The organism is Sinorhizobium numidicum, from assembly GCF_029892045.1.
In the GTDB taxonomy this organism is placed as follows: domain Bacteria; phylum Pseudomonadota; class Alphaproteobacteria; order Rhizobiales; family Rhizobiaceae; genus Sinorhizobium; species Sinorhizobium numidicum.
The window spans coordinates 2660182-2714974 of record NZ_CP120368.1; the positions used below are offsets into that span (position 1 = coordinate 2660182).

At 61.7% G+C, this 54793-nt stretch carries 59 protein-coding genes and 1 pseudogene (2 of these 60 running past the window's edge); 34 read left to right on the top strand and 26 right to left on the bottom strand.

All coding sequences use genetic code 11. The features are described 5' to 3' along the window. On the bottom strand, nucleotides 1–264 hold the 5' portion of the coding sequence (locus PYH37_RS23950) for a GatB/YqeY domain-containing protein (RefSeq protein WP_280733941.1). The gene continues 186 nt to the left of window position 1, outside the view; 264 of the gene's 450 nt are visible here — the first part of the coding sequence; its start codon is at nucleotides 262–264; its stop codon lies beyond the left edge, outside the window. A 325-nt stretch (nucleotides 265–589) separates the two neighbouring features. On the opposite strand from PYH37_RS23950, the gene carA reads away from it, so the two are divergent. Next, nucleotides 590–1795 carry a glutamine-hydrolyzing carbamoyl-phosphate synthase small subunit gene (gene carA / locus PYH37_RS23955; protein WP_280733942.1) on the top strand — a complete coding sequence of 402 codons (1206 nt, stop codon included), beginning with the start codon at nucleotides 590–592 and terminating at the stop codon, nucleotides 1793–1795. 52 nt (nucleotides 1796–1847) lie between these two features. Here the strand turns inward: carA and PYH37_RS23960 are convergent, their stop codons facing one another. Beyond that, on the bottom strand, nucleotides 1848–2738 hold the full coding sequence (locus tag PYH37_RS23960) for a LysR substrate-binding domain-containing protein (protein ID WP_280733943.1): 891 nt from the start codon (nucleotides 2736–2738) through the stop codon (nucleotides 1848–1850). 108 nt (nucleotides 2739–2846) lie between these two features. On the opposite strand from PYH37_RS23960, the gene PYH37_RS23965 reads away from it, so the two are divergent. Then, nucleotides 2847–3608 (top strand): SDR family oxidoreductase, encoded by a 762-nt coding sequence (locus PYH37_RS23965; protein ID WP_280733944.1) that lies wholly within the window; start codon nucleotides 2847–2849, stop codon nucleotides 3606–3608. Further along, nucleotides 3571–4503: an NAD(P)-dependent oxidoreductase gene (locus PYH37_RS23970; protein WP_280733945.1), complete on the top strand. Its 933-nt coding sequence runs from the start codon at nucleotides 3571–3573 to the stop codon at nucleotides 4501–4503. Before PYH37_RS23965 ends, PYH37_RS23970 begins: the two co-directional genes overlap by 38 nt. A 107-nt stretch (nucleotides 4504–4610) precedes the next feature. On the opposite strand, the gene PYH37_RS23975 is transcribed toward PYH37_RS23970, so the two are convergent. Next, nucleotides 4611–5813 (bottom strand): pyridoxal phosphate-dependent aminotransferase, encoded by a 1203-nt coding sequence (locus PYH37_RS23975; RefSeq protein WP_280733946.1) that lies wholly within the window; start codon nucleotides 5811–5813, stop codon nucleotides 4611–4613. 457 nt (nucleotides 5814–6270) lie between these two features. On the opposite strand from PYH37_RS23975, the gene PYH37_RS23980 reads away from it, so the two are divergent. From PYH37_RS23980 to PYH37_RS23990, 3 genes are all read left to right on the top strand, one after another. After that, nucleotides 6271–8613 (top strand): marine proteobacterial sortase target protein, encoded by a 2343-nt coding sequence (locus PYH37_RS23980; protein ID WP_280733947.1) that lies wholly within the window; start codon nucleotides 6271–6273, stop codon nucleotides 8611–8613. Continuing rightward, nucleotides 8603–9271, top strand: coding sequence for a class GN sortase (locus PYH37_RS23985; RefSeq protein ID WP_280733948.1), 669 nt, complete (start codon nucleotides 8603–8605; stop codon nucleotides 9269–9271). Before PYH37_RS23980 ends, PYH37_RS23985 begins: the two co-directional genes overlap by 11 nt. Nucleotides 9272–9445: 174 nt before the next feature. Next, the gene (locus tag PYH37_RS23990) at nucleotides 9446–10639 is read left to right on the top strand and encodes a PQQ-dependent sugar dehydrogenase (protein WP_280733949.1); all 1194 of its coding nucleotides are present in this window, start codon (nucleotides 9446–9448) and stop codon (nucleotides 10637–10639) included. A 46-nt stretch (nucleotides 10640–10685) separates the two neighbouring features. Here the strand turns inward: PYH37_RS23990 and PYH37_RS23995 are convergent, their stop codons facing one another. Further along, complete coding sequence (locus PYH37_RS23995) at nucleotides 10686–11132, bottom strand: hypothetical protein (protein WP_280736150.1); 447 nt, start codon at nucleotides 11130–11132, stop codon at nucleotides 10686–10688. Nucleotides 11133–11306: 174 nt separating this feature from the next. Between PYH37_RS23995 and PYH37_RS24000 the strand changes: the two genes are divergently transcribed. The 3 genes from PYH37_RS24000 (at nucleotide 11307) to PYH37_RS24010 (ending at nucleotide 13674) form a co-directional block, all read left to right on the top strand. Then, the gene (locus tag PYH37_RS24000; protein WP_280733950.1) at nucleotides 11307–12209 is read left to right on the top strand and encodes a DMT family transporter; all 903 of its coding nucleotides are present in this window, start codon (nucleotides 11307–11309) and stop codon (nucleotides 12207–12209) included. A 684-nt stretch (nucleotides 12210–12893) separates the two neighbouring features. Further along, nucleotides 12894–13109, top strand: coding sequence for a cold-shock protein (locus PYH37_RS24005; RefSeq protein ID WP_057253168.1), 216 nt, complete (start codon nucleotides 12894–12896; stop codon nucleotides 13107–13109). 148 nt (nucleotides 13110–13257) lie between these two features. Next, entirely contained in the window at nucleotides 13258–13674 is a 417-nt protein-coding gene (locus PYH37_RS24010; RefSeq protein WP_280733955.1) for a BA14K family protein, read from the top strand. Nucleotides 13675–13805: 131 nt separating this feature from the next. On the opposite strand, the gene PYH37_RS24015 is transcribed toward PYH37_RS24010, so the two are convergent. Together PYH37_RS24015 and PYH37_RS24020 are read right to left on the bottom strand one after the other, a co-directional pair. Beyond that, nucleotides 13806–14447: an MBL fold metallo-hydrolase gene (locus tag PYH37_RS24015; protein ID WP_280733957.1), complete on the bottom strand. Its 642-nt coding sequence runs from the start codon at nucleotides 14445–14447 to the stop codon at nucleotides 13806–13808. Nucleotides 14448–14551: 104 nt separating this feature from the next. Continuing rightward, complete coding sequence (locus PYH37_RS24020; protein ID WP_280733959.1) at nucleotides 14552–14713, bottom strand: hypothetical protein; 162 nt, start codon at nucleotides 14711–14713, stop codon at nucleotides 14552–14554. A gap of 245 nt (nucleotides 14714–14958) precedes the next feature. Between PYH37_RS24020 and PYH37_RS24025 the strand changes: the two genes are divergently transcribed. Then, nucleotides 14959–15573, top strand: a complete 615-nt coding sequence (locus PYH37_RS24025; protein WP_280733960.1) for a DUF1236 domain-containing protein — start codon at nucleotides 14959–14961, stop codon at nucleotides 15571–15573. A 411-nt stretch (nucleotides 15574–15984) separates the two neighbouring features. Then, nucleotides 15985–16251: a hypothetical protein gene (locus PYH37_RS24030; protein WP_280733961.1), complete on the top strand. Its 267-nt coding sequence runs from the start codon at nucleotides 15985–15987 to the stop codon at nucleotides 16249–16251. A 141-nt stretch (nucleotides 16252–16392) separates the two neighbouring features. On the opposite strand, the gene PYH37_RS24035 is transcribed toward PYH37_RS24030, so the two are convergent. Further along, nucleotides 16393–17283 (bottom strand): branched-chain amino acid aminotransferase, encoded by an 891-nt coding sequence (locus tag PYH37_RS24035; protein WP_280733962.1) that lies wholly within the window; start codon nucleotides 17281–17283, stop codon nucleotides 16393–16395. A 271-nt stretch (nucleotides 17284–17554) separates the two neighbouring features. Here PYH37_RS24035 and PYH37_RS24040 point away from each other — a divergent pair, with 271 nt between their 5' ends. From PYH37_RS24040 to PYH37_RS24050, 3 genes are all read left to right on the top strand, one after another. Beyond that, entirely contained in the window at nucleotides 17555–17998 is a 444-nt protein-coding gene (locus PYH37_RS24040; RefSeq protein ID WP_425336166.1) for a MarR family winged helix-turn-helix transcriptional regulator, read from the top strand. A 200-nt stretch (nucleotides 17999–18198) separates the two neighbouring features. Then, nucleotides 18199–18900 carry a response regulator gene (locus PYH37_RS24045; protein ID WP_280733964.1) on the top strand — a complete coding sequence of 234 codons (702 nt, stop codon included), beginning with the start codon at nucleotides 18199–18201 and terminating at the stop codon, nucleotides 18898–18900. A gap of 145 nt (nucleotides 18901–19045) precedes the next feature. Beyond that, the gene (locus PYH37_RS24050; RefSeq protein ID WP_280733965.1) at nucleotides 19046–20428 is read left to right on the top strand and encodes an ATP-binding protein; all 1383 of its coding nucleotides are present in this window, start codon (nucleotides 19046–19048) and stop codon (nucleotides 20426–20428) included. Here the strand turns inward: PYH37_RS24050 and PYH37_RS24055 are convergent, their stop codons facing one another. From PYH37_RS24055 to PYH37_RS24080, 6 genes are all read right to left on the bottom strand, one after another. Then, entirely contained in the window at nucleotides 20429–20992 is a 564-nt protein-coding gene (locus PYH37_RS24055; protein WP_280733966.1) for a protein tyrosine phosphatase, read from the bottom strand. It lies immediately after the preceding gene. Between the two features lie 6 nt (nucleotides 20993–20998). Then, the gene (locus PYH37_RS24060) at nucleotides 20999–21340 is read right to left on the bottom strand and encodes a tRNA-binding protein (protein ID WP_280733967.1); all 342 of its coding nucleotides are present in this window, start codon (nucleotides 21338–21340) and stop codon (nucleotides 20999–21001) included. An 89-nt stretch (nucleotides 21341–21429) separates the two neighbouring features. After that, on the bottom strand, nucleotides 21430–22341 hold the full coding sequence (locus PYH37_RS24065; RefSeq protein WP_280733968.1) for a LysR family transcriptional regulator: 912 nt from the start codon (nucleotides 22339–22341) through the stop codon (nucleotides 21430–21432). A gap of 330 nt (nucleotides 22342–22671) precedes the next feature. Then, on the bottom strand, nucleotides 22672–23496 hold the full coding sequence (gene proC / locus PYH37_RS24070; protein ID WP_280733969.1) for a pyrroline-5-carboxylate reductase: 825 nt from the start codon (nucleotides 23494–23496) through the stop codon (nucleotides 22672–22674). Between the two features lies 1 nt (nucleotide 23497). Continuing rightward, nucleotides 23498–23998, bottom strand: a complete 501-nt coding sequence (locus PYH37_RS24075) for a type III secretion system chaperone family protein (protein WP_280733970.1) — start codon at nucleotides 23996–23998, stop codon at nucleotides 23498–23500. Nucleotides 23999–24499: 501 nt separating this feature from the next. After that, entirely contained in the window at nucleotides 24500–24760 is a 261-nt protein-coding gene (locus tag PYH37_RS24080; protein WP_280733971.1) for an accessory factor UbiK family protein, read from the bottom strand. A gap of 219 nt (nucleotides 24761–24979) precedes the next feature. Between PYH37_RS24080 and lgt the strand changes: the two genes are divergently transcribed. The 6 genes from lgt (at nucleotide 24980) to PYH37_RS24110 (ending at nucleotide 31307) form a co-directional block, all read left to right on the top strand. Next, nucleotides 24980–25825: a prolipoprotein diacylglyceryl transferase gene (gene lgt / locus PYH37_RS24085; RefSeq protein ID WP_280733972.1), complete on the top strand. Its 846-nt coding sequence runs from the start codon at nucleotides 24980–24982 to the stop codon at nucleotides 25823–25825. Between the two features lie 12 nt (nucleotides 25826–25837). Further along, complete coding sequence (locus tag PYH37_RS24090; RefSeq protein ID WP_280733973.1) at nucleotides 25838–26941, top strand: class I SAM-dependent methyltransferase; 1104 nt, start codon at nucleotides 25838–25840, stop codon at nucleotides 26939–26941. Between the two features lie 228 nt (nucleotides 26942–27169). Further along, the gene (gene pgeF, locus PYH37_RS24095; RefSeq protein ID WP_280733974.1) at nucleotides 27170–27964 is read left to right on the top strand and encodes a peptidoglycan editing factor PgeF; all 795 of its coding nucleotides are present in this window, start codon (nucleotides 27170–27172) and stop codon (nucleotides 27962–27964) included. Between the two features lies 1 nt (nucleotide 27965). Further along, a complete protein-coding gene (locus PYH37_RS24100; RefSeq protein ID WP_280733975.1) occupies nucleotides 27966–29117 on the top strand; it encodes a M24 family metallopeptidase in 1152 nt (383 codons plus the stop codon). Between the two features lie 99 nt (nucleotides 29118–29216). Next, nucleotides 29217–30059, top strand: coding sequence for a hypothetical protein (locus PYH37_RS24105; RefSeq protein ID WP_280733976.1), 843 nt, complete (start codon nucleotides 29217–29219; stop codon nucleotides 30057–30059). Between the two features lie 315 nt (nucleotides 30060–30374). Continuing rightward, the gene (locus PYH37_RS24110; protein ID WP_280733977.1) at nucleotides 30375–31307 is read left to right on the top strand and encodes a ribose-phosphate pyrophosphokinase; all 933 of its coding nucleotides are present in this window, start codon (nucleotides 30375–30377) and stop codon (nucleotides 31305–31307) included. A gap of 25 nt (nucleotides 31308–31332) precedes the next feature. On the opposite strand, the gene PYH37_RS24115 is transcribed toward PYH37_RS24110, so the two are convergent. The 6 genes from PYH37_RS24115 to PYH37_RS24140 form a co-directional block, all read right to left on the bottom strand. Then, nucleotides 31333–32370: an aldo/keto reductase gene (locus tag PYH37_RS24115; RefSeq protein WP_280733978.1), complete on the bottom strand. Its 1038-nt coding sequence runs from the start codon at nucleotides 32368–32370 to the stop codon at nucleotides 31333–31335. Between the two features lie 288 nt (nucleotides 32371–32658). Then, on the bottom strand, nucleotides 32659–33489 hold the full coding sequence (locus PYH37_RS24120; RefSeq protein WP_280733979.1) for an isocitrate lyase/PEP mutase family protein: 831 nt from the start codon (nucleotides 33487–33489) through the stop codon (nucleotides 32659–32661). A 79-nt stretch (nucleotides 33490–33568) separates the two neighbouring features. Next, entirely contained in the window at nucleotides 33569–33943 is a 375-nt protein-coding gene (locus tag PYH37_RS24125) for a DUF779 domain-containing protein (protein WP_280733980.1), read from the bottom strand. Between the two features lie 86 nt (nucleotides 33944–34029). Then, nucleotides 34030–35538 (bottom strand): aldehyde dehydrogenase, encoded by a 1509-nt coding sequence (gene adh, locus PYH37_RS24130; protein WP_280733981.1) that lies wholly within the window; start codon nucleotides 35536–35538, stop codon nucleotides 34030–34032. Nucleotides 35539–35644: 106 nt separating this feature from the next. Further along, a complete protein-coding gene (locus tag PYH37_RS24135) occupies nucleotides 35645–35815 on the bottom strand; it encodes a hypothetical protein (protein ID WP_280733982.1) in 171 nt (56 codons plus the stop codon). A 72-nt stretch (nucleotides 35816–35887) separates the two neighbouring features. Continuing rightward, complete coding sequence (locus PYH37_RS24140; RefSeq protein WP_280733983.1) at nucleotides 35888–36844, bottom strand: helix-turn-helix domain-containing protein; 957 nt, start codon at nucleotides 36842–36844, stop codon at nucleotides 35888–35890. 253 nt (nucleotides 36845–37097) lie between these two features. Here PYH37_RS24140 and PYH37_RS24145 point away from each other — a divergent pair, with 253 nt between their 5' ends. The 5 genes from PYH37_RS24145 (at nucleotide 37098) to pth (ending at nucleotide 43500) form a co-directional block, all read left to right on the top strand. Continuing rightward, nucleotides 37098–38279 carry a benzoate/H(+) symporter BenE family transporter gene (locus PYH37_RS24145; protein WP_280733984.1) on the top strand — a complete coding sequence of 394 codons (1182 nt, stop codon included), beginning with the start codon at nucleotides 37098–37100 and terminating at the stop codon, nucleotides 38277–38279. A 156-nt stretch (nucleotides 38280–38435) separates the two neighbouring features. Beyond that, on the top strand, nucleotides 38436–39056 hold the full coding sequence (locus PYH37_RS24150; RefSeq protein WP_280733985.1) for a 50S ribosomal protein L25/general stress protein Ctc: 621 nt from the start codon (nucleotides 38436–38438) through the stop codon (nucleotides 39054–39056). Nucleotides 39057–39470: 414 nt separating this feature from the next. Next, nucleotides 39471–41843, top strand: a complete 2373-nt coding sequence (locus PYH37_RS24155) for a putative bifunctional diguanylate cyclase/phosphodiesterase (protein ID WP_280733986.1) — start codon at nucleotides 39471–39473, stop codon at nucleotides 41841–41843. Nucleotides 41844–41858: 15 nt separating this feature from the next. Next, nucleotides 41859–42599, top strand: coding sequence for a substrate-binding periplasmic protein (locus PYH37_RS24160; RefSeq protein ID WP_280733987.1), 741 nt, complete (start codon nucleotides 41859–41861; stop codon nucleotides 42597–42599). Nucleotides 42600–42780: 181 nt separating this feature from the next. Next, nucleotides 42781–43500 (top strand): aminoacyl-tRNA hydrolase, encoded by a 720-nt coding sequence (pth, locus tag PYH37_RS24165; protein ID WP_280733988.1) that lies wholly within the window; start codon nucleotides 42781–42783, stop codon nucleotides 43498–43500. Here pth and PYH37_RS24170 read toward each other — a convergent pair. After that, the gene (locus tag PYH37_RS24170) at nucleotides 43497–43658 is read right to left on the bottom strand and encodes a hypothetical protein (protein ID WP_280733989.1); all 162 of its coding nucleotides are present in this window, start codon (nucleotides 43656–43658) and stop codon (nucleotides 43497–43499) included. The two genes, pth and PYH37_RS24170, sit on opposite strands and share 4 nt — an antisense overlap. A gap of 51 nt (nucleotides 43659–43709) precedes the next feature. Continuing rightward, nucleotides 43710–44021, bottom strand: coding sequence for an ATP-dependent Clp protease adapter ClpS (clpS, locus tag PYH37_RS24175; protein ID WP_280733990.1), 312 nt, complete (start codon nucleotides 44019–44021; stop codon nucleotides 43710–43712). 176 nt (nucleotides 44022–44197) lie between these two features. On the opposite strand from clpS, the gene ychF reads away from it, so the two are divergent. Beyond that, nucleotides 44198–45301, top strand: coding sequence for a redox-regulated ATPase YchF (gene ychF / locus PYH37_RS24180; RefSeq protein WP_280733991.1), 1104 nt, complete (start codon nucleotides 44198–44200; stop codon nucleotides 45299–45301). A 19-nt stretch (nucleotides 45302–45320) separates the two neighbouring features. On the opposite strand, the gene PYH37_RS24185 is transcribed toward ychF, so the two are convergent. Next, entirely contained in the window at nucleotides 45321–46424 is a 1104-nt protein-coding gene (locus PYH37_RS24185; protein ID WP_280733992.1) for a hypothetical protein, read from the bottom strand. Between the two features lie 142 nt (nucleotides 46425–46566). On the opposite strand from PYH37_RS24185, the gene PYH37_RS24190 reads away from it, so the two are divergent. The 5 genes and pseudogenes from PYH37_RS24190 to PYH37_RS24210 all read left to right on the top strand — a co-directional run bounded on the left by PYH37_RS24190 (nucleotide 46567) and on the right by PYH37_RS24210 (nucleotide 49403). Beyond that, complete coding sequence (locus PYH37_RS24190; protein WP_280733993.1) at nucleotides 46567–47022, top strand: MaoC family dehydratase; 456 nt, start codon at nucleotides 46567–46569, stop codon at nucleotides 47020–47022. Beyond that, nucleotides 47019–47489, top strand: coding sequence for a MaoC family dehydratase (locus PYH37_RS24195; protein ID WP_280733994.1), 471 nt, complete (start codon nucleotides 47019–47021; stop codon nucleotides 47487–47489). The genes PYH37_RS24190 and PYH37_RS24195 overlap by 4 nt, the downstream gene beginning before the upstream one ends. A 208-nt stretch (nucleotides 47490–47697) precedes the next feature. Next, nucleotides 47698–48439: pseudogene (locus PYH37_RS24200) on the top strand (3-oxoacyl-ACP reductase family protein). Nucleotides 48440–48459: 20 nt separating this feature from the next. Then, a complete protein-coding gene (locus PYH37_RS24205) occupies nucleotides 48460–48777 on the top strand; it encodes a DMT family transporter (RefSeq protein WP_280733995.1) in 318 nt (105 codons plus the stop codon). Further along, nucleotides 48774–49403 (top strand): TetR/AcrR family transcriptional regulator, encoded by a 630-nt coding sequence (locus PYH37_RS24210; RefSeq protein WP_280733996.1) that lies wholly within the window; start codon nucleotides 48774–48776, stop codon nucleotides 49401–49403. The genes PYH37_RS24205 and PYH37_RS24210 overlap by 4 nt, the downstream gene beginning before the upstream one ends. 32 nt (nucleotides 49404–49435) lie before the next feature. Here PYH37_RS24210 and PYH37_RS24215 read toward each other — a convergent pair whose 3' ends face one another. After that, the gene (locus PYH37_RS24215; protein WP_280733997.1) at nucleotides 49436–49981 is read right to left on the bottom strand and encodes an adenine phosphoribosyltransferase; all 546 of its coding nucleotides are present in this window, start codon (nucleotides 49979–49981) and stop codon (nucleotides 49436–49438) included. Between the two features lie 399 nt (nucleotides 49982–50380). Between PYH37_RS24215 and PYH37_RS24220 the strand changes: the two genes are divergently transcribed. Beyond that, complete coding sequence (locus PYH37_RS24220) at nucleotides 50381–50566, top strand: DUF1059 domain-containing protein (RefSeq protein WP_280733998.1); 186 nt, start codon at nucleotides 50381–50383, stop codon at nucleotides 50564–50566. A 36-nt stretch (nucleotides 50567–50602) separates the two neighbouring features. Here the strand turns inward: PYH37_RS24220 and PYH37_RS24225 are convergent, their stop codons facing one another. From PYH37_RS24225 to PYH37_RS24235, 3 genes are read right to left on the bottom strand one after another with little or no spacing between them, the layout of a single operon-like run. Further along, nucleotides 50603–51862, bottom strand: a complete 1260-nt coding sequence (locus tag PYH37_RS24225) for a CCA tRNA nucleotidyltransferase (protein ID WP_280733999.1) — start codon at nucleotides 51860–51862, stop codon at nucleotides 50603–50605. Further along, nucleotides 51859–52491 (bottom strand): CoA pyrophosphatase, encoded by a 633-nt coding sequence (locus tag PYH37_RS24230; protein WP_280734000.1) that lies wholly within the window; start codon nucleotides 52489–52491, stop codon nucleotides 51859–51861. The genes PYH37_RS24225 and PYH37_RS24230 overlap by 4 nt, the downstream gene beginning before the upstream one ends. Then, on the bottom strand, nucleotides 52488–53111 hold the full coding sequence (locus PYH37_RS24235; RefSeq protein WP_280734002.1) for a DUF1285 domain-containing protein: 624 nt from the start codon (nucleotides 53109–53111) through the stop codon (nucleotides 52488–52490). Before PYH37_RS24235 ends, PYH37_RS24230 begins: the two co-directional genes overlap by 4 nt. A 271-nt stretch (nucleotides 53112–53382) precedes the next feature. Between PYH37_RS24235 and PYH37_RS24240 the strand changes: the two genes are divergently transcribed. Further along, nucleotides 53383–54396, top strand: coding sequence for an AAA family ATPase (locus PYH37_RS24240; protein ID WP_280734003.1), 1014 nt, complete (start codon nucleotides 53383–53385; stop codon nucleotides 54394–54396). Nucleotides 54397–54399: 3 nt separating this feature from the next. Next, on the top strand, nucleotides 54400–54793 hold the beginning of the coding sequence (locus PYH37_RS24245; protein WP_280734004.1) for a DUF58 domain-containing protein. Its footprint extends 527 nt past the window's final position; only the first 394 of its 921 coding nucleotides appear in the window; its start codon is at nucleotides 54400–54402; its stop codon lies beyond the right edge, outside the window.

Sequence of the window (54793 nt, forward strand, 5' to 3'; positions counted from 1 at the left end):
GATGATCGCGATTTCCTGCCGCTCCTGCTCCGCGAGTTCGGGACGGCCACCCTCGTCGTAGATGCGAGCCGATTCCTCACGCTGTTTGATCATCTTGGCAAGGATCTGCAAGATCTCGTCGTCACCGACCGGGTCCTTGCCCTGACCGCGATTGGCAATGTCGCGATCCTTGATCGCAGCCTGGATCAGCCGAACGGTCGATGTGCGTCGCGTATCCTTGGCTTTGAGTGCCTCTTTCAGTGCGTTGGCGAGTTGGTCGCGCATGTCTTACTCCATGTCAAAACCGGCCCGCGCTACCTGTGCCCGGAACCGGTTCGAATACATCGTTGTTGTCGTCGTCTTAAACCAGTGCGGCGGGCGCAATCAAACGGATTACGCAACCGCTTGAATTCTAAGGAACTTTATTTCCCGGCAATTCACAGCGGCTGGTTGACCCGGTGAACGCCTTTGGCTATTTTCCGGCACCTGCACGACATCGGCATGAATCCATTTTTCGCGGGGCTTCCGCGCGCCATGCCGCATGCATTTGAAATGGCGACGAACCGACCGGCTTTCAAGCCTCGCTTTCCGCCGCAACGGGATAGGAACGATGACCGCGACACCCGCATGGACAACCCAGCAACCCACCGCCCTGCTCGTTCTGGCCGACGGCACGGTGATCGAAGGCAAGGGCATCGGCGCGACCGGTAAGGTTCAGGCCGAGGTCTGCTTCAACACGGCGCTGACCGGCTATCAGGAGATACTGACCGATCCGTCCTATCTCGGTCAGATCGTCACCTTCACCTTCCCGCATATCGGCAATATCGGCACCAATGACGAGGACATCGAGGACCTGACGCCCGCCGCTCGCCACGGCGCCGTCGGCGTGATCTTCAAGGCCGACATCACCGAACCGTCCAACTATCGCGCCGCCAAGCATCTCGACGCCTGGCTGAAGGCGCGCGGCATCGTCGGCCTCTGCGGCATCGATACGCGGGCGCTGACCGCCTGGATCCGCGAGAACGGCATGCCGAACGCCGTTATCGCTCACGATTCGTCCGGCGTCTTCGACATCGAGCTTCTGAAGGCCGAGGCAAAGGCCTGGAGCGGCCTCGAAGGCCTCGATCTCGCCAAGGTCGCGACATCCGGCCAGTCCTACCGGTGGAACGAGAAGCCGTGGGTATGGAACGAAGGTCATTCGACGCTCGGGGAAACGGAAGCCGCCTATCACGTCGTCGCGCTCGACTATGGGGTCAAGCGCAACATTCTCCGTCTTTTCGCCGGCCTCAACTGCCGGGTGACCGTCGTTCCCGCCCAGACGAGCGCGGAAGAGGTTCTGGCGTTGAAGCCGGACGGCATCTTCCTTTCGAACGGGCCTGGAGACCCGGCGGCCACCGGCACCTATGCGGTGCCTGTGATCCAGGATCTGTTGAAGACCGAGATTCCTGTCTTCGGCATCTGCCTCGGCCATCAGATGCTGGCGCTGGCGCTCGGCGCCAAGACCGAGAAAATGCACCAGGGCCATCACGGCGCCAACCACCCGGTCAAGGACCACACCACAGGCAAGGTCGAGATCGTCTCCATGAACCATGGCTTCGCGGTTGATTCGAAATCGCTGCCGCAAGGCGTTGAGGAGACTCACATTTCGCTCTTCGACGGCACCAATTGCGGCCTGCGTGTCGCCGGCAAGCCGGTCTTCTCCGTCCAGCACCATCCGGAGGCTTCCCCCGGCCCGCAGGACAGCCACTACCTCTTCCGCCGCTTCCTCAATCTGGTGCGGCAGAAGAAGGGCGAGCCGGCGCTCGCCGAACGCTGAGAAGAGCCGCAAGGCAAGAGAAGAGGCCCGCCACGTGCGGGCCTTTTTGCGATCAGGCGTCGCCAAGCCGGGCGGCGATGAAATCGACCGCCGCGCGCACCGAGGGCAGTTGTCCGCGCCTGTGCGGCATCAAAATCGTCGTCGTCACCTTGCCGGCCGTCCATTCCGGAAGAATGCGGACAAGGGCACCGCTTGCGATCTCCTCATGACAAAGCTTGCCGGGCAAGGTGGTGATGCCGAGGCCGGCCATGGCAGCCTCGCGTAAAACGCGGGATTCGTCGGCAACGAAGCGCGGTCTTGGCGAAACCGCGACCACCGAACCATCCGCGTGCTGCATCGTCCAGCCTTCGGCCGTTAGCGATGTAAGCAGACCGTCATGCTGCTCGATATCTTCTGGCTTCTGAGGCAGCCCGCATCGGTCCAAATAGAGAGGCGAAGCGACGAGCAGCTTGGCCTCCGAACCGACCCGCCGTTGCACGAGATCGGAATCCGGTAGCGGCGCGAAATGATCGCGCACCGCGAGGTCGAAGCTTTCCTGGATGATGTCGACGAAGCGGTCCGTCGCATGCAGCACGACACGCACCTTCGGATAGGCGAGCGCGAGTTGCGGCAGAAGCGGCGCCAGCGAAAGCTGCGCGGTCGGAACGGAAGCCGTGATCCTGACTGTGCCGCTCGGCTCGGCAAGCCTGCCCTTGACAACGTTCTCCGCCGCCTCCGCCTCGATCAGCATGGCTGCGGCGTGGCGATAGAAGTCCTCGCCCGTCTCGGTAACGGCAAAGCGGCGCGATGTGCGATTGATGAGGCGGACGCCGAGGTCCCGTTCGAGCTCCGCCACGCGCTTGCTGAGCGTCGATTTCGGCACGTTGAGCGCCCGCGCCGCCGGTGCAAAGCCTTTGTGATCCACGACGTGGACGAAGAAGGTGAAATCATTGAGGTTTGCCATAACATCCCAATCGTCTGCAAATGTGGACGATACGTCCACATCAGCCCCACTAGCACAACTTCGTCCACGAATGCATCTCTTCGTTCATCCAAACCGAAGAGGAACATCATGACGAACTATCAGGACAAAAAAGCCGTCGTGATCGGCGGCACCCATGGAATGGGACTGGCGACGGTCAAGCGTCTCGTACACGGCGGCGCGGAGGTGCTGCTGACCGGGCGCAACGAGGACAATCTCGCCAAGATTCGGCGGGAGTTCGGTGCACGCGTTCACGCCCTGCGCTCGAATATCGCCGATATCAACGACATCGCTATTCTCGGCGCGGCCGCCGGGCAGAAGCTCGGCGCGATCGATCTTCTGCACATCAATGCCGGCATCTCCGAACTGGAGCCCTTTGATCAGGTGAGCGAGGCCTCATACGATCGCCAGTTCGCGGTCAACACCAAGGGCGCATTCTTCACCGTCCAGCGGTTGGCGCCGCTCATCCGCGAAGGCGGCTCGATCGTCTTCACCTCCTCCGTCGCCGACGAGGGCGGGCATCCGGGCATGAGCGTCTACAGCGCCACCAAGGCGGCACTCGTCTCCTTCGCCTCCGTGCTCGCGGCCGAACTGCTGCCGCGTGGCATCCGCGTCAACACGGTCAGCCCCGGCTTCATCGACACGCCGACGAAAGGCGTTGCCGGCCTGACCGAAACCGAACGCGCCGAGTTCAAGGCGCTGGGCGACACCATCACGCCGATGAAGCGCAACGGCACGGCCGACGAGGTGGCGCGCGCGGTGCTGTTTCTCGCCTTCGAGGCAACTTTCACGACGGGAGCAAAACTCGCGGTCGATGGCGGCCTCGGCCAGAAGCTCTCCATCCCGGCCTGATATGACAAAGGAAAGAAGAACCATGAGCAGGATTTCCATTCTCGGCCTCGGCGCCATGGGCAGCGCGCTTGCCGCGACTCTCATCCGCAAGGGCCACTCGGTAATCGTCTGGAACCGAACGCGCTCCCGCGCTGAACCGCTTGCTGCCGCCGGTGCAAAAATCGCCGCGAGCCCAGCCGAGGCAATTGCAGCAGCGGAGCTGACGATCCTCTGTGTCGTTGATTACGACGCCGCGCGCTCGGTGCTGACGCAGGCAGAGGACGTGCTCGTCGGGCGTTATCTCGTCAATCTGACCAACGGCACGCCGGGCGACGCGAGAGACCTGGGGACCTGGCTGGACGCGAAGGGCGCGACCTATCTCGACGGCGGCATCATGGCGATCCCGCCGATGATCGGGGACACCGGCGCTTTGATTCTCTACAGCGGCTCAACCAACCTTTTCGAGCGGCACCGCGCAGTGCTCGACGCGCTCGCCGTAAGCCGCCACCTTGGAGACGATCCGGGCCTCGCAGCGCTTCACGATCTGGCCCTGCTTTCCGGAATGTACGGCCTCTTCTCAGGCTTCCTGCATGCGAGCGCCTTGGTGACGAGCGGCGGCGGCAAGGCCGTCGACTTCCTGCCGCTGCTCCTCTCATGGATCGAAGCAATGAGCGGCACCCTGCCCGACCTCGCCGGCAAGATCGACAGCGGTTTGCACAGTCGGAATGTCGTCTCGAACATCGAGATGCAGAAGATCGCTCTCGAGAACATCGTCAGAGCGAGCCGGGAACAGGGCGTCGCGCCCGATTTCATCGAGCCAATGCTGCGGCTTGCGGGTCAGCGGGTCGCCGAGGGTCATAACGCCGACGACATCTCCGCCGTAGTCGAATTGATCCAGAGGCAAAAGCGAACCTGATTTCAAGGCGTTAGGACTGCCGTTTGAAACGGAGTGGCAGATCATTGAATCATTTTCGGAACAAGGCCCGCCGACAACGACGGGCCTTCGTCTATCGGAAACAGCTCTTACCTGCAGGCGGCGCAGAAACGCTGAATACGGCGGCAAGCCTCCTCAAGCAGCGCCTCGGAGGTCGCGTAGGAGATGCGGAAGTTCGGCCCGAGGCCGAAGGCCGAGCCATGCACAACCGCCACGCCTTCCGCCTCCAGAAGCTCGGAGACGAAGTCCTCGTCCGTTTCCATGACCTTGCCCGAAGGCGCGGTCTTGCCGATGAGGCCGGCGCAGGACGGATAGACGTAAAAGGCCCCTTCCGGTGTCGGGCAGGCGATGCCCTTGGCCTGGTTCAGCATCGAGACGACGAGATCGCGACGGCCCTCGAAGATCTTCTTGTTCTGCGGGATGAAGTCCTGCGGACCGTTCAGCGCCTCGACGGCGGCCCATTGCGCGATCGAGGTCGCGCCCGAGGTCTGCTGGCCCTGAATCATGTCCATCGCTTTGATGAGCTGCAGCGGACCTGCGGCATAGCCGATACGCCAGCCGGTCATGGCATAGGCCTTGGAGACGCCGTTCATCGTCAGCGTGCGATCGTAGAGGCCGGGCTCGACCTCGACCGGTGTCGCGAACTTGAAGTCGCCATAGGTCAGATGCTCGTACATGTCGTCGGTCAGCACCCAGACATGCGGATGCTTCATCAGCACGTCGGTGAGCGCCTTCAACTCATCATGCGAATAGGCTGCGCCCGAGGGGTTCGACGGCGAGTTGAAGACGAACCACTTGGTCTTCGGCGTGATCGCCTTTTCGAGGTCCTCGGCCTTCAGCTTGAAATTGTTTTCCTGCTTGGTCGAGACGACGACCGGCGTGCCACCGCAAAGCGCCACCATCTCCGGATAGGAGACCCAGTAGGGCGCGGGGATCACGACTTCATCGCCCGCATTCAGCGTCGCCATGAAGGCGTTGAAAAGAATCTGCTTTCCGCCGGTACCGACGATCGTCTGCGCGGCGGTGTAGTCGAGATTGTTTTCGCGCTTGAACTTTTTCGCGATGGCCTCGCGCAGTTCCGGAATGCCGGAGACCGGCGTGTACTTCGTCTCGCCGCGATTGATCGCGTCGATCGCGGCCTTCTTGATGTTGTCGGGCGTGTCGAAGTCCGGCTCCCCTGCTCCGAGGCCGATAACGTCCCTGCCCTTCGCTTTCAGCTCGCGGGCTTTCTGTGAAACGGCAATGGTGGCGGAAGGCTTTACACGGGAAAGGGCATCGGCAAGGAAGGCCATGGGTGTGAGGTCCTGATCGTTTCGGAACGGCGTGAGGCGCTACGGAACGAAAAGTCGGGCTCCATAGCGGTTAGGTCTATGTCGAAAGAAGGCCAGCCTGGCAAGCGCTTGAGCGGGAAAAACGCGGCGAAATCCTGCGAATTGCGTCACCATGACAAAGTTTCATGAATGCTATCAGGACCGTCGGTCGGCGATGGCGTTCTCTCCAACCCTCGGCGACGCTGCCAAGCCGTAAGGTCCGCGTCGATCGGCGGCCGGTGTCAGCGCGACGCCGATGCGGCGAAGAGCGTCTTCCCGGCCGTCTTTAATCAAAAAAATCAGTGTTCTTCCTTCGTTTTCGGAACGCCTTAATTTCGTCACAACAACTGCCGCAGCGCGCCGCAATTCCGTCCTGCAAGAGCCGATTTCCGGGCCTCTTCTCGATGATGCGAATGCATTGGCATCATGGGGGTGTGCTATGTTTCTCGACGATGAAGTTGCCGCCGCGCGCAAACGGCGCAACGAGGCGCGCTGGGGCTTCTATCTGGCGCTCGCCGCACTCGCAGCCTGCATCGTGATGATTCTCGGCCTGATGGTGCAAGCCACGGCGGAAGCGGCCGAAAGCAAGCCAAGGCAACTGGCGGGCTACGTTCGCCCGAACGACCTGGGAACGGGCGCACTGCTTTTCCCCTCCCGCGAGCCCGGTTATTTCGTCGAGGCCCCGCGGCTGGCGACGGACGTCCAGATCGACGTCAACGGGCCGATCATGCGCACGCGCGTGACGCAGCGCTTCGAGAATCCGAGCGAAGGCTGGGTCGAGGGGACCTATCTCTTTCCCCTCCCCGAGGATTCGGCGGTCGACACGCTGAAGATGCAGATCGGCGAGCGCTTCATCGAAGGCAAGATCAAGCCGCGTCTGGAAGCGAAGGAAATCTATGAACGGGCGAAGGCGGAAGGCAAGAAGGCGGCGCTCTTCGAGCAGCAGCGGCCAAACATCTTCACCAACGAGGTCGCCAATATCGGCCCGGGCGAGACGGTCATCGTGCAGATCGAGTACCAGAGCAACGTGCGCCAATCGAACGGCCTCTTTTCCTTCCGCTTCCCGATGGTCGTGGCACCCCGCTTTAACCCGCAGCCGATCGTCCGGACCGTCGATCTCGACAGCCGCACCGGCTATGCCGTCAGCGAGCCGGTTCCGGATCGCGAAAAGATCGAGGCGCCCGTGCTCGATCCGAAAGAAAACGCCAAGATCAATCCCGTGACGCTGACGGTCAATCTCAAAGGTGGCTTTCCGATCGAGGACGTGACCTCGCCCTATCACCAGATCGAAACAGCCATCCCTGACGAGCTCTCTCGCCGGATCACACTGAAGAACGCAAGCGTTCCGGCGGACAGGGATTTCGAACTGAGCTGGAAGGCGATCGAAGGCAAGACCCCCTATGCCGGCCTCTTCCGCGAAACGGTGGACGGCAAGACGTACCTGCTCTCCTTCGTGACACCGCCGACGGCAGCCGGTCCGGACGGAAAGCCGATCAAGCGCGAAGTCGTCTTCGTGATCGACAATTCCGGCTCGATGGCCGGCCCCTCGATGGAGCAGGCCAAGGCCAGTCTCGCGCTGGCGATTTCGAGGCTCAAGTCGGACGACCGGTTCAACGTCATCCGCTTCGACGATACGATGACGGTCCATTTCCCCGAATTGGTCGCCGCCACGCCCAACAACCGGGAAAACGCCATGGCCTTCGTGCGCGGCCTGACGGCCGACGGCGGCACCGAGATGCTGCCTGCGCTCAAAGCGGCGCTTCGTACGCAAGGGCCGGTAGAACCCGGCGCGCTGCGTCAGGTGGTTTTCCTCACCGACGGCGCGATCGGCAACGAGAAGCAGTTGTTCGACGAAATCCGCAACAACCGCGGCGATGCACGCGTCTTCACCGTCGGCATCGGCTCTGCCCCCAACAGCCACTTCATGGCCAAGGCCGCCGAATATGGCCGGGGTACCTTCACGCTGATCGGCGCCGAGAGCGAGGTGGCCGCGCGCATGGGCGAGCTCTTCGCCAAGCTCGAGAGCCCCGCCATGACCGAAATTGCGGCCGTTTTCGATGGTGCCGCCGCCACGAACATCACCCCCGATCCGATGCCCGATCTCTACCGGGGAGAACCGGTGGTGCTAACGGCTGAGCTTGACGGTGCGATGCCGAAAGGCAAGCTCAGGATCATCGGCAAGGCAGGGGACCAGCCCTGGCGGGTAGAGATGGACATCGCCAAGGCTTCAGCCGGCAAGGGCATCGCCAAACTCTGGGCGCGCCGCAAGATAGATGATCTCGAAGCGCGCGCTGCCGCCATCGCCGATCCGGCCTCGCTCGAACGGCAGATCGAAACGATCGCTCTCGCCCACCATCTTGTCTCACGTGTGACCAGTCTCGTCGCAGTCGATGCGACCCCATCCCGTCCCGCCGGAGAACCGGTCGCCTCTGCCAAGGTTCCCTTGAACCTTCCGGAGGGATGGGACTTCGGCAAGGTTTTCGGCGAGACCGGAGCGCCTGGCAAGGTCGACGAGCGCGAAGCCTCCGCAGAGAGCGAAAACAAGCTTGCAATGCTGATCGCGGACCGCATGGCGGCGGCGCCCACGGCACGCGCCGCTCGCCTCATCGCCGAGGCCAACAATCAGGTGAACCTGCCGCAGACGGCAACCGAGGCGGACAAGCAGATCCTGATCGGCCTGATGCTGCTTGCGATCGCGCTGATGGCCGGCACGACCTTCGCCCTCTGGCGAAACCGGATCAGCACAGTCGTCAGGGCGGAGATCATGCGCCATGGCCGGTGACGATGACGACCCGCGTGAGCAACGTCCGGGTTTTCTCGCCCGGCTGTCGGCGGTCGAAACGATCGTCGCGGCAATCATCGCCCTCATTGCCCTTGCGGGTCTGATGCTGATCGGCAAGGGCTTCTACATGAAGGCCAAGGCCGACGTGTCGCAGATCCTGTTGAAGAGGAGCTTTGAGGCGCAGTTGCACGGCGCGGCCGGCGGCAAACCCTGGCCTTGGGCGGACTTCGAGACGGCTGCGGAGATTTCCGCGCCGCGGATCAACCGCTCGGCGATCGTGCTTTCGGGAGCAAGCGGCGAGGCCCTCGCCTTCGGCCCCGCCTGGCTTTCCAACACGTCGCTGCCGGGCGACCAAGGCACCGCCGTCATCGCTGCCCATCGCGATACGCATTTCCGCTGGCTGAAAGACGTCAAACCGGGCGATCTCCTCGTGCTGACGCGCAAGGATGGTCGGCGCTTCATCTTCCGCGCCGAAGAGGGGCGTGTCGCCCGCTGGGACGAGAGCGGCATCAACGCCTCCGCCGGCGGATACCGTCTGGCACTCGCCACATGCTGGCCCTTCGATGCCATCGAACAGGGGCCAATGCGTTATATCGTCTCCGCGGAACTCGTTGCGGAGCAGCGGTCCATGACACTCACCGGCTTCATACCGCAATAAAGCCCTTTTGATCTGATTTGACTTGAAGGTCGACGCACCGCGCTCCAATTTGGTCGGATCACGGGCGGAAATCGACCTGGAGATCATTCGTGATCGATTCTAGGAAGAATGGGGTGGAAACCGCTCGCACTTCGTCGTCCCGCCCGAATGGAAAAGCGCAATCGGGAGGATGATATGCGGTATACGCGCTGGAGGAAAACCGACTTGAACAAAGTCCGGGCGGCGCATTTGCCCTCCGCAGCAGCACCTCTTGCTACCACCCTTTTCCTCGTCCTGGCTTCTTCCGCGGCCGCGCAAGAGACGCGGGAGTTTTCGACACAGAGCGGCACGGTTCTTGTCGAGACGCTTGCAACGGGCCTCGATCACCCCTGGGCAGTCGAGGTCATGCCGGATGGCGCGCTGATCGTCACGGAGCGACCGGGGCGGCTGCGCATCCTGCGCGACGGCAAGCTCTCCGCCGCAATCGACGGCGTGCCGAAGGTAGCCGAACGTGGTCAGGGCGGCTTACTTGACGTTGCTCTCGATCCGCAGTTCGGCACGAACCGCACCGTATACCTGACGCTCTCGGCTCGTGGCGAGGGCGGCTACGGCACCGTCGCAGTGCGGGCTGTCCTTTCCGAGGACGAACAGAAACTGACGGACGTGCGTGAGATATTCCGGATGAACCGGTTCACCCGCCAGGGCCTGCATTTCGGCTCGCGCATCGCGATCGACAAGGATGGCAGCCTCTTCTTCGGTATCGGCGACCGCGGCGAACGCGACCGCGCCCAAGACCCACGCGACCATGCAGGCTCCATTCTCCACATCAATGCCGACGGCGGCATCCCCGCCTCCAACCCCTATCGCGGCGGCACCGGCGGCCGGGCGGAGATCTGGTCAAAGGGACACCGTAACCCGCAAGGCATCACCTTCGATGCCAAGGACGGCAAGCTGTTGACGGTCGAGCATGGTTCGCGGGGCGGCGATGAAGTGAACAATCCACAGCCCGGCAGGAATTACGGCTGGCCGGTGATCACCTATGGCAAGGATTATTCCGGCGCTGAGATCGGCGAAGGCACGGCCAAGGAAGGCTACGAGCAACCGCTCTATTATTGGGATCCCTCAATCGCTCCCGGCGCGATAGCGGTCTATCGCGGCAGCATGTTTCCGGAGTGGGACGGCAATCTCATGATCGCCGCTCTCAAATACCAGTTGCTCGCGCGCCTGGAGCGCGACGAGAACGGCGCGATCACCGCTGAAGAGCGGCTGTTCGACGGCGAGTTCGGCCGCATCCGCGACGTGATCGTCGCCCCCGACGGCGCGCTGTTGATGGTGACCGACGAGGAAGACGGCGCCGTGCTCCGGGTCTCCAAGGCTCCGACGCAATAAAGGCATCTCGGCGCGTCTACTGCATGTTTCCTTAAATCGGCTTGATCTAAAGCGAAGCCCTGACCTCCTTGCGGAACATGAACTTCAGGCCGGACCAGACGGCGTCCACGGCGCAGACTTTCACGTCGACGAGAGCGAACGGCAGAAATATCTCGCGCAGGATGTCCTCGGTCAGTGTGGTGGCGACACCGGAGGCCCGCTTCGGCCAAGAAACCCAGAGCATGCTGTCGGCCTTGAGCCGGGCGGCGAGCTCGGGGGCCAAAGGTTCGAGCACCGCCCTCTCCGTCTCAAAGACATGGATATAATCATACCGCCGCGCGGCCGCGCCTTCCAACGAGGTTGCCACATGCGCGAAGCTGCCAAAGCCTGAGATTTCTGGAAGATCCGCGGGAACGCCGAGAAGCAGAGCGACCTGCCCATCGCGCAGACCGAGTTTCTTCGCAAGCGGTGTTCCTGAATACCCCGCCGCGCTCGTTCCCGCTCCCGCCGTCATGCCATCCCGTTCCTTGCGCTCGCTGTCGGCGGCGAGGATGAGACTTGCCCGGGCAAAACGCAACTGGTAGAGCGGCGATGCAACCAACGTGAGCGGCGTGGCCTTGGATTGCTCCAGATCACACCTTTCCTCACCCCGCTCTATCCAAAATCATGACGATCCGGGAGCGCATCCGTGACTCGCATCCAGGCCAATCTCTTCCTGCTGTTTTCCGGCGCGATCTGGGGTGCGGGTTTCGTCGCCCAGTCGACGGCGATGGAGGCGATCGGTCCGCTCTGGTTCATCGGCCTGCGCTTTGCGATCGCGACGGTGGTGGCCATGCCGCTGGCCCTTATCGAGGCGAGACAGGCCGCGGCGCCGCTCCCTTCCAACGCGATTCGTAACTTCGTCTTCATCGGGTTGGCGCTTTTCGGCGGCGCGGTGACGCAGCAATACGGGCTGCTCAGCACCAGCGTCACCAATTCCGGTTTCCTCACCGGGCTCTACGTCGTCTTCGTACCGGCGCTGACCGTCGTCTTCCTGCGCCGCAAGCCGCACTGGATCATTTGGCCGGCCGCGCTGCTCGCGAGTTTCGGTATCTTCCTTTTGAGCGGCGGCGCCCTGTCGGGCTTGACCGGCGGAGATCTGCTGACGATCGTCTGCGCGCTGTTCTGGGCAATTCAGATGATGCTGGTCGGCATCTTCGCTCAAGGCACCGGGCGCCCGATGCTGCTGTCGATGACGCAGTTTGCGGTCTGTGCCATTTTGGGATGCCTATTGGCCGCCGCGCTCGAGCCGTTGAGTCTCGACTTCGTCAGGAAGGCGCTGCCGCAGATCCTTTATGCCGGCGTCTTTTCGAGCGGCGTCGCCTTCATCTGCCAAGTGGTCGGCCAGCGCTATACGACCGCACCGCAAGCGGCGATCTTCCTCTCGAGCGAGGCTCTCTTTGCCGCCCTTTTCGGCGTGCTGCTGCTCGATGAAATCATCACCGCTGTCGGCTATCTGGGCTGCACTCTTATTTTTGCGGCGATGCTCGCGGTCGAGCTCGTTCCGGAGTTGGCGAGAAAGCGGCGGAAAGAGGTGGAAGCCGCTGCTTGAGGCCTTGCTGAACAATATTTGCTGCGCCGCCAAGCAAGCTGCACTTACTGTATTACTTATTACTATCCTACGCCGCTCTACTTTGTTTTCGGCCGGCGCGCGCAGGCCGGCCCGCGCGCGACAACATTTCTTATAGTTTTTCTGGAGGTCAGTGGATCCCATCTTTCGCTTGCACAGACTTCCGCGAAGGATGAGACATATCATACAGTTGCGATTTTCGCGCGTGAGCTGCTCAAAGTGTCGGCACGGTCGAGAGCGATGGAATTTTGCACAAACAGTTCAATTTGCGGCCACCCTCATTCAAAAAGCTGTGAATTCAACAGCTTGCGATCCATCTCGGATATTGCGTATCAAAGCGCGAGTTGACCCGTTTTTGAGCAATGAAAAGACGCAATACCTCGTCAGAAAAGTTTTGCTTGCCAATTCAAAATAAACCCATCACTCTTACTGTGTTCGGGCAATTTGCGAGCATGGGAAGATCTTGAAAATATAAGCGGGCCGGAGACGCAAGCCACTCCGGGCGGCCAGACCGGGGGGACGCTTATTTTGCATCCCTTCCTATGGCTGGCTGCGATAACAGGACCCTTTCCTCAAAAATCGACAACTGCCTGCCCCACGCCCATTTTGGGCAAAACTGCAATGCCGCCCGCCAGTCAAGCGGGGGGAGAGAAAAGGACCTGACGCATGGCCGAAACTGGCACTGTAAAATTCTTCAACACCGATAAGGGCTTTGGCTTCATCAAGCCTGACAACGGTGGTGCGGACATCTTCGTACATATTTCTGCCGTGCAGGCTTCCGGCCTGAACGGTCTCACGGAGAACCAGAAGGTAAGCTTCGACACGGAACCGGATCGCCGCGGCAAGGGCCCTAAGGCCGTCAACCTGCAGATCGCCGGCTAACGCTGTTCTCTGCTGATAGATTTCAAGTTGGAGCCCGGCAACCTTGCCGGGTTTTTTTGTTCAGGCTCCGTTCAGTTTGGCCGCTATAGACTTTATTCATCATGAAAACCGGAAGTGCTCCGGCCCCCATGCATAGGATTGAAAGCCCATGAACAAGTTCGTCAAAGCAGCCGTTCTCTCGGTCGTCGCTGCTGCCATGGTTCTCCCGACTTTCGGCATCGCCGAGGCAGGCCATCGGCATCGTCACCACAATGGCGATGCGTGGGCGGCAGGCGCAGTGGGCTTGGTCACCGGCGCGCTCATCGGCGGCGCGATCGCTTCGCAGCCGCGCTATAACGAGCGGGTCTATATCGATCCCGAACCGGAATATTACGAGCCGCGTCCGGTGTACCAGCCGCGTCCGGTCTACCGCCCGGTCTATCGCCCCGTCGTGGTCGATTATGACGTCGAACCCTGGACGCCCGCCTGGTATCGCTATTGCTCGCAGCGCTACCGCTCGTTCGACCCGGATACCGGTACCTTCATCGGCTATGACGGCCGTAGTCATTTCTGCACCGCCGGCTGACCGAAGCGCGACAACATAAACGAAAAAAAGCACATGCCCCGCGCGGGGCATGTGCTTTTTTTCGTTTATGTGGCGAAGGGCTGCGGGCTTTTCTCCCGCGTCCGGATACGCTCAAGCCAAAATCATCGCGCTTAGAGACCGCGGAGATAAGGATTGCTGCGGCGTTCCTCGCCGATCTGGCCGCCCGGTCCGTGGCCGCAAATGAAACCGACATTGTCACCAAGCGGCAGGATCTTGTCGCGGATAGAATCGAGGAGTTGCTGATGATTGCCGCCCGGTAAATCGGTGCGTCCGATCGAGCCGTGAAAGAGGACGTCGCCGACATGCGCGAAGTTCTGCGCCCGATTGAAATAGACGACGTGGCCCGGCGCATGACCGGGGCAATGCAGCACCTCGAAGACGTGATCGCCGAAGGACACGGTATCGCCGTCCTCCAGCCACTGATCGGGCAGCACGTTTTGAACCTTCATTGTCAGGCCGAAGCGCTCTGCCTGGCTCTCCAGTCGCTCAAGAAGCGGCTGGTCGTCCTTGTGCGGTCCGATGATCTTCAGCCCCAGCGCTTCCTTCAATTCCTTGGCGCCGCCCGCATGATCGATATGGCCATGCGTCAGCCAGATCGCTTTCAGCGTGATGCCGTTTTCGCGGACCGTCTGCAGGATGATGTCGACATCGCCGCCGGGATCGACGATCACGCCTTCCTTGGTCTCGCTGTCGAAAAGGACCGTGCAGTTCTGTTCAAAATGCGTCACCGGGATGATACCCGCTTGTAACATGCCGACCGTGCCTCGCTCTTGGATCGTGACGTGTGCCGTGCGGATGAACCGTCCTACAGCCCCGTCTCAGCTATAGCGATATATGGGTGGGATGACAGTGCAAATCAGCGGAGTGCGGCGATTTCCGGCGCGGCCACTGGCGGCGAATATTGCACGGTCGTGAGCAGCAGGGCCGATATCGCCAGCTTAGCCGCCACGACGACAACGACCAGAGGGCGAAGCCGCTCGACGGTGGCCTTTGTCTCGTCGACGGTCCCATGTTTCATTTTCATCGCTCCAGGTCGATTCGCGCCTTCTTTGCCGGGGCGGAAAAAGGTCAAGATTTCCTGCGGTTGTTCGATCATCGAGGCCGATGCGTAGACGCTTTTCGCGTTCCGCGCCGCCCCGCTGTCGGCTCAACCACACGGCAAGCGAAGCCAATATGTCTCACCCTCACATATAGTGATGTCACCCGGGGAACATACCCGCCGTGCGGCGCGTTTGGCCTGCATCATTCAAGAGGAGCAAGACGATGAAGACCCTCTCCCCCCACCTGTTTCGAACGGTCGCGGCAGCGGGTTTGATACTGGCCGGCGTTTCGACGGGTTATGCAGCGATGAGTGCGACGACATTGACCGACTTGAACGTGCGGGCCGGTCCGGGACCTCAATATCCGACGGTCGGCGTTGCAACGCGCGGCAGCGCTGCCGTGCTTGACGGCTGTATCGAAGGCAGCAACTGGTGCCGCATCGATGTCAACGGTCTTCGCGGCTGGGCTTATGCCCGTTATCTGGCAACCACCCAAGGTGGATCGACCGTGGTAATCGAGGAGCGTCGCACGGACCTCGCGATCCCCACAGTCACCTATGAAGGCGAGCCTGTGGTTACGACCGCCGAACCGCTCGAATTAGTCGGGCCGGTCGAGGAGATCGATCCCGTAACGCCGCCTCCGGCAGTGCGCACCTATATCACCCAAAATCCCGTCGACCCGGTCTATGTTGAGGGCGAGGTCGTCGTCGGCGCCACATTGCCGTCCACGGTCGCGTTTCGGCCGATCCCCGACTACGACTATCAATATGTTATCATCAACGGCCAGCCCGTTCTCGTGGAACCCGCCACACGGCGCGTCGTCTACGTCTACCGCTGAGCGCTGCGAAACGGTCGGGCTCGATCCTGCACATCGCGCAGCGCCGACGTGCTGCGCGATAAAGTTAGTGGCGACCGCCCTTACCTGTCCAAACGAATCATCGACAAGCAAGCCAGAGAACACCCCGGATTCGGGACGACATCATTCTGCCCGTTCCGTCAACGGCACCTTTCAAGAAATAGTATCACTGCACAACACCTTCTGTCCGGGGGGCAACGCGAAGGCAAAACTATCATCTGAATCAATAAATTGCTGTAATCCTGCGCACTCCGCCCAAGCGCCGCAAAACAGACTGCACCTGACACCGACAGTGGCGAATTTGACAAGTTTCCCGTTTCGGTTTCAACCTCTCCGTGCCGGATCATCGGCATTTGGCGGCTCTGGATGGAGGGTCGCAGGACGGAGGGACCAATGGAAGCATTAGTGCCTATCATTACCCAGTTGATTGCGGGGGCGGCTGGTGGCAACGCGGCCAGCGCCATGCTGAAGCAGCAGGCATTTGGGATTGTGGCGCGCACGATCGTGGGTGCTATCGGCGGCCTCGGCGGCGGATTCCTGATCCAGATGCTTGGCGGCGAAGCAGCAGCGACCGGCCTTGCCATGCAAGCGCTCGGCGGGCTTGTCGGCGGTGGTGTGCTGAGTGGCCTCGTCGGCCAATTCGTCGGCAAGCAAGCGTAATGCCTCCCGAACGATATCCGTAGCAAGACAAAAGGCGGCTCAGGGCCGCCTTTTCTGCTTTGATCTACAGCGCCGTGCGTCATTTCGGTCGCACAAAGGCTTACCCTTTAATCGATCCCGATTTAAGCAACCATGCAGTCGTCACTCCGCGGCGGCGGCGACCGGATGAACTTCCTTCACGTAATCCTTCATTAAGTTTTCCGAGATCGTGCCAGGCTTGAAACGATAGGGGCCGATTTCGGACACCGGCGTTACTTCGGCCGCCGACCCGGTGAGGAAGCATTCCGAGAACGTGGAGAGCTCATCGGGCATGATGACACGCTCGACAACCTGGTAGCCGCGGCGCTTCGCGAGCTCGATGACCGTCCGGCGCGTGATGCCGTCCAGGAAGCAGTCCGGTATCGGCGTATGAAGGGCGCCATCCTTGACGAAGAAGATATTGGCGCCGGTCGCCTCTGCCACCTGGCCGCGCCAGTCGAGCATCAGCGCATCCGCATAGCCCTTGGCCTCAGCCGCGTGCTTGGAAATCGTGCAGATCATATAGAGGCCCGCCGCCTTGGATTTGGCGGGGGCGGTCCGGGGGTCGGGCCGGCGGTAGTCAGCGATATCGAGACGGATGCCTCTCAGTTTTTCGGCCGGGTCGAAATAGCTGCCCCATTGCCAGATGGCGATCGCGACATTGATACGGCTGTTCTGTGCGGACACGCCCATCTGCTCGCTGCCGCGCCAGGCGATCGGGCGCACATAGGCGTCGGAAAAGCCCTGGCGCTTAAGCAGTTCGTTGCTCGCCTCGTCCAGCTCTTCGATCGTGTAGGGGATCTTGAACCCCAGAATATCCGCCGACTGGTGGAGCCGCTGATTGTGTTCCGTCAGTTTGAAGATGCGCCCCCCATAGGCACGCTCGCCTTCAAACACCGCACTTGCATAGTGCAGCCCATGGGTCAGCACGTGTATCTTCGCTTCCTTCCACGGCACGAACTCGCCGTTGAACCAGATTTCGCCGTCCAACTGATCAAAGGGAATTGCTGCCATGGTGTTATCCTCCGGCGCGTTGTGCACCATACCTGCTGTTGATTACCTTGCCGTTTTCAGTTTATCGGCAAACAGACGGGGGGAAAATTCAATTTCATGATTTTATCGTCCGATGCCGCCGCTCTAGTCCCTCGTTTGCCGAGGCGGACGCTAGCATGCAGCAAAAATATGTCAACAAACCTGACATATTTTGTGATATGTTTCGCGAACTGCAATTTGGTTGAAAGGAAATGACCGCGTGGCAGGCCGATCCAAGGATAACAGCCAACATATGGCCGATGTCGCCGCCGACGACGACACGATAGACTTCGAAATCATCGAGTTGCTTTTCTTTGCCTATCGCGACTTCACCGGCGATCCGGATGCCATACTCGAAAAGAGCGGGTTTGGCCGTGCGCACCACCGCGTTGTGCATTTCGTCAACCGGGAACCGGGGATGACGGTCGCCGATCTTCTCGACACGCTGAAAATAACCAAGCAGAGCCTTGCCCGCGTCCTGAAGCAGCTGATCGATTCCGGCTATATCCGTCAGGTGACCGGCCCCGAGGACAGGCGGCAGCGAATGCTCTATACGACGAAGGAGGGCCAGGCACTGGCGCGGGCGCTCGCCGAGCCACAGTCCCGCCGCATAGCCGATGCATTGGCAAAGGCAGGTCCGGGCGCTCGCGAAATCGTGAAACGTTTTCTCGCGAATATGAAGAATGCCGCGGATTGATTCCATGGGCCGCCGTTCGGTCGCAGCTCGCGCCACGCGATCCCTGGAATCGGGGAATTGGGCGACCATTGCGCATCTGCTTCAATGCGTGGTCTCTAACGTCTTGGAACGGATGACGTTTACAAGCGGGATTGCGTCAATCCAAGGTCAGGTGGCCGAGAGGGACAGTAGGCCGGCCTTGCAACGAGGGAAATCGAGCCATGATGGCAAAAGCGAAAGTCTCCGATGATGCTGCGCATCTTCTGATCGTCGACGACGACCGACGGATTCGCGACCTGCTCAACCGCTATCTGGTGGAGCAGGGCTTTCGCGTAACGACGGCGGCGGACGCCGACGAGGCCCGGCGAAAGCTCATCGGCATCGACTTCGACCTTTTGATCGTCGACGTCATGATGCCGGGCGAAAGCGGCATCGCCCTGACGCAGAGCCTTCGAGAAATCAAGACCGTGCCGATCATCATGCTGACGGCTCTCGCGGAGTCGAATTCGCGCATCGAGGGCCTCGAGGCCGGTGCGGACGATTACCTGCCGAAGCCCTTCGAACCGCGCGAGCTCGTGCTGCGCATCAACAACATCCTGCGTCGCAACCATCCGGCACAAGCGCCGAAGGTCGACCAGGTCATCTTCGGCCCCTACACCTTTTCCGTGGTCCGCAAGGAACTCCGCCGCGGCGCCGATCATATTCGGTTGACCGACCGCGAACAGGAGATCATGACCCTATTTTCGCAGCGTGCCGGAGAAACGATCCCCCGTCACGAACTGATCGGCGACGATGCCGAGGTCGGGGAACGGACAATCGATGTGCAGATCAACCGGCTGAGACGCAAGATCGAGGACGATCCGTCCAATCCGATCTGGCTGCAGACGGTTCGCGGTATCGGTTATCGATTGAGTGTGGACTAGCGCGGGAGGAGGAAATCCTGCGCGATTTTCCGCTCCACCGCCGAAATTTTCGGACTCCATCACGTTTATGATTTTAACCCAAATCATCGTGATCTAGGGTCAGGGGCTAACATGCCGAACATTCTGGCAAATGAAGCAAAGAGCCATGGCAAGCTTTGACAGCCTCAGACGCGACGGATCGAGCTCTGCGGATGGCGCCTGGAGGCGCCTTTTGCGCTGGCTGCGCCGCCGCCTGCCGATGGGCCTCTATGCGCGTTCGCTGCTGATCGTCATCATCCCGATGGTTCTGCTGCAATCGGTGGTCGCCTTCGTCTTCATGGAGCGGCACTGGCAACTCGTCACGCAACGGCTCTCCGCCGCCGTGACCAGCGAGATCGCGGCGGTCGTCGACCTGATCACCACCTTCCCGCGCGAAGCCGATATCGATCAGGTCGTGCGCATCGCGCGCGAACAGCTCGACCTCAACATCACGGTCGAGCCTGGCGGCGAGTTGCCGCCACCGCGCCCCAAGCCCTTCTTCGAAATTCTCGACCAGATTTTAAGCGAAGAGATTTCGGACCAGATCCGCCGCCCCTTCTGGATCGACACGGTCGGCAACTCGAAAATCGTCGAAATCCGCATAAAGCTGGAAGACGGTCGCATTCTTCGGGTCTACGCCCGGCGCAATCAGGCCTATGCGTCGAACACGCACATCTTCCTCGTCTGGATGGTCGGTGCCTCGCTCGTTCTGCTGACAATCGCGATCCTCTTCCTTCGCGGACAGATCAGGCCGATTCTGGCACTGGCGAGTGCTGCCGAAAGCTTTGGCAAGGGACAGAAGATCGACGATTTCGCGCCGCGTGGTGCTGAAGAAATCCGCCGCGCCGGCCTCGCCTTCATCCTGATGCGGGAGCGTATCGAACGCCAGATCGAGCAGCGCACGGCGATGCTGACCGGCGTCAGCCACGATCTGCGCACGATCCTCACGCGTTTCAAGCTGCAACTCGCGCTCGCCGGCAACAACTCCGACCTCGAAAGCCTAAGCCAGGACGTCGAGGACATGCAGAACATGTTGGAAGGCTATCTCGCCTTTGCCCGCGGCGAGGCGGAGGAGGATGTCGGCCGGTTGAAACTCAGCGATCTGATGGCTCGTCTTGGGGCCGAGGCCGAACTGTATGGCAAGACACTGACCACCTCGATCGACGGGGAGAATGAAATTCGCGTGCGGCCGAACGCCTTTACACGGCTGGTGACCAATCTCGCGTCGAACGCCTATCGTTACGCGAACACGGTGCGCATCGAAGCCCGCCATAGCGCCAAATGGCTGACCATAAACGTCGACGACGATGGGCCGGGCATTCCGGAACGGTCACGCGAGGATGTGTTCAAACCGTTCTTCCGCCTCGACGAGGCGCGCAATCTCGACAGTTCCGGCACCGGCCTCGGCCTAGCCGTCGCCCGCGATATCGCCCGAAGCCACGGCGGCAATGTTACCCTCGCAGACAGCCCGCTCGGCGGCCTGCGCGCAACGGTGCGCGTGCCGACGTGACTACCGCGAATAGGTCGACGTAAGGCCGCGACGTTCATTGAATCGATGCCAGGCGTCGATCCGGCGCGGATGGCGCGCACGCATGGCATCGAGGGGAGCAAGGAGTCTGCCCTCCCGGCCAAGCGATGCATCGAGAATTTCGATGATCCGGCGGTTCGGCCAAGGCTTGCGGGTGATGGTCAGGAGGGCTTCGAAGGCCTCCCCTTCCCTGCCCGCGCCCAACTGGTGGGCGATAAGTCCGTAGGCAAAGGCGGTCGAGCGGCTGACGCCGGCGTGACAATGCACGAGGATCCGGCTGGACCGGTCTTCGGCCGCCGGCCGCATCGCCTCGAAAATCTCGAGAACGAGCTCCGGGAAGTGCAGTGTCGCGGTGGCATTTTCCTGGTCGCGCATGCGCACGACCCGATGGCTCGCATCCGCAATGACCGGGACGTTCGTGTCCGGCAATTCCGGATCGAGCAGCGAGAGCACATGGCTGGCACGCCACTCCCGCGCCGCCTCGGCCGCGCGCCACAGGCAGGAAACCTTGATGCGTTCCGGAATGGGATCATCGTTAAATATCATGGCGCCTCACATCAGCTTCCTGCCGTTCGGGACCGGCCTTTCAGTGCCGGCAAGCACGATCGCGCCCGCCTCGTCCTCGAAGCCGAGTGTCAGGACTTCAGAGCGGACCGGGCCGATCTGGCGCGGCGGGAAATTGACGACGCCAAGCACCTGGCGTCCGACCAGATGCTCCGGCCTGTAGTGCACCGTGAGCTGCGCGGACGATTTCTTGACGCCGATCTCGGGGCCGAAATCGATCTGCAGCTTGTAGGCGGGCTTTCGCGCTTCCGGAAAGGCCTCGGCCTCGATGATCGTGCCGACGCGGATATCGACACGTTCGAAATCAGCAAAATCAATCACGTCCGACATCACAATCCTTTACTGAGAAAAATTCTAAGCGCGTCTGGCTTAACGCATCCTGGCGAATTTCGGAAGGCTGCCGGCGACGACCTCCGCCTTTACACCTGCGCAGTCTGCGTCCACGTCGGATGCGCAAACTGTTCGGCGAGGAAATCGACGAAAACGCGCACGCGCGGCGACAGGAATCGGCGGTGCGGGTAGACCACACTGATCGGCTCGGCCTCCGCACGGTTGCAGTCGGTGAGCACCGGTTTCAGCCGGCCAGCTCTGATGTCCGGCCCGACGAGCATCTCCGAAAGCCGCACGATCCCCATGCCGGCGAGCGCGAGCCGGCGCAGGGCTTCGGTGCTATTAGTCTCTATGGAACTGCGGATGCGCATCGCCCGGCGACCACCGGTTTCGTCGAACTCCCACACGTTGAGGCCGCCGCGGGAGGTAATGCCGAGACAGACATGCCGCAGGAGGTCGTCGGGCTTCTCCGGAACACCATGGCGCTCAAGGTATTCGGGCGCCGCGCAAATGACCCTCCGATTGGGGGCAAGGCGGCGCGTGACGAGCGTGGAATCGCTTTGCGCCGCCACCCGCACCGCCACATCCGCGTCACCGTTCATGAGGTCGACGACGGCGTCGGTGAAATCCAGTTCGAGTTCGATTGCCGGATAACGCCCGATGAAGGCCGGCAGCATCGGTACAATCAGCCGATGGCCGAAGGCGCTCGGAAGACTGACGCGCAACCGGCCGCGCGGCTCGGCGCCCGGCTGGATCGCAAGTTCAGCCTCCTCCATGTCGCTGAGGATGCGGCGGGTCGACTCCGCATAGGCGTTCCCCTCCGCCGTAAGGCTGATGCTGCGCGTCGAGCGCTGGAGCAAGCGCACGCCGAGTCGGGCCTCGAGCCGCCCGATGATCTTGCTGACAGCCGACGGCGTCATCCGCATTCGCCGGGCAGCCGCCGAGAAATCGCCCTCCTCGACGACGGCGAGAAACACCGCCATGACCTCCTGTCGGTCCATCGCATCTATTCCGATTCGTCACAGATAAACGGAAAATAACATGGATTATCGTGATCAACGACAGGCCGTATCGTTCTCTGAACTCAAATGGTCATAAAGGTGAAAACGATGAACGAGCAGAGGCGTGATGATATCCCGGACAGCCTGCAGCTTCATGCGCTGGCACGCCGCCAACGCAGCGCCGCCATCGGTCAATTCTGTCTTTGGGCGATCCGCTCGGCGCTACGGCTCTTGTTCGGATACACGGAGACCGCCCGTCGTGATGCGCATTCGCGGAGACAGGCCGCTGGCGGCTAACCTCGAGTAATCTCGCCATTGGCCCGGATTATCCTACGCGGAGCCAGCCAATTCCTCGGCACGCTTGCGTGCGGCGGCAATCGCCTTGTCGAAGAGCGGCTGCATGCCGCCGTCCGCCATGAGGATAGCGAGTGCAGCAGCCGTGGTTCCGCCCGGAGACGTCACGTTCTGACGCAGTCGCGCGGCGTCATCGGGGGACTGATGCAGGAGTTCACCAGCCCCCGCGACGGTTTCCCGAGCAAGCCGCATGGCGAGGTCCGCCTCGAGGCCGGCCTTGCGCCCGGCCTCTGCCATGCACTCGACGAGATAGAAAACATAGGCCGGACCACTGCCGGAAACGGCGGTCACAGCGTCGATATCCGCCTCGGTCGCCAGCCATTCGACAGGGCCGCTGACCTTCAGCAGATCGTGGACGAGCGCACGCTGCGCTTTCGTCACGCCGGCGTTGGCGAAAGCGCCCGTGACCCCACGCCCGATCATGGCAGGGGTGTTGGGCATGGCCCGTACCGTCGCGGTGTCGCCCAGGTGGCGCTCGATGAAGGCGAGCGTCTTGCCTGCTGCAACGGATACGACCACGGTCTCAGGGCCGACCAGACCTTTCAGAGGCGGCAACACCGCCTCCATGACCTGCGGCTTGACGGCGAGGAAGATCACGCCTGCCTTGACGGCTTCGGGCGCGGAGGTTGCATGGCTGACGCCATTGTCCGAGATCAGTTTTGCCATTGCCGGTGGCGGACCCGGATCGATGACGAGAATATCGCTGCCGCGTACGCCGCTCTTAAGCCAGCCGCCGAGCATCGCCCCGCCCATGTTGCCGGCGCCGACGAGAACGATCGGGCCTGAAAGGGCTATGGTCATCTCATGCCTCTCCAACGGTTTCGAATAGCACCGCATCGACCGCACGCTGCGCATCCATGCCGGACCAGACGACGAATTGGAACGCTTGGAAATAGGATTCGCAGGCGTCGAGCGCGCTCGATAATAGCACTTCGACCTGCTGGTTCGTAGGTTCCGCACCGCCTGAAAGCAGGAGGGACTGGCGGAAAATGACGACTTCCTCCTGGCGCCAGAGATCGAAATGCCCCATCAACACCTGACCATTGATATGGGAAAGCAGGCGGATAACCTCGTTTACACGACTGTCCGGCACCTTGATATCGAAGGCACAGGCGAGATGCAGCGCCTCGAACTCCTCCATCCAGGAGAAGGAGACGTGATAGTCCGCCCACTTGCCCTCCACCGTCATGGCAATCTCGTCTTCGCCGGACCGCTCAAACGACCAGTCATTGTTGGCAGCGACGAACTCGATCATATCGACCGGGTTGGACTGGCGCTCGACTTCCATTTCCAAAAGGCTCATGCATCACCCTAAAGGCGCGGCACAGGCGTACGCAGTCACGTTCGCAAGACGCAACACTGCAAACCCAATACCGGATACGGACACACTATGATTGCTGGACCCACGGCCATCCTGGCTTACTTACCCTGCCCGGAGCTTGCGTGATCCGTTTCGAATCATCATTTAAAATCAGTGTATAACGGCAGAGTCAGCCTGCCAGCCCCTCAACCGAAAAATTGCAGAGGAGAGCGGCACCCCTGCTTGCGTTTTCGATTCAGCAGGGATGCTTAAGCGACTCTGCCATAAGGCTTTTTTGGCAGTGTCCACAGGTGGAAAACTTTTGAGATTTTGACACTCGGACCCGGAACGACGAGGGTGCGACGTGGTTTTTCCGCCGCCATCGCGCCACACCGGGAATCGCGAGCATCACGGGCGACGCCTCCCCGCGGCGGGCACGCTTGAAGGTCGTGCCCGCGCGGATCGGCATCGGGGCAAACAGGGCCGCAAAAAGCGCGGCCGATCTTACTTGCCCACCTCGGCGAGGCGTGCCTCGAGCGCTGCGATACGGGAAAGCAGCGCTTCATTTTCCTCGCGCGCCTTCACGGCCATCTCCCTGACGGCCTCGAATTCCTCGCGCTTGACGACATCGAGCGAGTTCAGAGCCCGTTCGGCCTGGGCTCGAAACGCCGTTTCTACCTCGTGCCGGACACCCTGGGCTGCGCCCGCGGCATCGGTCATCAGCTTGGCAAAATCATCGAGAATGCGGTTGGCTCCTGTGCTCATCGTCCTGATCTCCGTTCCGGCCAGCGCGTCACGCGCGGTGCGATCCATGGATTTCAGGTAGGGTCCTCGAGGAAACGATGCAAGGAAAATAACGGCGAGCGCGGCTTGAAGACGATGACGGCGGCTTGACCCCGCCGAATTCGATCGCCATGTTCCGCCAAACAATCGGCCCGGCCAAAACAATCGCCTGGCACGAGGCAAGACCCACGAGACAAAACCTTGGAAACAATCGCGACCCGCCTCGCCATCCTCCCCTTCCCCGAAATCGACCCCGTCATCTTCACGATCGGGCCGCTCGCCGTGCACTGGTATGGTTTGGCCTATGTCGCCGGCATCCTCCTCGGCTGGCTCTACGCCCGGCGCATCATTCAGAACCAGGCGCTCTGGCGCGACAGCACGCCCGCGCTCAACGCAACGCAGCTCGACGATTTCCTGCTCTGGGCGGCGGCGGGCATCGTGCTCGGCGGACGCGTCGGCTATATTCTCTTCTACGATCTCGGCTCGGTCCTGCAAAATCCGATCCGGGCGATCGAGATCTGGAACGGCGGCATGTCATTTCATGGGGGTCTTCTCGGGACGACGCTGGCGATCATCATCTTCGCCCGGAGGAACGCCATTCCGATTTGGAGCCTGCTCGATGTCGTGGCCGCCGTCGTGCCGATCGGCCTCTTCTTCGGCCGCGTCGCCAATTTCATCAACGGCGAGCTCTGGGGCAGACTGTCTTCGATGCCGTGGGCAATCGTCTTTCCGACCGGAGGACCTTTCCCCCGCCACCCGAGCCAGCTTTACGAGGCGGCGCTCGAGGGTATTCTGCTGCTCTCGGTCCTCGCTTATCTCGTATTTCGCCGCAAGGCGTTGAAGACGCCGGGCCTGATCTGCGGCATATTCGTGTGCGGCTACGCCGCCAGCCGCATTTTCGTCGAATTCTTCCGCGAACCGGACGCGCAGATCGGCTATCTGGCGGGTGGCTGGCTGACCATGGGCATGCTGCTTTCCTTGCCGATGGCGCTCGCTGGCATATGGGCCATTGCCAGGGCGCGCCGGGCCGCAGCAGCCGCCGCTTAACTGGACGGGTGCATGACGAATCCTCTCGCGGACAAGATCAAGGCGCTGATCAAGGCCAATGGGCCGATCAGCGTCACCGACTATTTTTCCCTTTGCCTCGCCGACCCACAGCACGGCTACTACCACGCACGCGAACCCTTCGGCCGGGCCGGCGATTTCATCACCGCGCCGGAAATCAGCCAGCTCTTCGGCGAAATGATCGGCATTTTCCTGCTGCACGCGTGGCAGCAGCACGGCTCGCCCGAGCATGTGATCGTCGCCGAAATCGGCCCTGGCCGCGGCACGATGATCTCGGACATGCTGCGCGTCATTCGCCGCCTGGCGCCAGACCTCTACCGCTCGGCAGAGGTGCACCTGGTGGAAACCAGCGAACGGCTGCAGCAAGTCCAGGCAGAGACCCTTGCAGAACATGACGGCAAGGTGCACTGGCACGCAAGTTTCGATACCCTGCCCCCAGGTTTTTTGCTCTTGGCGGCAAACGAGCTTTTCGACGCGATTCCGATCCGCCAGTTCGTTCGCACCGCCGAGGGCTTCCGCGAGCGCGTGGTGGGGCTCGATGCCGACGATCAATTGAGTTTTGGCGTCGGCGTCGCCGGCATCGATCCCTCACTTCTGCCCTCGCCGGCGCAATCGGTCGCGGAGGGCACGATCTTCGAGATCGCCCCGGCGCGCGACGCGGTAATGGCCGCTCTTTGCGAACGTCTTCGGACGAGCGGCGGCACGGCGATCATCATCGATTACGGGCATCTCTCGACCGGCTACGGCGAGACGCTTCAGGCCGTCCGCGAGCACCGCTACGACCCGCCGCTCGCAAATCCCGGCCGGGCGGACCTGACAAGCCACGTCGATTTCGAGCAACTGGCAAGCCGGGCCAAGGCGGAAGGCCTGCAGGTCAACGGCCTTGCCCGTCAAGGCGACTTCCTCGTCGGCCTCGGCCTTCTGCAACGCGCCGCAGCCCTCGGTCGCGGCAAGGATGAAGCGACTCAGGAAAACATCCGCGCCGATGTCGAGCGGCTCGCAGGCGCCGGCGCCGGAAAGATGGGCGAGCTGTTCAAGGTGCTGGTTGTCAGCAGCCCCGAAGTGGCTTTGGCGCCGTTTCGAAAAAAGGCGCCATAGCTCCGAGACACGGGAACGCGGGTGGCATTTTCGCCCGCCTTTCGTGCCAACTTTGGAACAAGATGCAACGCCCGTTTTGGAAGGAGTTCGGAACCTGGCAGCCGCTCGGCGATTGACAGGCCCGGCACGCCGGGTCAACATCACGCCGGCAAATCAGCCGCAAATCACCGGGCCGGACGCGCCCTCAATTCCAATGAAGCTTAGAAAATACAAGGGCGTGAACACCGAATGCAGGACGATGCCTCGCTTTCCCCTGTGCAGAGCCCGCTCTTCGGTGCCAAGGTGGGCCCAGCGATTGCGCATGGCTATTTTACCCGCGAGGGTGGCGTGTCGGAGGGCATCTATCGCGGCCTGAATGTCGGCCTCGGCTCCAATGACGACCGGGAACGCGTCAGCGAAAACCGTGCCCGGGTCGCCCGCTGGTTCCATGCCGAGCCGCGGCGCCTCGCCACCGTGCATCAGGTTCATTCGCCGGACGCGGTCGTCGTGGACGGCAGCTATGACGGCTCGCGGCCGGACGCCGACGCACTGGTAACCGCGACGCCCGGCATCGTCCTTGGCGTCCTTTCCGCAGACTGCGGGCCGGTCCTTTTCGCCGATCCGGAAGCAGGCGTGATCGGCGCCGCCCATGCCGGATGGAAGGGAACACTCGACGGCATCCTCGAAAGCACGATCGAGGCGATGATTTCGATCGGGGCACACCGCGAGCGGATCATCGCCTGCCTCGGCCCCTCGATCAGCCGGCAGCACTACGAGGTCGGCGCCGAATTCGTCGATCGCTTCCTCGCGGCCGACGACAGCTACGCGTCGTTCTTCAGTCCGTCCGGACGAAACGGCCATGCTATGTTCGATCTGCCGGGCCTTACAACCCGGCGGCTGGCTGAGGCAGGGGTGGCGGCGGAAAATCTCGACATCTGCACCTATGCGAACGAGGAACGCTTCTTCTCCTACCGCCGCACCACGCACAGGCGGGAACCCGACTACGGCCGGCAGATATCCGCGATTTGCATACGGGAGGTTTGATATGGCGCTTCACTTCGCCGAAGAGGAATATGCGGCCCGCCTCGCACGGCTCACGGCCAAGATGCAGGAGGAAAAGCTCGACGCCATGCTCCTCTTTGCGCAGGAGAGCATGTACTGGCTGACCGGATACGACACCTTCGGCTACTGCTTCTTCCAGACGCTGGTCGTCAAGAAGGACGGTTCCATGGTGCTGCTCACGCGCTCGGCCGACCTGCGCCAGGCGCGTCACACATCCAATATCGAGCGCATCGAAATCTGGGTGGATCGGGTGAATGCCGACCCGGCCATGGACCTCAAGAACCTGCTCAGCGAACTTGATCTTCTCGGCTGCCGCATCGGCGTCGAATACGACACTCATGGCATGACCGGCCGAACGGCGCGCCTTGTCGACCATCAGCTCTCCACCTTCGGCGAACTCATCGACGCATCGCTGCTCGTAAGCCGCCTTCGTTTGATCAAGAGCCCGGCGGAAATCGCCCATGTCGAAAAGGCGGCGAGCCTTGCCGACGCGGCGCTGGAGGCCGCACTACCGCTGATCAGTCCTGGCGGCAGCGAGGCCGATATTCTCGCGGCCATGCAGGGCGCGGTCTTTGCCGGCGGAGGCGACTATCCGGCCAACGAATTCATCATCGGCTCCGGCGCGGACGCCCTGCTCTGCCGCTACAAGGCGGGCCGGCGCACGCTCGATCCCAACGACCAGCTGACGCTGGAGTGGGCCGGCGTCAGCGCCCATTATCATGCGGCGATGATGCGCACGATCGTGATCGGCGAGCCCACCAACCGCCATCGAGAACTCTACAGCGCCTGCCGCGAGACGATCCAGGCGATCGAAATGGTGCTTCGACCCGGCAACACCTTCGGCACGGTTTTTGACGTTCACGCCAAGATCATGGACGAACGCGGCCTCGCCCGCCACCGTTTGAATGCCTGCGGCTATTCACTTGGCGCGCGCTTCTCGCCGTCCTGGATGGAGCATCAGATGTTCCATGTTGGAAATCCGCAGGAGATCGAGCCCGACATGTCGCTCTTCGTGCACATGATCATCATGGACTCGGACACCGGAACGGCCATGACGCTCGGCCAGACCTATCTCACGACGGCCGATACGCCGCGGGCGCTCTCACGCTACGGACTGGACTTCATTTCTGCGTAACGAAATCGTCCTATGCTTTCCAGCGGAGTGAGGACGTGCCCGGCGGTTTTCCGCCAAGGTTCCGCTCCGTGTGTAGAGTCGAGACGGACGGTGGGAACGATGCGAAAGCTGATCATGCCTGTCGCAAGCCTTGGTCTTGCTGCGGCAGTTGCAGGCTGCAACAGCACGGATGCGCTGATACCGCAGGTGGATGTCGGCGGAGGAACCTTCCGCTCGCCCCCGGTGACGCAGTCCGATCTCGACGCCATGTCCACGCAAACTGCTGTGATGCCGGTAGAGAGCGTCCCACCGGGCCGCACGGCTGCCTTCTCGGCACAGCCGAACATTGCCAGCCCGCCGCCGCAATACGCGACCGGCGACGTCGATTACACGGATCCCGCCGGCACGCTGGAAGGCCAGGCGAGGCGGCTTGCGCAGGGCGAGGCGCCAGTTCAGAACAGGCAGGCTGAGAGCGAGCAGACGCCGAGCGAGACGGCGCAAGACGGCGCCGTCAGCGGGCAGCCTGCCGTTGGGGAAGCGACGGCGACTGAGCCGGAAGAGACGAAACAAGCCGCCGCATCGCCGGCCGCAGCCGGTTCCGGCGGCATCCGGTTCCTGCCGATCATCGGCGCGCCGGTCCAGGCGGTGACGCCGCTTTCAAAGCAGCTCGGCGCCGCGGCCCGGGCTGAGGGACTGCCGATCAAGAGCTCCACGGACACCACGAGCGACCATATTCTCAAAGGCTATTTCTCCGCGCTCAATGACGGCGGCAAAACGACGGTCGTCTATGTCTGGGACATTCTCGACGGCAGCGGCAACAGGCTGCACAGGATCCAAGGACAAGACACGGTTGCGAACACGGCGGCCGATCCATGGAGCGCCGTTCCCCCGGAGACGATGCAGGCAATCGCCAGCAAGACCATCGAAGCCTATCTCGAATGGCGTCGAGCTAGCGCGGGATGAGGAAAAGTGTGCGCGGTTTTTCGCCCGCATCCGCTCTAAACTTTCTAGAATCGATCACCTTCTAAGATTTTGGCGGTCGACCAAAATCATCGTGATCTTGGCCCGGTTGACGCAAAGATTTTAGGATAATGACCGCTGCGGCGCAGCATTCCCCTTGCATTCAAGTTCAAGGACGCTAAAAAGCGGCCGATCAGCTCTGAATGGCGGCCATCCGCAAAGATTGCCCGCGATCGGAATGGCTCACGGAATCTGCGTGGACAAACCGCCCCGGACTGGCCCCGGACGGTAACCGCGCCAGCTCAAGGCGGACCGTCAATGAAGGTTTTCGCAGGCAATTCGAACCGGCTGCTGGCCGAAGCGATCTGCAACTATCTCAACCTGCCCCTCGGCAAAGCCACGGTGAGACGCTTCGCCGATCAGGAAATCTTCGTCGAGATCGGCGAAAACGTTCGCGGCGAGGACGTCTTCATCGTCCAGTCCACCTCGTTCCCGACCAACGATCATCTGATGGAACTGCTCATCATGATCGATGCGGTACGCCGCTCCTCCGCCCGCCGCATCACCGCCGTGCTTCCCTATTTCGGCTATGCCCGGCAGGACCGCAAACCGGGCCCCCGCACGCCGATCTCGGCCAAGCTGGTCGCCAACCTCATTACCAGAGCCGGCGCCGACCGCGTCCTCACCCTTGATCTTCATGCCGGCCAGATCCAGGGCTTCTTCGACATCCCGACCGACAATCTCTACGCCGTTCCTATCCTGGCGCGCGATGTCAAGGAGAACTACGACTTGAAGAACGTCATGGTCGTCTCGCCGGACGTCGGCGGCGTCGTGCGCGCCCGAGCCCTCGCCAAGCGACTCGACTGTCTGCTCGCAATCGTCGACAAGCGCCGTGATCGTCCGGGTGAATCGGAAGTCATGAACGTCATCGGCGACGTTCACGGCAAGGATTGCCTCCTCATCGACGACATCGTCGATTCCGGAGGCACCCTCTGCAACGCCGCTGAAGCGCTCCTCAAGAACGGCGCCACCAGCGTCACCGCCTACATCACCCATGGCGTTCTGTCCGGCGGCGCGGTCGCCCGCGTCACCTCCTCGATGCTGAAGGAACTGGTCATCACCGATTCGATCCAGCCGACGACGGCGGTGCAATCGGCGCACAACGTCCGGGTGATCTCGACCGCAGGCCTCATCGGCGAAGCGATCAGCCGCACCAGCCAGGAAGAATCGGTTTCGAGCCTGTTCGACTGAAGCGGCATGCGACCGGTGTGTTGGCCTATTGCCGCTTACCGGCAAGAGCCTGCGCCAGCGGCTGATCGGCGAGATTGTCGATGAACCAGTTCGGGTAGACCGACGCAAGCACGGTCTCGGCATCGAGCGTCGAAATCTCGCTCTCCATCAACCCGAGTCCCACTGCGCCAAGATTGTCTTCGAGCTGATGCGGCTTGGAGGCGCCAAGCAACACGCTCGTCACCGCCTCCTTTGCCAGCAGCCAGGCAATCGCCACCTGCGCCACGCTCGCCCCGTGCGCATCGGCGACCGTGCGCATGCGCTCGACGAGACGGAAGCCCTGTTCCTTGTCGAAGGGCAGAATGTCAAAACCCGAATAGCGGTTGTCCGGATCGCCGAGATTTTCGCGGGTATATTTGCCGGAGAGGAAGCCGGAGGCGAGCGGGCTCCAGACGGTGAGCCCCAACCCGTAGCGCTGCATCATCGGGATCACGTCGCGCTCGACATCGCGACCGACCAACGAATAATGCATTTGGCCATGAGTGAAGTGCGCGAGACCGCCCGCCTTCTGGATCTCGAGTGCTGCCGCCACTTTCCAGGCCGACCAATTCGAAAAGCCGATATAGCGCACCTTGCCGGAACGCACGACCTCATCCAGCGCCGACAAGGTTTCCTCGAGTGGCGTATAAGGATCCTCCTTGTGGGCGATGTAGACATCGATCCAGTCGGTGCCGAGACGCTTGAGGCTCTGCTCGACCGACCACAGGATATGACGACGGGAGAGCCCCGCCTGCGTAAGTGGCATGCCGGTGCGAAAACCGACCTTGGTGGCGATCACCACCTCGTCGCGACGCTTCCTCAGCGCCTCCCCGAGGATCCGCTCCGATTGACCGGACGCGTAGGCATCAGCCGTATCGAAAAAGTTGATGCCGGCGTCGAGTGCCCGCCGGACAAGCGCATCGGCAGCTTCCGCATCCGTCTTGTAGACGGCGCCGATACTGCGGTCTCCCGCGGTGAATGTCATTGCGCCGAAGGCGAGGCGCGAAACCACCAGACCAGTATTCCCGAGCGTTGCGTACTGCATGTCATGCCTCCTCGTTTGTCGGACAGGTTGTGTGGCGGCAGAACCTCCGGATGATCTCTAACGCAGCCCCAATCGGCAAGGCAACGATGACAGCGTCGTGCGTCTTTTCAGATGCACAAAGATCGCTGTAGCACTTTGAATTGCTGCATGTTTTTGTCCTTAAATCGGCTCCGATTTAAGGAACATGCAGTGGGAGGAATCGGTTTCGAGCCTCGACTGAGCTCGTTTCAAGCGAAATCCTGCCATCTTTCGGGCATGGGCGCTGGTCGCGTTTATGCTGCCGTTCAATTATCTTTTTACGTCCAGCATATAGGACGCGGCCTCTCCGGCAGGCATTGCGTCCCTGGAATATGTGAAGGTGCCGTGCTCCTTGACTTCCCGTGCCGCGCGCATGAGCCCTGCAAGGGCCGCCCGCGCAAAGGAGCCACCGACACTGATGCGCTTTACACCCAGTTCCTGCAGTTGTTTGACCGTAAAAGTTTGCCCGGCGAGCCCCATAACGACGTTGACCGGTCGATTGACCGAAGAGCAGACCGTCCGGATTGCTTCGAGACTTGGCAACCCCGGGGCGTAAAGGACATCCGCCCCGGCCTCTTCGAATGCAAGAAGACGCCGGACCGTGTCGTCCAAATCGAGCCGCCCATGCAAGAAATTCTCTGCCCGGGCGGTCAAAATGAAGGGGTGCTTGCGGGCCTCTTCTGCCGCGGCGGCAACGCGTTCCACGGCTAAATTAAACTCGAAGACGGGATCGGCGGGGTCGCCAGTGGCGTCTTCAATCGAACCCCCGACAAGACCAACCTCCGCCGCTAAGGAAATCGTTACGGCACAACACTCGGGATCCGCACCGAAGCCGTCCTCCAAATCGGCGGAAACAGGTAAATCGGTTGCTCCAACGATACTCCGGGCATTCTGCAAAACAGCCTCACGCGAAAGAGCCGCCGCGGAATCTCTCCGCCCGATGGAAAAGGCAAATCCAGCACTCGTCGTAGCCAAGGCCTCAAAACCCAGCGCCGCGAGAATGCGCGCAGAACCGGCATCCCACGGATTGGGGATCACAAAAGCCCCCGGACGCGCATGCAATGCGCGGAATGCCTGATGCTTGCTCGTCTGGTTCGCCATGTCCGCCTCTCCTCGCGATTGAAGATAATCAGCGATAGCACCAAACGAACAAAAAGGGAACGCAGCGGCGCGCGGCGGATCAGCCCCGCGGCGGCAAAGCGCAAGCTTCACCGCCGAAGAGGCGTGATCGCGTCAGGAAGCGTTTCTCCCGACCATTGTCGAGAGAGAACATCCCGCCCCTGCCCGGCACGACATCGATGATGACTTGGGTGTGCTTCCAGACATCAAATTGACTGGCGCTGATATAGACCGGCACGCCGTCGATCTCCCCGAGCTTCACATCGTTGTCGCCGACGATGTAGTCGTCTGCCGGATAGCACATGGGCGACGAGCCGTCGCAGCAGCCGCCCGATTGATGAAAAAGTATGTCCGGATGGTCGCGACGGATCTCGCGGATCAGGCCGATCGCCGCGTCGGTCGCGAGTACGCGCGGCTCTCCTCCTTCGTTCGTCATTGCTATCTCCTTATCTCACAAGCAGCAGGCCCCCGATGCGATACCGGGAGCCCGCCGGGTGGATCGCCGGCAGAACCGGCGCGGTATCAGAAGAAGCCGAGCGCTTTCGGGCTGTAGCTCACCAGCATGTTCTTGGTCTGTTGGTAGTGGTCGAGCATCATCTTGTGTGTCTCGCGGCCGATGCCGGATTGCTTGTAGCCGCCGAAGGCGGCGTGCGCCGGATAGGCATGGTAGCAATTGGTCCAAACGCGGCCCGCCTGGATCTCGCGCCCGAAGCGGTAGCAGCGGTTTGCGTCACGGCTCCACACACCGGCGCCGAGGCCGTAAAGCGTATCATTGGCAATCTTCAGCGCCTCGGCCTCGGTCCTGAAGGTCGTCACCGACACGACCGGCCCGAAGATCTCTTCCTGGAAGATGCGCATCCTGTTGTGCCCGCGGAACACGGTGGGCTTGACGTAGTAGCCACCGGCAAGGTCGCCTTCGAGTACATTGCGGCTGCCGCCGGTCAGCACCTCGGCGCCTTCCTGTTTGCCGATGTCGATATAGGCGAGGATCTTTTCGAGCTGTTCGCCTGAGGCCTGCGCTCCGATCATCGTCGCCTGGTCGAGCGGATTGCCCTGACGGATCGCCTCTACCCGCTTTACCGCCCGCTCCATGAAACGATCATAGATGCTTTCCTGGATGAGCGCGCGGCTCGGGCAGGTGCAGACCTCACCCTGGTTGAGCGCGAACATGGCAAAACCTTCGAGCGCCTTGTCGAAATAGTCGTCGTCCTCATTGAGCACGTCCGCGAAGAAGATGTTCGGCGACTTGCCGCCAAGCTCAAGCGTCACCGGGATGAGGTTCTGGCTCGCATATTGCATGATCAGCCGCCCGGTCGTCGTCTCGCCGGTGAAGGCGATCTTGGCGATGCGCGGACTGGTCGCCAGCGGCTTACCGGCTTCGAGGCCGAAGCCGTTGACGATGTTGAGCACGCCCGGCGGCAGGAGGTCGCCCACGAGTTCGACCCAAACGAGGATGGAGGCCGGTGTCTGCTCGGCGGGCTTCAGTACGACGCAGTTTCCTGCAGCAAGAGCCGGCGCAAGCTTCCAGGCGGCCATCAGGATCGGGAAGTTCCAGGGAATAATCTGGCCGACGACGCCGAGCGGTTCGTGGAAATGATAGGCGACCGTATCGTGATCGATCTCGCCTATCGAACCTTCCTGCGCCCGGATGCAGGCGGCGAAATAGCGGAAGTGGTCGATCGCCAGCGGAATGTCGGCAGCCATCGTCTCGCGGATCGGCTTGCCGTTATCCCAGGTCTCTGCCCGCGCCAGGAGCTCGAGATTGTCCTCCATACGGGCGGCAATCTTCATCAGGATGTTCGAACGCTCCGTCGTCGAGGTCCGCGCCCATTTCTCCCGGGCGGAATGGGCCGCATCGAGCGCGAGCTCGACATCGGCCGCATCCGAGCGGGCGATCTGGCAAAGGGTGCCGCCGGTAATCGGTGTAGTGTTCTCGAAGTAGCGGCCGGCGACGGGCTCGCGCCAGTCGCCGCCGATGAAGTTTCCGTATTTTTGCTTATAGGGGTTCTCGACGATCTTCTGGTGCAACATGGCTTCCTCCCTGGAAAAACAGCGTTCCGATTTGCTGTGGAAGGAAGCGTGAGGCCGAATGCGGATTTCCGATAGGGCGGCCCTGCGGCCAGAAGCGCGATCTGTTTCAGAAATGAGACAGGTTCGGCTCGACGACGATGGTGCAATGCAGCAATAGGGTGGAGAAAATCGTGGGTTTTCGCCGGCATCCGTCCCGCACCCCGCTGCCGCGTCCTTCTCCCCGCGCGGGGAGAAGGACCTGCCGTAGCCGCTCGACCTTCGTTACGTCAGTCAGCATTCCCTCTCCCCACCTGCGGAGAGAGGGTTAGGTGAGGGGCATTTCCCTTATTCCCGCGCCTGCAGCACTGCCTCAGCTGAGCGAAAGCCGCTTCATCTTGCGGTAGAGCGTCGCACGGCTGATGCCGAGAAGATCGGCCGCCTTCGAAACATTGCCGTTGGCGCGTGACAGGACGCGGCGCAGGACCGCCCGCTCTGCGTCGGGCAACTCGCCTCCGTCTCCTGCGGCCTCTTCCTGAAGGAGGTCGGAAGCAGGAACGCCGCCGGCAATGCGCTTGTCGTCGAGGCCGAGCCATTGCCGCGCGGCTCGCGTGGCGCCGAGAACGAGATCGTCGCGGTCGACCGCGAGCAGCGCCGGGCCCGGCCGGTCGACCGGAACGAGCACGATGCGTGCGCCGCCGAAGGCGCGCCGGAACAGGTTGGCCTCGATACGGCCGGCGGCGTCACGAACGGCCTGGGAAAGAATAGAAAGCGTTGCCTCCGATGTGTCGTCGCGGCAGGTGGAAACGTCGATCGCAGCAGCAAGGCGCCCGGTTTCATCGCGGATCGGGGCCGTCGCGCAACTGAGCCCGATATTGCGGCTCAGGAAATGCTGGTCGCGTTGGATGACGACGGCGCGCTCGTCGGCGAGCGCCGTGCCGATGCCATTGGTGCCAACGCTTGCTTCGCTCCATACCGTGCCCGACCAGAGGCCGACGCCGCGAAAATCCGCATCGTCGCCGGTCGCGCCGCGGCGCTCGAGCGCAACTCCTTTGTCGTCGGTCAGGAGGAGGCAGCATCCGGCCTTGCCGACGGCGGCGAAGAGCCGGTCAAGCTCGCTCGCGGCTTCCGAGATCAAAGCGCCCGAGCGTTCCCGTGCCTGGTGAAATTCGCTCTCCGTCAGTCGCCAAGGCGAGCGTGATTCCTCCGGTGCCAGCCCGTGAAGGGTCATGCAGCGTCGCCAGGAGGCAGCGACCGGCGAGCTGACGGCGGCCGAGGGCTGATGCGCGATCCGGTAGACGTGTTCCGAATGGTCCACTGCTGCTGGCATTCGCTCCCTCCCTAAAAGCGTCCTCCGGCGGAAACAGCTTTGCCTGATCTCCCGGTTCGGCATACCTGACTCGGCTGCCACTATAGGCATCGGTCGCGCGGAAGGTCCAGCCAGACGAAGGTCGTGCCATCAACCGCGTTCATGAACAGATCAGTCTGGCGGTATCGACACATCCATTGGATGTGCTACTCGGTTCCGGGGCACTAGCTGCGACTCGCCCGCAACATCCGCCCGCAAACTCCGGTTGCCCGCCATGCTTCGTGACTTTTCCGTTCAAAGCCTCTTCATGGGTCTGTTGATCGCCTTTGTCGGCTTCGCAAGCTCCTTCGCGGTCATCCTGCACGGCCTTGCGGGCGTCGGAGCGACCGAGACTCAGGCAGCTTCGGGCCTGATGGCGCTTTCGATTTCGATGGGCATCTGCGCGATCGCCATCAGCGTCGTCACGCGCCTTCCCGTCAGCATTGCATGGTCGACGCCCGGCGCGGCCCTGCTCGCGACGGCGGGAACCATCGAGGGCGGATTCAATGCCGCGGTCGGCGCCTTCCTCGTTTGCGGCCTGCTGATCGTCATCGCCGGGCTTTGGAAGCCGCTCGGCAAACTGGTCTCCTCCATTCCTCCGGCGCTCGCGAACGCGATGCTTGCCGGCGTGCTGATCAGCCTGTGTTTCGCACCGGTGAAGGCGATCGCCTTCAATCCGCTCTTCGGCCTGCCGATCGTTCTCGCCTGGGCAATCGTCGGCAGCATCAACAAGCTCTATGCCGTACCCGCCGCACTCCTCGCCTTCGCCCTCGTGATCGCCTTCGGCATCGAAATGCCGGCTGGCGCATTTGCCGAACTCTCCTCGGCGCTGGTTCCCAAAGCCGAATTCGTCTCCCCAGTCTTCAATACGGCGGCCATGGTCAGCATCGCGCTGCCGCTCTTTATCGTGACCATGGCATCACAGAACATTCCCGGCATCGCCGTGTTGAAGGTCAACGACTATCACCCGAACCCCGGCCCCCTCTTCGCAGCAACCGGCCTCTTCTCGATGCTGAGCGCGCCTTTCGGCGGTCATGCAGTCAATCTGGCGGCGATCACCGCGGCAATGTGCGCCGGCGCCGATTCCCATCCCGACCGTAGCCGCCGCTATTGGTCGGCGATCAACGCCGGCATCGCCTATATCGTTTTCGGCCTGCTTGCCGGTGCCGTCACCACCTTTGTCAGTCTCGCCCCGCCGGTTCTGATCGAGGCCGTTGCCGGCCTTGCGCTCATCGGCGCCTTTGCAAGCTCCGCAATGGCTGCCTTCACCGCGGCGAATACCCGCGAAGCGGCCGCGATCACCTTCCTCGTCACCGCTTCGGGCGTCAGTTTCGGCGGCGTTTCCGGCGCCTTTTGGGGGCTGCTCGCCGGCGGGCTCATGCTCGCACTTTCCCGGTCTACCCGGAAAAAGGCCTGAGCGGCTGCGCGCCTTGCATTTCCAGCCGTTCTCCGCTATGCACCGCGCGTCCGCGCAGACACCCTTGGAGGCAACGCGGATGAAGCCGCCATCGGCGGCTTCAGGTTTTTCCGCTTTTGACGGACGAACTCTCCAAATAACCAGAAAGGTCTATCCATGAGCCAAACAACTTACGAGCTCAAGGCCGAGACGCGCGAACGGGTTGGTAAGGGGTCCTCCCGTGAACTTCGCCGCAACGGTCTTATCCCGGCTGTCATCTACGGTGACAAGCAGGCCCCGCTTTCCATCGCACTCTCCACCAAGGACGTGACGATGAAGATCCACGCCGGCGGTTTCATGACCACCGTCGCCGTCATCGACGTCAACGGCGAGAAGATCCGCGTCCTGCCGAAGGACTATCAGTTGGATCCGGTCCGTGACTTCACAATGCATGTCGACTTCCTGCGTGTCACCAAGGACAGCCGGGTTTCGGTCCAGGTTCCGGTTCACTTCGAAAACGAAGAGAAGTCCCCGGGCCTCAAGCAGGGTGGCGTTCTCAACATCGTTCGTCACGACGTCGAGATGAGCGTCTCTGCCGACAACATTCCGGAGTTCCTGAGCGTTGACCTCACCGGCCTTAAGGTCGGCGACAGCATTCACATTTCCGACGTCAAGCTCCCGGCGGGCGCGACCCCGGTCATCGCCGATCGCGACTTCACGATCGCTACGATCGCCGCTCCGGCCGGTGGTGTGAAGGAAGAGGAAGAAGCGGAAGCCGAGGGGGAAGCAGAAGCTTGATTTCCGCTTGATGAATCGGCGATCGCCGGTCGGTGATCGCGGTTCACAGCCCCGCTACTGCATGTTTCCTAAAATCGGACCCGATTTAGGATAAAAATACGCAGCAGTTCAAAGTGCTATAGCGACCTTGTGCGCCTGAAAAGACGCATGGCGCTGTAGCGGCACTGCCGCCTCAAGAACAACCCGCTCCATGTTGCATGGGGCGGGTTTTCATTTTCTGCCCTGCTCCAGCGTGTCAACTCCGGAAACCATATCGCATGCAAAGCCGGCTCCGCCATTTCATGAAATCTCGGCGTGCAGTTTCAGCAACATTTAAGGATTTGATGATGTTCTGCAGCCGGGGAACGTATCGGTGGCAGTGCAAGAGTATCCGAACATGAAGAGAGCGACAGCCCCTGCTGGCAGGGCGGGCCGATGATGCACTCGGTTGAGAGCAGGTTTATTGCAATCGTCTGCGGCGCAATGCTCGTATTCGTTGTCCCTTTGCTCGCGCTGTTCCTGACGATTTCCAGCGAGCGCGTCGCGCGAGAGAGGCTTCAGAACATCGAACTGCTGATGGAGGCGAGCGGCCAGGCGCTCGGCAAACCCATCTGGGATTTCGATCAGGACGGCATCGAGCGGATTGGGCGGTCACTGAGGAACGCCACCGACATTCATGCCGTCACCATTTTCGACGCCGGAGGAAGCATCCTCGCTCAGCTGCCGCCTGGGGGGGCCGGCAGCATAACCGCACGTCGCCAGCTCAGATCCGCAATTTCCTATGACGGTGTGGATGGCGCCAAGGCCGTCGGCGTACTTGAAGTCGTCGTTCCGACCTCCGGCATCCTGTCGCGTTTCAACAAGGATGAATGGGCGATCCTCGGCATCCTTCTCTTCGCCGTTGCAATCGTCTTCACAGCCGCACTGATCGGCAACCGCTTCACCGTCATCCGTCCGCTGATGCGGTTGACCGCCGCAATCGAGGCGACACGGCGCCTGGGGTCGCGCCACCGGGTCGACTGGACCTCCGACGACGAAATGGGCGCGCTTGCCGCCAACTTCAACGAGATGCAGGACCGGTTGGAACGCGAGGAGACGGAACTGAAGATCGCGCATGGTCGAGCGACTGAGATCTACAATCTGACGCCGGCGATGCTCTTCTCGCTCGATCGCGAGAATCGGCTGACTGCCGTCAGCGACTACTGGCTGCGTGCGACCGGGTATAACCGCTGCGACGTCATCGGCCGGAGCTTTATCGATTTCGTCGACCCGCACTGGCACGAAACCTATCGCCTCCGGTCAAAGACGACCGCCGCGGAAAATCACACGATCAGCGAAGTCACCCTGCCCTTCCGCAAGGCCGACGGCGAATTCATGACCGTGCTGATCCTTGAAACGGAGACAGCCGGGGGTGGCGAAACATCGCTTTCCGTCATGACCGACGTCACGGCGCTGAAGCAGGCGGAAAGCCGCAATCATGCGCAGGCGATCACCGACCACCTTACGGGGCTCCTCAATCGGCAGGGCTTCGAGAGTGCGCTGGACGATGCGATCCGCAGCGCCGACGAATGCGGCATGCAGCTCGCTTGCCTCTTCATCGACCTCGATCGCTTCAAATGGATCAACGACAACTTCGGCCACGCCGCCGGCGACGCCGTTCTCCGTGAGACGGTCGAACTGATCCGCGCGGCGCTCGAACCGGGAGACGTGATGTCCCGGCTCGGCGGCGACGAGTTCGCGATCCTTTTGCAGGGATTGGATATTGCCGCCCACGCCAGCGAAGTCGGCGAACGGATCTGCGCCGCACTCCGCGAGCCGATGCCGATTGCCGGCAATGAGTTGTCAGTCAGTGCCAGCGTCGGCATCTCGGTTTACCCGACGCATGCCGACGGCGCCTCGGATCTCCTGTTGAAGGCCGATATGGCCATGTATGCGCGCAAGCATGACGGCAAGAACGGTCTGCAGATGTTCGACGCGGGCATGCTCGACACCGCACGCGAGCGCCACGAGATCGAACAATGCATCGAGGCCGGCCTGAAGGAGGGTTGGTTCGAGGCCTGGCTGCAGCCGATCGTCAGCCTCGGCGACGGCCGGATCATCGGTTTCGAGGCGCTGATGCGTCTCGACCACCCTGAAAAGGGCCTCATGCCGCCCGGCAAGATCGTCGGTATTGCAGAGGAAACGGGTACGATCGGCCGCATCGGCGAGCGCGTGCTGGAGAAGGCGATCCGCCACCTTGCAGCCATATCGGCGCTGGATGGAACCCAGGACACCTATCTGGCCGTCAATTTCTCGCCCCTGCAATTTGAGCTCACTCTGCCTCACAAGCTGGCAGCGCTCCTGCTCAAGCATCATATTTCGCCGAAACGCATCGTCATCGAGATCACAGAGGCGGTGCTGATGCTCGACAATCCGGAGGTCCATGCGGTCCTGAAGCAGCTCAACGAGTTCGGCTGCCGTATCGCATTGGACGATTTCGGCACCGGCTATTCGTCACTGAGCTATCTCAACCGTTTCCCTGTCGACATCGTCAAGGTCGACCAGTCCTTCACGCGCTCGCTGAGTTCAGGCACCACCGATGTCAGGCGCAAGAGCCGGATGCTCATCAAGGGCATTCGCACCATTTCGCACCAGATGGGCTGCGCGGTCGTCGCCGAGGGCGTCGAGACCAAGGAGCAGTGGCAACTCCTGCGCAAGCTCGGCGTGGATAATGGCCAGGGTTACCTCTTCAGCCGGCCCATGCCGATCGCCGCGATGCTGACCATGCTGGAAAATGATTCCGAGGCCAAGGCGAGCAGTCCGGCATAGGCCGAAAAGGAAAAAATGGGCGTGAAGCATCTCATCCTGGCATTCTTCCTCGGTCTTTCCGCCACCGCTCACGCCGAGACGATCCACTTCCTCACCGAGGAATATCCGCCCTACAATTTCTCCACCGCCGGCGGCGCGAACGGCGCGTCCGTCGAACAGGTCGCCCTGATCATGAAGGCACTCGATCTCCCTTACGACATCGAGGTTCTGCCTTGGGCGCGCGCCTTCACACTTGCCGAAAGCCAATCCCTCCATTGCGTTTTTACCACCGGCCATGACGCCGAGCGGGACCGGAAGTTCAAATGGATCGAGCCGCTTCTTGTCGATCACATGATCATGGTGCGCCACAGAGACTCCGCCATCGCGCCACGGACGATCGACGAAGCAAAAGAGTTCGTCATCGGAACACAGCGCGAAGACTTCTCCGCCACCTATCTGAAGACACACGGCTTCGAAAAAATCGATTATGCGGCCAACCTCGACTCCACGGTCAAGAAGCTGATTGCCGGCCGCGTCGATCTGGTGATGACTTCGGAAAAGACCTTCGAGAGCATGCAGGCCGCAGGCAGACCGGTCGAGGCGGCGCTGGTGCTGGAGGGCAAGCAATACGGCATTGCCTGCCACAGGGACATGCCGGATGAAACCATCGCCCGCCTGCAAGCCGAACTCGACCGCCTGATCGCCGACGGCACGCAGGACCGGATATTCGAGCGCTACGGTCTGCGGCCGAACAGGATCGAACAGGCCGCGAAATAAGGATTGACTTCCCCGGACCGCGATGATTTTGGGTTGAAGCAACGGGACGCGGATCGCCCCTCACCCGGACCTTCTCCCCATTTGTGGGGAGAAGGTGGCCGGCAGGCCGAATGAGGGGCGGAGGCGGGGCAAAAACGTCTCACGCCCTTGCGAACCAGAAACCATCGAGGGAGTTGGCGACATGCTGATCATCGCTGGACTTGGCAATCCAGGTTCCAAATATGCCGGCAATCGCCACAATATCGGCTTCATCGCGGTCGATGCCATCCAGCGGCGCCACGGCTTCTCCTCCTGGTCGAAGAAGTTCAAGTCCGAGATCGCCGAAGGCGAGATCGGCGGCGAGCGCGTGCTGCTGATGAAGCCGCAGACCTTCATGAATCTTTCCGGCGAAGCCCTCGGCGAAGCCATGCGCTTCTACAAGCTTTCACCCAAAGACATCGTCGTCATCTATGACGAACTGGACCTGCCTGCCGGCAAGGCGCGGATCAAAACCGGCGGCGGTCACGGCGGACACAACGGCATCAAGTCGATCGACGCCCATTGCGGCAAGGAATACCGCCGCCTGCGGCTCGGCATCGGCCATCCCGGCGTCAAGGACCTCGTGCATGCCCATGTGCTCGGCGATTTCGCCAAGGCAGACCAGGCCTGGCTTTCGCCCCTCCTAGACACGCTTGCCGACAATGCCGGCATGCTGGTCAAGGGTGAGGACTCGCAGCTCATGAACAAGATCGCGCTTGCAACCGGCAGCAAGCCGGAGGCGGAAAAGCCGACGACGCCGAAGAAGCAGACCGCGCAATCCCACGTTCACCAGGCCCGGAACGCGGCCCAGCCGAAAAAACTTCCGACGACCGGCCCGTTGGCCGACATGCTGAAGAAGATGTTCGGCGCGAAGGACGACTAGCCGGACAGACGCCAGCCGAGGCCCTGTTGGGCGAACACCCGCAACGAATCGTGCCTCGAAACCCCGGCCTTCGCCGTGGCGCGGTAAAGCTCATAGACAAACGCGAGCGTGAAGGTGGCCACCAGGACCCACGCCGCATGAATGGTCAGGTCACTCATGATATCGTTCCAGGCCGCCTTGCTCGTACCAAGTAGGGCATCGCCTGAGCTTCACTCCTCCGGCTCGGTCGTGAACATCAGCGGAAAGCCTGCTTCCTTGCCTAGATCGGTCGCCTCCTTCGCTTTGGTTTCGGCGATGTCCCTGGCGCAGACCACGACGACCGAGGTGCCGAGCTTGTGCGCCGTCATCATCACCCGATAACCGGCCTCCTCGCTCATCCGGAACACGGCCTTCAGCACCATGACGACGAACTCGCGTGGCGTGTAGTCGTCGTTGACGAGAATGACCTTGTAAAGCCTCGGCCGCTCGAGCTTCGGCTTCGTCTTGGTTTTCCGTTTTGCGGCAACGTCATTGTCACTCATCGGAAACTCACCCGTTGACGACATGCAGAAGGGATCGGAAGCAATATTGCGCGCACAGCAACGGCATTCAAGCCGAAGCCGCCTGAACTCGTTCGGATAAGCGTCAAGAGCTTGACCGCTCCTCTCCTTTATCCCATAGCCACCGCCAAGGAATTCCAGAACGACAGGTTTTAGCCATGGGCTTCAAATGCGGTATCGTCGGACTGCCGAATGTCGGCAAGTCCACACTCTTCAATGCACTGACCAAGACGGCAGCGGCGCAGGCGGCAAACTATCCCTTCTGCACGATCGAGCCGAACACGGGCGAGGTCGCCGTTCCTGATCCGCGCATGCGCAAGCTCGCAGACATCGCCAAGTCGAAGGAGATCATCCCAACTCGCATCTCCTTCGTAGATATCGCGGGCCTGGTGCGTGGCGCATCGAAGGGTGAGGGTCTCGGCAACCAGTTCCTCGCCAACATCCGCGAGGTAGACGCCGTGGTCCACGTGCTGCGCTGTTTCGAGGACGACGACATCACCCATGTCGAAGGCCGCATTCACCCGGTCGCGGACGCCGAGACGATCGAAACCGAGCTGATGCTCGCCGACCTCGAAAGCCTTGAGCGGCGGACCGACCAGACGCGCAAGCGCGCAGTCGGCAGGGACAAGGAGTCAATGGCGCAGCTTCCCGTGATGGAAGCTTCGTTGAAGCTCCTGCAGGAGGGCAAGCCGGCGCGTACGTTGCTTTCGAAGCTCGACGCGGACGAGCTGCGCATCCTCCAGGGCCTCAATCTTCTCACGGCACACCCGGTTCTCTATGTTTGCAATGTCGCCGAAAGCGACGCCGCCACCGGCAACGAGCACACCCGCGCCGTCGCCGAGATGGCCAAGGTTCAAGGCGCCGAAAGCGTGGTCATCTCGGCTGCGATCGAGTCCGAGGTCGCGCAGTTGCCGGAAGAAGAAGCCAAGGAATTTCTCGCCGCGCTCGGTCTTGAGGAAGCCGGCCTCGACCGGTTGATCCGCGCCGGCTACAAGCTGCTCGACCTCATCACCTACTTCACGGTCGGCCCGAAGGAGACGCGCGCCTGGACGATCCCCCGCGGCACCAAGGCGCCGCAGGCCGCCGGCGTCATCCATTCGGATTTCGAACGCGGCTTCATCCGCGCCAATACCATCGCCTATGACGACTACATCGCCTATGGCGGCGAAACGGGCGCCAAGGAGGCCGGCAAGGCGCGAGACGAAGGCAAGGACTATGTCGTCCAGGACGGCGACGTGATTCACTTCCGCTTTAATACGTAAACAGTGTGATCCGTCGCAATCACGGCACGGCATACAGTCGTGTCGTGATCGCGGCCGGCAGCAGGCTTATCGCCATGCGGCGCAGCCGCTGCCAGAAAATGCCGATGACGAGCACCGTCAATCCGACCACCGCACACACGATGAAGACGTAGCTGTCGAGTGAAGCTCCACTCTTGTTGAGGATTGCCCAAATGGCAGCGCCCAGTGACAACAGGCCCGATGTCACAAAGGCGCGGCGGTCGATCACGAGACCGATTGTCATGAACAGAGCGACAAGAATTACGACGGCGACCGCCTGACCCAGGCCCCTCTCACCGCTCCACCACGCCTCGTCGCCGCCCGAGACTATGACGAAAGAAAGCATCGCGTAGAGCAATGCCGGCGCCGCGGCGAGATGCAGCCAGAAGGCGATATCCGACCGCACTGATAGACGCTGGGGATCCGCGATGTCATAGCGCATCGCAATCGCAAAGACCGCCACTGCCGCGACGAGCAGAATGCTCGGTGCGAGATATGGATAGGCCATCAGACCAGCGTCAATCCCCCAGGTTTTCTCGATAACGGTAAAGATCGAGGCGATTGCTACCGAAGCGATCGACAACACGAGCAGGGCAAATGCCAGGGGAATCCGGTACCGCCAGTAGAATAACCCGAGAGGGAGCGGAAATGCGCAGACGTAGATCAGCACGAGGGTTGTCGGTTCCGATGCACTTTGCAGAGCGTTGATCAGCCCGTACATCCCGAGAGTGATCCAATGAACGAGCGCCAAAGTCAGTGCGACTGCAGGCAGCGCCAGCCGTTGCCGCCGCACGAGGATTTCCGCAAGCATGACGATCAGCGGCAGCGTCGCGATCGCTCCGCCTATACCCCAAAGGCCGACCAAGACGACGACGACGCCAATTGTGATCAGGATGTCGTGAAAGCCTCTGAGGAAACGTGGTTGCTCGCTCTCTAAGGCCGCTTGCGCATCAGCGGGCTTGCCGTTAGATGCGTCACGCGCGACCTTGAGCACCCGAGCGCCAATGCCGCGATCGGAAAGATGCGCTTCGAGATCATTTATCTGATCCGGAGAAATAATTCCCCTCTCGGCAGCCGCGGTGAGCGCCCTGTTTAGCTCGGTCACGTTATATTCCTCGACAATGGACGGACGGGCACAACCCCTAGTAAGCTGATTGCATGAACGATCGACACGCGCAACCCTGGAAACTCTGCCGGGCTGAACCAAGCCTAGGCAACGGCGGCAAGGCACAACGAGGATAGTGGACATGCTCTATTTCGAGGATTTCACGCCAGGACGGCGCTTCGATTATCGACCGCTCCTGATGCAGGCTGCCGACATGATCACCTTCGCCAGCGAATTCGATCCGCAGCCGATGCATCTCGATGAGGAGGCCGGCAAACGCAGTATACTCGGCGGCCTCTCCGCCTCTGGCTGGCACACAAGCGCCGTCGGCATGCGGATGATGATCGACGCCTTTCTTGGCAACTCGTCCTCGCAGGGCTCGCCCGGCATCGACTTCATGGATTGGAAGAAGCCGGTGCTTGCAGGTGATGTCCTCGGAGGCTTCAGCATCGTGCTGGCGGCGCGCCAGTCCAAATCCAAGCCCGACATCGGCATCGTCAAATTCCGAAACGAGATCAGCAATCAGAGCGGCGAGCCCATGGCAATTTCGGAATGCTCGGTGCTCTTCCGAAGCCGCCAGAATGAGCCGCAGCAATGATGACGCTGGAAGAGCTCTGTACAACCGGCCGGAGGATTATTATCGGCAGCCTGACCTTCGCGGCTGAGGATATCGTCCGCTTCGCCCGCGATTTCGATCCGCAGCCGTTCCACCTTGATGAGGAGGAGGCCAGGCGCTCGCTCTTCGGCGGTCTTTGCGCCTCCGGCTGGCACACGAGCGCCGGTTGGATGCAGTGCTTCGTGCGGTTCTGGGACGATGAGATACGCCGGCTGGCGGCCGAGGGGCTGCAGGCGCCAAAGCTTGGCCCGTCCCCAGGCTTCCGGGATCTCAAATGGCTGAAGCCGGTCTACGCTGGCGACACCGTGACTTACGCCGTCACCTTTATCGAAGCTCGCGCCCTCGCCTCCAGACCTGGCTGGCGGATCAACACAATCTTTTGCGAGGGCGAGAACCAGCACGGCGAAACGGTCATCCGTTTCGAAAGCAGGGTGATCGAGTTCACCTGAGCGGGCGCCGCCGGGGTGGAATGCCGGATCCGCTCCCCCGCTCCCCGACGCTACTGCGCGCCGGCCGGCGGCAGTGCGCAAATAAGCTCCCGCGCTGCAACTCCAGCACTCAATCTATACAGATTTTGACCGATCGGTTCTAAACTCTTGACCGAGGAACAATGAGAGAGTATCAGATTTTAAACGATCGGTACAAAAATGGAAAAGGTTGATGGAGTTCGAGGGCAAGGTTGCACTGGTGACAGGAGGGACGCGCGGCATCGGCGCTGCCATCGTTCGGCATTTGGCCGAACGCGGAGCCGACGTCGCATTCACCTATGCACGTTCGCAGGAAAAAGCGTCGGCGCTCGTCAACCACGTTGAGGCGCTGGGACGACGGGCGCTGGCAATAAAGGCGGATAGTGGCAGCCCGCACGAGATTGGTGCCGCAGTCGATCGCGTGCCGGCCGAACTGGGTCGCCTCGATATCCTCGTCAACAATGCCGGCATATTCCCCTCAGGGCCTTTTTGGGACGTCTCATTGGAAGAGATCGACCGGACGCTGGCGATCCACGTCCGAGGCGTTTTCGTCGCCTGCCAGGCGGCACTTGCCCATATGACCAGCGGCGGCCGGATTATCTCCATCGGCTCATGCTTTGCTCAGCGGGTGCCCTATGGCGGTGTTACGCTTTATTCGATGAGCAAGTCGGCGCTTGTCGGCCTGACCAAGGGGTTGGCTCGAGAAGTCGGCGAACGGGGCATAACGGTCAACGTCGTCGATCCGGGCTCGACGGACACGGACATGAATCCGGCCGACGGACCGGCGGTTGCGGCCGAACTAGAACTGATGGCGATTAAACATTACGCGCAGCCCGCGGACATCGCGGCCACGGTCGGGCCATCTCGCAAGCGCCAACGGCCGTTTCATCACCGGTGCGTCGATTGCGATCGACGGCGGCTTCACAGCTTGACCGGGTAGTGCGGGACCGCCATGGCATGGGTTTTGCTGATAATCGCCGGATTGCTCGAAATTGCTTGGGCGCTCGCGCTCAAGCAGGCGGACGGTTTGACCAAGTTCTGGCCGAGCGTCATAGGCATAGGCATCGCGATGACCAGCCTCGTGCTGCTGGCGTTCGCGCTGAAACATCTGTCAGTCGGAACCGCTTACGCAGTTTGGGTCGGGATAGGGGTGTTCGGTGTCGCAGCCTTCGGTATGATGTTCCTTCACGAACAGATCTCGGCGATGCGTATCCTCTTTCTGGTGCTGATCGGCATCGGCGTTGCCGGTCTCAGAGCAATTGAAGCATGACGGCGATCGAAGCAAAGAAGAAAAAGGCCTCTTCAACAGTAGGGCGACCGCGGACCTTCGATCGCGACTCGGCACTTATGGAAGCCATGCGAGTCTTCTGGAGCCGAGGTTACGAGGGAACGTCGATCCAGGATCTTGTTGAAGCAATGGGCGTCAACAAGCCGAGCCTCTACGCGACGTTCGGCTGCAAGGAGGAACTCTTCCGTGAAGCGGTCGAGCTTTACGAACGAACCGAGGGTCTCCACGTCACCCGCAGTCTGGAGCGCGCCACAAGTGCCCGTGCGGCCGTCGAGGAGATGTTGCGCACAAACGCAGTCGCCTATACCGACGCGGCCAAACCGCGAGGCTGCATGATCGTGCTCTCGTCGCTTCTGGGTGCACCGGAGAACGAGGAGGTCAGACGCTTTCTTGCGGAAAACCGTCTGAACGGCGAGCGCAGCCTGAAGCAGAGGCTTCAACGAGGGATTGCCGAAGGAGATCTTCCTCCGTCCGCAGACGTGGACAGGCTTGCCGCCTTCTACACCACAGTGCTCGAAGGCTTGTCGATCCAGGCTCGCGATGGTGCATCGCCGGAGAAGCTTTCTTCCATCATCGACGCAGCGATGCTCGCGTGGCCACAAAGCTGATGGTTGCCTGAACGGGTCCGAGAATGATCCGGCTAGTGCCCCTCGAACTCGATTAGCGTACGGACGTCTACTCCAAGCGCCTCGAGCTTCTTGCGCCCGCCGAGTTCAGGCAGATCGATGATGAAGCACGCGGCCACGATGTCCGCGCCCATCTGCTTCAGAAGCTTGGCCGCACCCTCGGCGGTGCCGCCGGTGGCGATCAGGTCATCGACGAGGATCACCTTCTCGCCAGGCACGATCGCGTCCTTGTGCATCTCCATCTCGTCCACGCCGTATTCGAGGCTGTAGGCGATCCGCACCGTGTCGTGCGGCAGCTTGCCTTTCTTGCGGATCGGCACGAAACCGGCCGAAAGCTGATGCGCAATCGCGCCGCCCAAAATGAAGCCGCGCGCCTCGATGCCGGCGATCTTGTCGATCTTGGTCCCGGCATAGGGGTGCACGAGCTCATCGATTGCACGACGGAAGGCTCTTGGATTGCCGAGCAAGGTCGTGATGTCGCGAAACATGACGCCCGGCTTCGGATAGTCCGGAATGCTCCGAATGGCGGCAATCAGTTCCGATTGTACGGTCGCGGTCATGGTTCGGAAACGGCCTTTGCGAGTCTTGAAGTTGGCAAAGCCATAGCATCAACAAACCGCTTCTTTATAGAAATTTCTTTGCCAAAATTAGGGACCGGAACAATTTGGCCGAACCGCAGGTTGATGCTACGCTTTCGGCCGGCAGGTCACAGCCTGACGGCGGTTCTGCCCTATGCAAGGCGAGCGGGGGGAGGTTTTTTCGCCACATCCCGCTCCAACTTCCTGCTGCATGTTTCCTTCAATCGGAGCCGATTTAAGGATAAAAACATGCAGCGTTTCAAAGTGCTGCAGCGATCTTTGCGCGTCTGGCGAGACGCGCGGCGCTGGAAAATCGATCACGTTCAGATTTCGGCTCGAACCGACCCAAAATCATCGTGATCCGAAGGAAGGAGGAACACCATGCGCTTATTCGAATGCGGTTCGCTCGTCCCGGGTTGCCCTTGGCACACCCGCGCCGACAATGACGCGGAAATCGTTCGGCGGGCCGTCGAACACATGCGCGAAACCCACGGCGAGACGATCATTCGCGAAAATATGGTGGACAACATCAAGGCGCGGATCGTCGACGAGACTCAGGCCGCATGACGTCGGGAGCGCCAAGGCGCAATGCGGCATATGCGATCAGCCGGCACGCGCCATGGATTCGAGCCGGGCGACAAGCGTCGCCCGGTCGACATTGAAATTGCGCTCGATCCAAAAATTTTCGAGTTCCGCCAACAACTCGCCGACCTTCGGTCCCGCCGCGACACCCGCCTTCAGGACATCGGCCCCACCGAGTGGAAATACCGGGCGGCGCCATTTTTCCGCGCGCGCCAGTAGCCGCTGAAACGCCGCTGTTTCGGCGAGGAAGGCCGGATCGTTTTCCGACTTGCGACGGGCGGAGGCGAGCGAAAGCCTGATGCGGACGATGATCCCATCAGTGCCGTGCCGGTAAAGCAGGCGGTCGAGCGCCGCGTCCGCGAGGGTTGAGGCGATCTCCGGGGCATTGGCGAACCGGCCGAAATAGGTGCCCTCCGCTTTCGACAGGCGCAACCGGGCTGCCATCGCCTCGAGCCGCTCGGCATCCGGAGGAACGATTGCCGCGAGCCTTAGCAACGGGTCGGGCTCCCACGAAAAGATCCTCTCCGCGGTCACTAGGCCCGGAATGGCGTCTATGCCCCATTTCTCGGTCTCGGGCAGGATTTCGCTGAGCACGCCGGCCTGGCGCATCCAGAGAAGCGCACGGCCGGGATCGGCGGCGGACAGCAACTTCTTCGTCTCGCCCCAGACGCGTTCGGCGGAAAGCGTCGAGAGCTTGGCGCGCGCCTGCGCGCAGGCTCTCAGTCCCTCGGCATCGGGACGGCCATGGCCGTAATGGGCGAAAAACCGGAAGAAGCGGAGGACACGCAGATAGTCCTCGGCGACGCGCTCGGCGGCATTGCCGATAAAACGAACGGTTCGCGTCTCGACGTCCGCGAGGCCGCCGACATAATCGAAGACCTCTCCGTCGCGGGCCGCATAGAGCGCGTTGATCGTGAAGTCACGCCGCTCCGCGTCCGCTTTCCAGTCGGTGCCGAAGGCCACTTCCGCGCGGCGCCCGTCCGTCGCCACGTCGCGGCGCAGCGTCGTCACCTCGTAAGGAGTGCCGTCAACGACGAGCGTGATCGTACCGTGGTCGAACCCGGTCGGAACCGACTTGATGCCGGCCGCCTTTGCGCGCGCTGCCACCTCCTCGGGTCGCCAGGTGGTCGCCAAATCGACGTCGCTGACAGGCAAGCCGAGAAGGCTATTGCGAATGGCACCTCCGACGACCCGCACCTCGCCGCCGTCAACGTTCAACAGTTCGAAGACGCGACGGAGCGAAGCAACTTCGAACCAGGGCTCGGCGGCAACGGAGGTCATGCATAGAGCCTTTCATAGAGCATGCGGACGATCCCCGCCGTAATGCCCCATATGTTCCAGTCGCCATAGGGCATGCGATAGAAATGCCGCTCGGCGCCTTGCCAATGACTGCGACCGCGGCCGTGATTGACCGGATCCATCAGGAACGACAGTGGAACTTCGAACACGCTTTCCACCTCCTCCGGATTCGGCACGAGCTCGAAACCGGGCTGAACGACGGCGAGCACCGGGGTGATGCGGAAACCGGACATGGCCATGTAGTGCGGCAGTCGAGCGATCGTTTCGACAAAGCGCGGATCGAGCCCGATCTCCTCCTGCGCCTCGCGAAGCGCGGCAACTTCGATGGACCGGTCCTCCGGATCGACGGCCCCGCCCGGAAAAGCAATCTGTCCGGAATGCTTGCGCAATGTCGAGGTGCGCTGCGTGAAGATTACCCTCGCATCATCGCCGTCGTCGACGACCGGGACGAGCACGGCCGCATCCTTCAGATGCAGGGTCTCGAGATAAGGGACGATACCGGGATTGAGAAGAAAATCGCCGTGATCGCGCCAGGCGGTCTCGACCGGTCCGCCCGCCTGGGCAAGCGCCCGGCGGCGGAACTCGTCGGCGGAAAAGGGGTGGGGGCTCATCGCGACAGCGCTTCCAGTTCGGCCGCCGGCATGATGGGGAAAACCGCCTGGGCCGATTTGACGCAGAACATCGCGACACCGTCGACGTCACAGGTCTCGCCCAGTTCGACGATATCGTACATGACCGGCCTCGAAACCAGCGCATCGAGACGACCGCGCACATGCAGATATGGTTTTAGTTCGCGGTTCTCGCCATGAGTGACGAAGCGCAGCGGGTGCTCCGGTCCGGCCTCCACCACATCGCCAACATTGGTGCGAAACGTCAGCACATTTGCACCTTCCCGCGACGACACGTTCATCTCCACGGCGACGAACGGCGCATCGGCGACACGAATGCCGACCTTTTCCACAGGCGTGACGAGATAGGTCTTGCCGTCCTCGTCCTTGCGCAGGACAGTGGAAAATAGCCTGACCAGCGGCTGACGGCCGATCGGCGTGCCCATGTAGAACCAGGTTCCATCGGCACGGATTTCCATATCGATATCGCCGCAGAATGGCGGATTCCAGCGTTCGACGGGCGGCAGTTCCCTTGCTTCACCGCCTTTTTCACCAGCAGCGCGTGCGATCAGCGCGGCGAGGCCCGCCGCATCGCCCGTTTGCTGAATCTTCGCTTCTGCCATCGTTCCGTCCCGTTTGGTCCTGATCTTGCATCTAAAATATAGCGCGTTCGCCGGACGTGCCGGATGCTCCGCCGCTTATTTTCGGAGCATCCATCCGCATTTCGTGCTTTGAAGTCAGCGCGGTATGCTTCAAGAGCTTGATGCAGGCTCACGAGATAGTGCGTTGGCGGCGGCTTGTCAGCCGTCCGCCAGAGTCTAAATTGAAAAATAGGAACTGAATATCGGGCGATGGCCAATTCGGTTCAGCAGAGAACGACCGGGGAGAACGGCGATGAGTGTTATGAAAAGCGCGGTCGAACTGGCTGACGAGAAGGCGATCGTCGCCGCCGCGGAAGCGGCTCTCGGCGAAATCGCGCTCATTCGCGAGGAAGTCGGCAAGGTCATCTTCGGCCAGGAAAGCGTGGTGGAGCAGACGCTTCTCGCCGTTCTTTCCGGGGGGCATGCGCTGCTTGTCGGCGTGCCCGGTCTTGCCAAGACCAAACTCGTCGCCACGCTCGGCACCGTTCTCGGGCTCGACAACAGCCGCATTCAGTTCACGCCCGACCTGATGCCCTCCGATATCCTGGGCTCCGAAGTGATGGACCAGGACGCAGCCGGCCATCGCTCCTTCCGCTTCATTCCAGGCCCGATCTTCACGCAATTGCTGATGGCCGACGAGATCAACCGTGCCTCGCCGCGCACGCAGTCGGCGCTGCTTCAGGCCATGCAGGAATATCACATCACCGTCGCCGGCGCGCGCAAGGACCTGCCGCAGCCTTTCCACGTGCTCGCGACCCAGAACCCGCTCGAACAGGAAGGCACCTACCCGCTGCCCGAGGCGCAGCTCGACCGGTTCCTGATGCAGGTCGACGTCGGCTATCCCGAGCTCGCCGCCGAGCGGCAGATTCTGCTGGAGACAACCGGAGTGGCGGAGGCGGAGGCGCGGTCCGTGATCGACGCTCAGCGCCTCCAGCAGGTCCAGAGCCTGATCCGCCAAATGCCGGTCGGCGAAAAGGTGGTCGATGCCATCCTGGCGCTCGTCCGTTCCGCCCGTCCAGGCAACGGCAATGCGGCGACGGACAAGAACGTCGCCTGGGGACCGGGTCCGCGCGCCGGCCAGGCGCTGATGCTCTGTGCTCGGGCACGCGCGCTTTACGATGGCCGGCTGGCACCTTCGGTCGACGATATCCTGGCGCTTGCCGAGCCCGTCCTCCAGCATCGCATGGCGTTGACCTTCGCCGCCCGCGCCGAAGGCATGACGGTTCGCGATGTTATCGCCGAGCTGGTGAAACGAGCCAAGGGATAGCGCATGGCCTCCATCGGGCACATAGTCGCGCGAACTCCTTCTGGCGAGGTTCTGTCGCGCGCGCAGCAACGCGCGATGCTCGTTCCCGACTGCCTTGTCGAAGCGCGCAGGATTGCCAATACGGTTATTTCCGGCTGGCACGGCCGGCGCAAGCGCGGCATCGGCGAAAACTTTTGGCAGTTCCGTCCCTACAGCGAAGGCGAGAGCTTGTCGCGCATCGACTGGCGCCGCTCGGCCCGCGACGACCATACGTACGTCCGCGACCGCGAATGGGAGGCGGCGCATACGATATGGCTCTGGGCCGATCTCTCGCCCTCGATGATGTACAAGTCGACGCTCGGTGCCGTTTCGAAGGAAAGCCGCGCATTGGTGCTGATGCTGGCGCTCGCCGAAATTC

Excerpts from the sequence above, each read along its gene's own strand:
- PYH37_RS24065 (WP_280733968.1), bottom strand. The coding sequence starts at position 22,341 with ATGGACCGACAGGAGGTCATGGCGGTGTTTCTCGCCGTCGTCGAGGAG.
- carA (WP_280733942.1), top strand. The coding sequence starts at position 590 with ATGACCGCGACACCCGCATGGACAACCCAGCAACCCACCGCCCTGCTC.
- PYH37_RS24020 (WP_280733959.1), bottom strand. The coding sequence starts at position 14,713 with ATGAAACATGGGACCGTCGACGAGACAAAGGCCACCGTCGAGCGGCTT.
- proC (WP_280733969.1), bottom strand. The coding sequence starts at position 23,496 with ATGACCATAGCCCTTTCAGGCCCGATCGTTCTCGTCGGCGCCGGCAAC.
- PYH37_RS24120 (WP_280733979.1), bottom strand. The coding sequence starts at position 33,489 with ATGGCGAACCAGACGAGCAAGCATCAGGCATTCCGCGCATTGCATGCG.
- PYH37_RS24015 (WP_280733957.1), bottom strand. The coding sequence starts at position 14,447 with ATGTTACAAGCGGGTATCATCCCGGTGACGCATTTTGAACAGAACTGC.
- PYH37_RS24105 (WP_280733976.1), top strand. The coding sequence starts at position 29,217 with ATGCGAAAGCTGATCATGCCTGTCGCAAGCCTTGGTCTTGCTGCGGCA.
- adh (WP_280733981.1), bottom strand. The coding sequence starts at position 35,538 with ATGTTGCACCAGAAGATCGTCGAGAACCCCTATAAGCAAAAATACGGA.
- PYH37_RS24030 (WP_280733961.1), top strand. The coding sequence starts at position 15,985 with ATGGAAGCATTAGTGCCTATCATTACCCAGTTGATTGCGGGGGCGGCT.
- PYH37_RS24140 (WP_280733983.1), bottom strand. The coding sequence starts at position 36,844 with ATGCCAGCAGCAGTGGACCATTCGGAACACGTCTACCGGATCGCGCAT.
- PYH37_RS24160 (WP_280733987.1), top strand. The coding sequence starts at position 41,859 with ATGGGCGTGAAGCATCTCATCCTGGCATTCTTCCTCGGTCTTTCCGCC.
- PYH37_RS24235 (WP_280734002.1), bottom strand. The coding sequence starts at position 53,111 with ATGGCAGAAGCGAAGATTCAGCAAACGGGCGATGCGGCGGGCCTCGCC.
- PYH37_RS24055 (WP_280733966.1), bottom strand. The coding sequence starts at position 20,992 with ATGATATTTAACGATGATCCCATTCCGGAACGCATCAAGGTTTCCTGC.
- PYH37_RS24045 (WP_280733964.1), top strand. The coding sequence starts at position 18,199 with ATGATGGCAAAAGCGAAAGTCTCCGATGATGCTGCGCATCTTCTGATC.
- ychF (WP_280733991.1), top strand. The coding sequence starts at position 44,198 with ATGGGCTTCAAATGCGGTATCGTCGGACTGCCGAATGTCGGCAAGTCC.
- PYH37_RS24035 (WP_280733962.1), bottom strand. The coding sequence starts at position 17,283 with ATGGCAGCAATTCCCTTTGATCAGTTGGACGGCGAAATCTGGTTCAAC.
- PYH37_RS24110 (WP_280733977.1), top strand. The coding sequence starts at position 30,375 with ATGAAGGTTTTCGCAGGCAATTCGAACCGGCTGCTGGCCGAAGCGATC.
- PYH37_RS24060 (WP_280733967.1), bottom strand. The coding sequence starts at position 21,340 with ATGTCGGACGTGATTGATTTTGCTGATTTCGAACGTGTCGATATCCGC.
- PYH37_RS23970 (WP_280733945.1), top strand. The coding sequence starts at position 3,571 with ATGGCGGCCTCGGCCAGAAGCTCTCCATCCCGGCCTGATATGACAAAG.
- PYH37_RS24040 (WP_425336166.1), top strand. The coding sequence starts at position 17,555 with ATGGCCGATGTCGCCGCCGACGACGACACGATAGACTTCGAAATCATC.
- PYH37_RS23965 (WP_280733944.1), top strand. The coding sequence starts at position 2,847 with ATGACGAACTATCAGGACAAAAAAGCCGTCGTGATCGGCGGCACCCAT.
- PYH37_RS24135 (WP_280733982.1), bottom strand. The coding sequence starts at position 35,815 with ATGCTGACTGACGTAACGAAGGTCGAGCGGCTACGGCAGGTCCTTCTC.
- PYH37_RS24230 (WP_280734000.1), bottom strand. The coding sequence starts at position 52,491 with ATGAGCCCCCACCCCTTTTCCGCCGACGAGTTCCGCCGCCGGGCGCTT.
- PYH37_RS23990 (WP_280733949.1), top strand. The coding sequence starts at position 9,446 with ATGCGGTATACGCGCTGGAGGAAAACCGACTTGAACAAAGTCCGGGCG.
- pgeF (WP_280733974.1), top strand. The coding sequence starts at position 27,170 with ATGCAGGACGATGCCTCGCTTTCCCCTGTGCAGAGCCCGCTCTTCGGT.
- PYH37_RS24025 (WP_280733960.1), top strand. The coding sequence starts at position 14,959 with ATGAAGACCCTCTCCCCCCACCTGTTTCGAACGGTCGCGGCAGCGGGT.
- PYH37_RS24005 (WP_057253168.1), top strand. The coding sequence starts at position 12,894 with ATGGCCGAAACTGGCACTGTAAAATTCTTCAACACCGATAAGGGCTTT.
- PYH37_RS24205 (WP_280733995.1), top strand. The coding sequence starts at position 48,460 with ATGGCATGGGTTTTGCTGATAATCGCCGGATTGCTCGAAATTGCTTGG.
- PYH37_RS24240 (WP_280734003.1), top strand. The coding sequence starts at position 53,383 with ATGAGTGTTATGAAAAGCGCGGTCGAACTGGCTGACGAGAAGGCGATC.
- PYH37_RS24010 (WP_280733955.1), top strand. The coding sequence starts at position 13,258 with ATGAACAAGTTCGTCAAAGCAGCCGTTCTCTCGGTCGTCGCTGCTGCC.
- PYH37_RS24050 (WP_280733965.1), top strand. The coding sequence starts at position 19,046 with ATGGCAAGCTTTGACAGCCTCAGACGCGACGGATCGAGCTCTGCGGAT.
- PYH37_RS24155 (WP_280733986.1), top strand. The coding sequence starts at position 39,471 with ATGATGCACTCGGTTGAGAGCAGGTTTATTGCAATCGTCTGCGGCGCA.
- PYH37_RS24145 (WP_280733984.1), top strand. The coding sequence starts at position 37,098 with ATGCTTCGTGACTTTTCCGTTCAAAGCCTCTTCATGGGTCTGTTGATC.
- PYH37_RS24215 (WP_280733997.1), bottom strand. The coding sequence starts at position 49,981 with ATGACCGCGACCGTACAATCGGAACTGATTGCCGCCATTCGGAGCATT.
- PYH37_RS24090 (WP_280733973.1), top strand. The coding sequence starts at position 25,838 with ATGACGAATCCTCTCGCGGACAAGATCAAGGCGCTGATCAAGGCCAAT.
- PYH37_RS24195 (WP_280733994.1), top strand. The coding sequence starts at position 47,019 with ATGATGACGCTGGAAGAGCTCTGTACAACCGGCCGGAGGATTATTATC.
- PYH37_RS23960 (WP_280733943.1), bottom strand. The coding sequence starts at position 2,738 with ATGGCAAACCTCAATGATTTCACCTTCTTCGTCCACGTCGTGGATCAC.
- PYH37_RS24150 (WP_280733985.1), top strand. The coding sequence starts at position 38,436 with ATGAGCCAAACAACTTACGAGCTCAAGGCCGAGACGCGCGAACGGGTT.
- PYH37_RS24210 (WP_280733996.1), top strand. The coding sequence starts at position 48,774 with ATGACGGCGATCGAAGCAAAGAAGAAAAAGGCCTCTTCAACAGTAGGG.
- PYH37_RS24170 (WP_280733989.1), bottom strand. The coding sequence starts at position 43,658 with ATGAGTGACCTGACCATTCATGCGGCGTGGGTCCTGGTGGCCACCTTC.
- PYH37_RS23985 (WP_280733948.1), top strand. The coding sequence starts at position 8,603 with ATGGCCGGTGACGATGACGACCCGCGTGAGCAACGTCCGGGTTTTCTC.
- PYH37_RS24075 (WP_280733970.1), bottom strand. The coding sequence starts at position 23,998 with ATGAGCCTTTTGGAAATGGAAGTCGAGCGCCAGTCCAACCCGGTCGAT.
- PYH37_RS23980 (WP_280733947.1), top strand. The coding sequence starts at position 6,271 with ATGTTTCTCGACGATGAAGTTGCCGCCGCGCGCAAACGGCGCAACGAG.
- PYH37_RS24220 (WP_280733998.1), top strand. The coding sequence starts at position 50,381 with ATGCGCTTATTCGAATGCGGTTCGCTCGTCCCGGGTTGCCCTTGGCAC.
- PYH37_RS24080 (WP_280733971.1), bottom strand. The coding sequence starts at position 24,760 with ATGAGCACAGGAGCCAACCGCATTCTCGATGATTTTGCCAAGCTGATG.
- PYH37_RS23975 (WP_280733946.1), bottom strand. The coding sequence starts at position 5,813 with ATGGCCTTCCTTGCCGATGCCCTTTCCCGTGTAAAGCCTTCCGCCACC.
- PYH37_RS24115 (WP_280733978.1), bottom strand. The coding sequence starts at position 32,370 with ATGCAGTACGCAACGCTCGGGAATACTGGTCTGGTGGTTTCGCGCCTC.
- PYH37_RS24100 (WP_280733975.1), top strand. The coding sequence starts at position 27,966 with ATGGCGCTTCACTTCGCCGAAGAGGAATATGCGGCCCGCCTCGCACGG.
- pth (WP_280733988.1), top strand. The coding sequence starts at position 42,781 with ATGCTGATCATCGCTGGACTTGGCAATCCAGGTTCCAAATATGCCGGC.
- PYH37_RS24190 (WP_280733993.1), top strand. The coding sequence starts at position 46,567 with ATGCTCTATTTCGAGGATTTCACGCCAGGACGGCGCTTCGATTATCGA.
- PYH37_RS23995 (WP_280736150.1), bottom strand. The coding sequence starts at position 11,132 with ATGACGGCGGGAGCGGGAACGAGCGCGGCGGGGTATTCAGGAACACCG.
- PYH37_RS24125 (WP_280733980.1), bottom strand. The coding sequence starts at position 33,943 with ATGACGAACGAAGGAGGAGAGCCGCGCGTACTCGCGACCGACGCGGCG.
- PYH37_RS24225 (WP_280733999.1), bottom strand. The coding sequence starts at position 51,862 with ATGACCTCCGTTGCCGCCGAGCCCTGGTTCGAAGTTGCTTCGCTCCGT.
- clpS (WP_280733990.1), bottom strand. The coding sequence starts at position 44,021 with ATGAGTGACAATGACGTTGCCGCAAAACGGAAAACCAAGACGAAGCCG.